Genomic DNA, 57,671 nt, shown 5'->3' on the forward strand with positions numbered 1-57,671 from the left:
TGCCATCCAGGGGCGTGCCGAACAGGATGCGGTCGGCATTGAAGGCCACGCCTTCGCTGACGCGGGCAAACACGGCCAGGTTGGCTTGCAGCTTGTAGTTCGCGCCCAGCGAGTATGAAGTATGGCCCAGGGTGTAGTCGACCTGCTGCACCGTCGACGGCAGATAGGCTTGCGCGCCGGTGGCCTGGTTGGCCGTGCCACTGGCGTGCTGGCGGTCGCGCCGCAGGCCGCCGTCGAGGTTCAGCGCGCCGCTTTCCCAGGCCAGGTTTACGTAGGGCGACGTCGTGCGGTACTCCATGTCGACGGCGCGCGAACAGCAGGCGCCGAAGGCCGGGCCGATGTAGCCGGGCGTGCTGCTCGCCGTTTGCAGCAGCGCCGGCTGGTCGCCCGTGGCCTGCATCAGGTATTCATTGAAATTCCAGGTCAGACCCAGCTTTTGCTGCGACAGGTACAGGCCGGCAGTGGTGGTCAGCTTGCCGCTGTCGAGCACAAACGTCCTGGCCAGCTTGGTGTCGCTCAGGGTATTGCTGGCGTCGTCGATCGAGGTGTTGAACACCACGGCGGAAAACGCGCGCCCCGTGTAGGGCTGGCCCCGGTTCGGGCCGCTGGCAAACACGTAGCTGCCGTCGCTGCCGTTATTCGACGGGAAGACGCCAATGAAGCGGCCCGAATTGTCGGCATAGCGGAAGTTTTCGCTCACGCTCCAGCCCTGTCCCAGCTTGAACGATGCTTCCAGTCCCACGGTGTCGCTCTTGACGTGCAGACCGTCGTTGACGCGGGTGGCCACGCGCTGATTAGCCTTGTTCAGCACCATGTCGGGCACCCAGTACGGCGAATAGAAACTGGCCTTGCGCGGGTCGATGCCGGCGACTTCCGTAATGCGGCCATTGCGCACGCTGACCGGCACCGGCAAGGCCGTGGGCGACTGGTCGTCGAGGTGCTTGAACGACAGGCGCACGAAGCCGCTGTCGAATTCATGCGTGACATTGCCGCGGATCTGGCCGCCCTTTTCGCTGTTGACGCCGCTGTGGCGGATGCCTTCTCCCGTGCGCCAGGAGCCGCCGATGAAGAAGCGCGTGCGCTCGGAAACCGGTGCGCCGTAATCGAAATCCACGCGCGTCTGGTCGTAGCCCAGGCCCCGGCTGAGCGCCACGCTGCCGCCCTTCTCCTTGCCATTCTTGCTGATGAAATTGATGATGCCGCCCGGCGAGTTGGTGGCCAGGGTGGAGGCCGAACCGCCACGCACCACTTCCAGGTGGTCGAGGGTGGAATCGATCTTGACGAAGCTGTCGGGCGTGGTGAAGTTGAAGTCGCCGAACTGCAGCACCGGCAAGCCGTCTTCCTGTATCTGCACATAGCGCGCGCCGCCGGCGGAAATGGGCAGGCCGCGCACGGTGATGTTGGCATTGCCTTCGCCGCCCGAGGACTCGGCCCGCAAGCCCGGCACCGAGCGCAGGACTTCGGCGGCGCTGGTCGGCGCGTTGTGCAGGATGGTGTCGAGTTCCATGCTGCTGACGGAATTGCTCGATTTCATTTTGGACGTGCCGCCGGTGGTGCCGGTGACCACGATGCGTTCCAGGTTCAGGCCATCGGCGGGGGCGGCGCTGGCGGGGGCGGCGGCCGATTGGGCCTGGGCGGCGCCCCATTGCAGCAGGGCCAGGGCGACGGCTGCGGCCATGCAGCCGCGTTGAGCAGTACGTGTCTTCATCTTGTCTCCAGTGTTGTATGCCGATACATCGAGGTATCCGCTTGTTATGGGTCCTGGCCGCCGCATGCCGTGGCGCGCTGGCTGAGCCGGTACGTCATTATTCAACGAATAAGAATTTATTGCAATCGATTGCAATCGAGCGCTGCAACATGGAATTTATGTTGTTTTTAAGGGAACGCTACGGGCAGTAAATAGGAAAACAGGCGGAGATTGATACGAGATCAGGATTTTTCATGCTGCCATGCAGCATGAAAAGTAGTGGGGAATTTTGAAATTATTGCAATCGGTTGCAATCACGCTTTACCGGCCCGAGGCGCGTACGATCAGCTCGGTTGGCAATTGCCGGGATGGCGCAGGTGCGCCATCGACCAGCGCCAGCAGCGAGGCCACCAGCGCGCGCCCGGCGGCGCGGATCGGCTGGCGCACGGTGGTCAGCGGCGGGTGGAAATACGCGGCCAGTTCGATATCGTCGTAGCCGACCACGGCCACCTGTTCCGGCACGGCCACGCCACGCGCGCGCAAGGCGCTGATGGCGCTCATGGCCAGCAAGTCGCTGCAGGCAAAGATGGCGTCGAACGGGAGCCGGCGATCCAGCAGTTCCTGCACGTCCGTCGCGCCGCCCTGCGGCAGGAAGGAGCCGGCCACGTACAGTTGCGGATCGGGCGCCAGTCCGTGCGCGGCCAGCGCCTGCGCATAGCCCTGGTGGCGCTGCGCCACTTCGGGCAGCTTGGCGTCGCCAAAGAAGGCGATGCGCCGGCGCCCCGCCGCCAGCAAATGCTCCGTGGCCAGCCTGCCGCCGGCGACGTTGTCGCCGCCAACGGTGCAATACAGCTGCTGCGGCAATTGCGCGCCCCACACGACGATGGGCACCTGGCGCGCGGCCAGCTGGTTCAGTTGTTCATGGTGGCGCCACTGGCCGATCAGGATGATACCGATCACGCGGCCGCTATCGAAGGACTGGGCGGCCGCATCGAGCGTTTCCGCATCCACGCGCGAAATGAGCATGTCGAAGCCCTGCTCCGTCAGCGCATCGGCCAGGCTGCCCAGCATGCTCAGAAAGAAAGGATCGGACAGGTGCTGGCGCGTGGCCGCGTCATACGGCACCACCACGCCCACCGTGCGGTTCTGTTTCAGGCGCAGGTTTTGCGCGCCGATATTGATGGAGTACTTGAGCGAACGGGCCAGCGCGATGACGCGCGCGCGCGTCTCTTCATTGACCAGCGAACTGCCGCTCAGGGCGCGCGACACGGTGGACGTGGACACGCCGGCAAGGCGCGCGATATCGGCCATCTGCAGGCGCTGCTGCGCCTTCGAATCTGTACCGGTCATCGGACGCTCACTGCGGCACGGTGTCCTTGAACGACTGCCGCTCGGACAGTTTGTCGAACAGGCGGGCCAGCGCAGGATGGTCCGCGCGCCAGTCGATTTCCGGGAAGCGGAAGCTGAGCCAGCCCAGGGTGCAGCCCACGGCCACGTCGGCCAGGGTGTAGTTCTTGCCGGCGCAATACGCGCTCTCGCCCAGGCGTGCTTCCAGCGCCGCCAGGCCCAGGGTGACTTTTTCCAGCTGGCGCGCGATCCAGGCCGCGCTTTGCTGCTCGGGCGGGCGCTGCGTGCGCTCCAGGCGCACCAGCACGCCAGCGTCGAGGATCCCGTCGGCCAGCGCTTCCCAATTCTTGATATCGGCCCGCTCGCGGCCATTGCCGCCGGCCGGCAGCAGCTTGCACACGGGCGTGAGCGTGTCGAGGTATTCGACGATGACTTTCGAATCGATCAGCGTGCTGCCATCCTCCATCACCAGGCAAGGCACTTTGCCCAGGGGATTGGCCTGGGCGATGCGGGTTTCCGGCACCCACACGTTTTCCAGCTCGAAGACATAGTCGAGCTTTTTTTCCGCCAGCACGATACGGGCTTTGCGGACATACGGGCTGGCGAGGGAACCGATCAGTTTCATAGGTACTTTAAGGTAAAGGAGCAGCAAGCAGTATAGCATCGGCGGCAGCGGTGTTTGGCAGCACGCGCCCGGCGCCCCCCAGTGTGTGGCAGGCACGCCGCATCGGGGCCGGATTCGGCCAAATTGCGGTGCGCCGACGGCCGACGGACGGCTGGCCAGCGGCCAGCGGTGGTAAAATCGCCCTTTACTGTGGCGCCGCCAGTGTTGCTGTATTGCAATAGCCTTGCCCTCCCCGCGCGCCACACGCCAACCGTTTCTTTAACTTGCGTCCGCTCTCATGACTTCTACTACTCCGTATTCCACGCTGTCGGCCCTGTCTCCGCTCGATGGCCGCTACGCCAGCAAGACCGATCTGCTGCGCCCGATCCTGTCCGAAGCCGGTTTCATGCACCACCGCGTGAAAGTGGAAATCTCCTGGCTGCAAGCGCTGTCGCAAGCCGGTTTCGCCGAAATCAAGCCGTTCTCGGCAGAAGCGAGCGCCCTGCTCGACAAGATGGCGAGCGATTTCTCGGAAGCCGACGCGGCCCGCATCAAGGCCATCGAAGCGGTCACCAACCATGACGTCAAGGCTGTCGAATACTGGCTGAAGGAACAAGTGGCGGACGTGCCGGAACTGGTGGCGGCGTCGGAATTCATCCATTTCGCCTGCACCTCGGAAGACATCAACAACACCTCGCACGGCATGATGCTGAAAGCCGCCCGCGATGGCGTGATGCTGCCGGCATTGAACGGCCTGGTGGCAAAGCTGACGCAGATCGCGCACGACAACGCCGACGTGCCGATGCTGTCGCGCACGCACGGCCAGACGGCCAGCCCGACCACCCTGGGCAAGGAATTTGCCAACGTCGTGGCCCGCTTGCAGCGCGCCGTGAAACGCATCGAGCAAGTGGAAATCCTCGGCAAGATGAATGGCGCCGTCGGCAATTACAATGCCCACCTGTCGGCCTACCCTGGCTTCGACTGGCCGGCATTCTCGAAGGCCGTCATCGAGCAGCGCCTGGGCCTGGTCTTCAATCCGTACACCATCCAGATCGAGCCGCACGACTACATGGCCGAACTGTTCGACGCCTTCGCGCGCGCCAACACGATCCTGCTGGACCTGAACCGCGACATCTGGACCTACGTGTCGCTGGGCTACTTCAAGCAAAAACTGAAAGCGGGCGAAATCGGTTCGTCGACCATGCCGCACAAGGTCAACCCGATCGACTTCGAAAACTCGGAAGGCAACCTGGGCCTGGCCAACGCCGTCCTGAAACACCTGTCGGAAAAACTGCCCGTCTCGCGCATGCAGCGCGACCTGACCGATTCGACCGTGCTGCGCAATATCGGCGTGGGCCTGGGCTACACCCTGCTGGCCTATGACAGCTGCCTGCGCGGCCTGAACAAGCTGGAAGTAAACCACGCGCGCCTGGCGCAAGACCTGGACGCGACGTGGGAAGTGCTGGCCGAGCCCGTACAAACCGTGATGCGCCGCTATGGCATCGAAAACCCGTACGAGCAGCTGAAAGAGCTGACGCGCGGCAAGGGCATCTCGAAAGAAGCGCTGCAAACCTTCGTCAATGGCCTGGCCATTCCGCAGGATGCCAAGGACGTGCTCTTGACCATGACGCCGGGTAACTACATCGGCATCGCGGCGCAATTGGCCAAAGCCATCTAAGCAGTTTCCACATGGGGATCATGCTATCCCACTCCCGCGGGGCGGCCAGCACACAAATGCTGCCCGCCCCGCGGTTTTTCCGGCAATCTTTCTTGTAGAATCTCCAGCACGCAGCGTAAATTGCTTTTCTTTGGTATATTAGGCCGAATTAGTCCTAATACGTACTACTTTCAAGAAAGCCGTCGATGCAACGCTACACCACCACCGCCATCATCCTGCACTGGCTGACCGCCCTGCTGATCATCAGCGCCTTCATCATGGGCCTGGTCATGGTCGATATTCCCGGCCTGACGCCCACCAAGCTCAAATATTTCTCGTGGCATAAATGGCTGGGCGTGACCGTGCTGGCCATCGCCGCCATCCGCCTGCTGTGGCGCAAGGCCAATGTACCGCCGCCGCACCCTGCCAGCATGGTTGCCTGGCAAAAGAAGGCGGCCGACGCCATGCATGTGCTGTTGTACATCCTGATCTTCGCCGTGCCCGTTTCCGGCTACCTGTACACCCTGGCCGCCGGCGTACCCGTGGTCTATCTGGGCCTGTTCCAGCTGCCCGTCATCATGGCGCCGAACCCGGAACTTAAGCCACTTTTAAAAGAGATTCATTATGTTCTGAACATGACGATGGCCGCCGCCGTGGCCGCCCATGTGCTGGCGGCGCTGAAGCATCAATTTATCGACAAAGACGGCGTACTTAAACGCATGCTGCCATAACACCGACTTCACCCTTGCTCACTGAAACTCCAGGAAAAATAAGATGAAAACCACCCAACGCATCGTCCTCGCTTCCCTGCTGGGCCTGTCCGTGGCCGCCACCGCCGCCACCCTGCTGAAAGTCGATCCCGCCAAGACCAGCGTGTCGGCCGTGTTCAAGCAAATGAACGTGCCCGTGGAAGCGAAGTTCAAGAAATTCAATATCGCCATCGATTACAACCCGGCTACGCCGGACGCCTCGAAAGCCTCGGTGGAAATCGAAACGGCCAGCATCGATATCGGCGACCCGGAATACAACAAGGAAGTGGCCAAGAAAGAATGGTTTAACGCGGCCCAGTTCCCGAAAGCCACCTTCGTTTCAAGCAGCATCAAGGCCGCCGGCGCGGGCAAGCTGACGGTCAGCGGCAAGCTGAGCATCAAAGGCAAGACCACCGACGTGACCTTCCCTCTGACGGTCAAAGCCGACGGCGGCAAATATGCGTTCGACGGCGCCCTGCCGATCAAGCGCCTGACCTACAACATCGGCGAAGGCGAGTGGAAAGACACGAGCATGGTTGCCGATGAAGTCACCATCAAATTCCACGTCGCCGCGCAGTAACGCCTGAGAAAACGTCCATGGCTGCGTTGCTCTTGCCTCGTCGTACTATTCGTACTGCCTTCGGCAAGGCGCCTGGCCCTGAACGTTTTTCAGGCGTTACATATCAGATCACCGCCCAAAAATCTGTTGTTTAACTTAGTTAGGAATTCAATGAAATTGAAGCACTTGATGATCGCCGTGCTGGCAGCTGCCGGCGCCGGTTCGGCCATGGCCGCTACCGACACCTACAACCTCGACCCGACGCACACTTTCCCCAGCTTTGAAGCCGATCACATGGGCATGTCCGTGTGGCGCGGCAAGTTCAACAAGACCAAGGGTACGGTCACCCTGGACCGCGCCGCCAAGACGGGTAGCCTGGACCTCGTCATCGACGCCGATTCGATCGATTTCGGCCTCGACGCCATGAACACGCACGCGAAAAAAGCGGACATGTTCAACGTCGAAAAATTCCCGCAAATCACCTACAAGAGCAAATCGCTCAAGTTCGACGGCGACCAGTTGGTGGAAGTCGATGGCGAACTGACGCTGCTGGGCGTAACCAAGCCCGTCAAGCTGAACGTGAGCAAGTTCAAGTGCATCATGCATCCGCGCTACAAGCGCGAAGTGTGCGGCGCCGATGCCACGGCGGAATTCAAGCGCAGCGACTTTGGCCTGAACTACGGCATGCCGGCGTTCTCGCCGGAAGTCAAGCTGGCCATCCAGGTGGAAGCCATCAAGGCCGACTAAACACGGCCTTGCCGCATGACAAGCCCGCCTCGCTGCCCGCAGCCAGGCGGGCTTTTGCATGCACTGCGCGAATCCGCTGGACTTTTCTATCGTGCGGCATCACTATCCATTGGCATGATGTTGTTCTGACATGGCACACCCACTTATCCACCGCGCGGAGGACTACATGAATTTCATTATCTGGATCGTTATTGGCGGCGTCATCGGCTGGCTGGCCAGCATGGTCATGAAAACGAATGCGCAACAGGGCATCTTCCTCAATATCGTCGTCGGCATCGTCGGCGCCTTCCTCGGCGGCTGGCTGCTGGCCCCCCTGTTCGGCACGGGCACCATCAATAGCGACAATTTCAGCCTGGCTTCTCTGCTGGTCTCGTTCCTGGGCGCCGTGATCCTGCTGGGCATCGTGAATCTCTTGCGCCGCGGCAAAATACGCTAAGCAGACACATGGCAACGCATCAGCAAGTGGCCGGGCCGCGCAAGCGCCCGGCCATTTTTTATTGCCGGCAAGACAATTGTATGGACAATACCACAGCCGCGGCACGAGAAAATGCCCGTTCGCAGCCCACTCCTGCCCCTGCAATGCCGAAAATAGTGCAATTTTTACAAGTAACTACAAACATGCCCTCGGGAAAATGTGATTGACTAGTGCGAGTTCGATACGGATACTCTAGGTCGCCCGCTGAGAAAAAACACTGGGTACACGTTGGTTCCGACTTCCCTTCATGTAAAAGACTAGAACTCGAATGAAAAAATCTTTAATCGCGCTCGCCATCCTGAGCAACTTCGCACACGCCGACGAAGGCATGTGGATGCCCCAACAGCTGCCACAAGTGGCCAAGGAACTGAAAGCGGCCGGACTGAAACTCGATCCGACCAACCTGACCAAACTGACCGAATTCCCCATGGGCGCCATCGTCAGCCTGGGCGGTTGCTCGGCTTCGTTCGTCTCGCCGCAAGGCCTGGTTGCCACCAACCACCATTGCGTCTACAACAGCGTGGCGGTCAATTCGACCAAAGAGCGCGATTTGCTGGCCAACGGTTTCCTGGCCAAGACGTTCGCTGAAGAATTGCCAGCCGCCCCGGGCAGCCGCATCTTCGTGACCTCGGCCGTGACCAATGTCAGCGACAAGATCATCACCGCCGACGTGGCCAAGCTGCAAGGCAAGGCACGCATCGACGCGATCGAGAAAAACCAGAAGAAACTGGTGGCCGAATGCGAAAAAGAAGCGGGCTTCCGCTGCACCGTGTCCGCCTACTACGGCGGCCTGGAGTTCTACCTGATCAAGCAACTGGAAATCCGCGACGTGCGCCTGGTGCACGCGCCTCCAGCAGGCGTCGGCAAGTTCGGCGGCGACACCGACAACTGGATGTGGCCACGCCACACGGGCGACTACGGTTTCTACCGCGCCTATGTCAGCAAAGACGGCAAAGCTGCCGACTTCAGCAAGGACAACGTGCCTTACCAGCCGAAGCACGTGCTGAAACTGGCCAAGGATGGCTTGAAAGAAGGCGATTTCGTGATGGTCCTCGGCTACCCTGGCCGCACCAACCGCCACCGCCTGCCATCGGAAGTGGCGTACACGTTTGACTGGAACTACCCGGCCTTCGTGAAAGCGTCGGGCGAAACCCTGGCCATCATCGCGCGCGAAACCAAGGACAACAAGGATGTTGCCCTGAAATACGCGGGCCAGGTTGCTGGCGTGAACAATTACTACAAGAACCGCCAAGGCATGCTGGATTCCTACGCCGGCAGCGACTTCCTGGCGCGCAAGACGACGGAACACGAAGCCCTGAAAACCTGGGTCAACGCGAATGCTGCCCGCAAGGCGGAATTTGCCGGCGACATCGAGCAAGTGGAAAAGCTGATCGCCGAGCGCGATGCCGACACCAAGCGCGATTTCTTCCTGAGCTACGCACAGCCACGCCTGCTGAACACGGCACGCAGCCTGTACCGCCTGTCGAACGAAGGCACCAAGGCTGACACGGAACGCAAGTCCGGCTACCAGACGCGCGATTTGCCACGTCTGTCGTCGAGCATCACGTCGGTCGAGCGCACCTACGATGAAAAAGTCGACAAGGCGCTGGTACTGAACAGCCTGACCAAGTACGCCGCGCAACCGGCAGCACAACGCCGCGCCAGCTTTGACGCCGCCATCGGCATCAAGGACGGCATGTCGCAAGCCGACCTGTCCGCCGCCCTGGACAAACTGTATGCCGGCAGCAAGCTGGCCGACAAGGAAGAACGCGCAGCGTGGCTGAAACGCACGCCAGCCGAATTCCAGGCCAGCAAGGACAGCTTCATCCAGGCAGCCGTCGCCATGTATCCGGATTCGCTGAAAAACGAAGCGGAAGACGAAGAACTGGCAGGCAAGATCCAGCAAGCCTACGCCAACTACATGAAAGCAAAGATTGCCTTCATGAAGAGCAAAGGCCAAGCCGTCTATCCTGACGCCAACAGCACCCTGCGCGTCACGTTCGGCAAAGTAGCCGGCCGTGACCACGGCGCCGACGGCACCACCTGGTCTGCCTTCACCACCGTCAATGGCGTCGTTGCCAAAGCCACGGGCCAGGGCGAGTTCAATGCACCGGCGAATCAACTGGCCGCGATCAAAGCCAAGGACTTCGGTAAATTCGTCGATCCCAAGCTGAAAACCGTGCCGGTCGACTACCTGGCCACCCTGGACATCACCGGCGGTAACTCCGGTTCGGCTGCCCTGAACGCCAAAGGCGAATTTATCGGCCTGGCCTTCGATGGCACCTTGGACTCGATCATTTCCGATTGGGACTACAACAAGGCCAACACCCGTTCGATCCAGGTCGACCTGCGCTACATGCTGTGGAACATGAAACACATCGACCACGCAGACAACCTGCTGAAAGAAATGGGCGCTGAATAACAAGAAGCAATAACCCGGCAACGGGCGCTTTAGCCTGAGCCACTCCCGCGGGAGTGGCTTTTTTTCGCCTAACGTTTTACTTTGGTAAAACGGTAAGGTACGGCTTGCTCTTCGCCAAACACTTGCGCCCTGCCACTTCCCAGCGGCAGCATGACCCGCCGACCATCCTGCAGCAGCAAGGCCAGGTCGGCGCCGGGAAAGCGCTGCGCCAGCGCAGGATAAGCATGGCGCGCGATGCCGGCGGCGGGAACCACGATGCGGTAGTCGCCATCGCCAAAGTCCAGCAGCAGCGCGGAAAGCTCATCCGGCCCCGGCAGCGCCGTGATGCGCAGGCGCGCGCTTCCCTTGACGAGCTCGAAGGCGGACCACAGGGGCAGGCTGCGCTGCATGGCGCCGATCCGCAGCAGCGGCGCGTGGCGCGCCTGCGCCGACGTCAGCACGATGTCAGGCCGTTCTTCCGGCACGGCCCCATCGACGGCCAGCAGCCAGCCCCGGTAGCGTATCAGCGCGCCCTGCGCGGCAGCCGTGACAGACCCGCCCTGCGCCACAGGCTCCTTGCCCGCAGGCAAGCGCAACGGCGCCGCCTGCGCCGCCAGGCAAACCCACCACACCAGCGCCGCCATCGCCGACTTGCCCATGCCGCCTCCCCTCGTGCGTGAAACGTATTCATAACACAAGTACAGCAACAAGCCCCTGCGGCGCCTCAAGGCAAGAGCGCCGGTGCTACAATTGGCCCCTAGCGGGCGTACTTACCCAGCGCGCCTTCCCCCTCCCAGACTCAGACCGCTATGCCACCAGACTTGCGCACGACCTACGAACTCGGTAACCACAACCAGACCACGACCTGGCTGGAATGCATCACCTTCTATCAAGATCTTGCCGCACGCTATCCGCAAGTGCTGCACTTCGAACAGATCGGCCTGTCCGACTCGGGCGTGCCCGTCCACGCTGGCGTCGTCAGCGCGGACGGCGTGTTTGACCGCGAACAGATCAAACGCGTGGGCCGCACGGTGTTCTTCAACAACAACGGCATCCACCCGGGCGAACCGGAAGGCATCGACGCCTGCATGGCCATCGTGCGCGACCTCTGCACGCAGCCGGAACGCCTGGCGGCGCTGGGCAGCACCGTCTTGCTGTTCATTCCGATCTACAACGTCGATGGCAGCCTGAACCGCGCCAATACATCGCGCGTGAATCAGGATGGCCCGGAGCAATTCGGTTTCCGCGGCAATAGCCGCCACCTGGACTTGAACCGCGACTTCATCAAGTGCGACAGCCTGAACGCGCAAGTGTTCAACCGCCTGCTGGCCAGCTGGGACCCGGACGTGATGGTCGACACGCATACGTCGAACGGCGCCGACTATCCGTACACGATGACCCTGATCCACACGCAGACGGATAAGCTGGGCAACGGCCTGGGCCCCTTCCTGCAAGACACCATGCTGCCGCACATCTTTGCGCAGATGGAAAACGCTGGCTGGCCCACCTGCCCGTACGTGAACCCCGTCAAGGATAGCCCCGACCACGGCATTGCCGAATTCCTCGAAGTGCCCCGTTTCTCGACCGGCTTTGCGGCCTTGCATCACGTCATCGGTTTCATGCCGGAAACGCACATGCTGAAACCGTTTGCCGACCGCTACGCTTCCATGCGCGCCCTGCTCGACATCACCATGGCGTTCACGGTCAAACATGGCGAACAGATCAAGCAATTGCGCGCGCAAGCGAAGGCGGCCGGCCGCACGCAAGCCGCATGGCCGATTCACTGGGCCATGAATGAAGAGCAGCCGTCGACCTTCCCCTTCAAGGGCTATGCGGCGCAATACACGCCGAGTCTGCTGGGTGACTACCAGCGCCTGTCCTACGACCGCTCGCAGCCGTGGGAACGCGATATCGCCTACTACAACCGCTTCGATGCGGACGTCACCGTGGCCGCGCCGAAAGCCTATATCGTGCCGCAAGCGTGGCGCGAAGTGATCGAACGGCTGCGCTGGAACGGCGTCGAAATGAGCCGCATCACCACCGAACAGACGCTAACGGCCCGCTACTACCACATCGCCTCTGTCGGCACGCGCGCCACGGCCTACGAAGGCCACATGTTCCACGACCATGTAGAACTCGAAGCGCGCACGGGCCAGTTCACCGTGCAAGCGGGCGATTATGTCGTCAGCCTGGATCAGGACAACGCCCGCTACGCCGTGGAAACGCTGGAGCCGCAGGCGCATGACAGCTTCTTCCGCTGGGGTTTCTTCAATAGCGTGCTGGAGAAGAAAGAAGCGTTTTCCGATTACGTTTTCGAAGACATGGCATCCGAACTGCTGCGCGATGAACCGGCGCTGGCGGCCAAGTTTGCCGACTGGAAAGCTGCCAATCCCGCCTTGCGGAGCAATCAGGAAGCCGTGCTGAACTTCATCTTTGCACACTGCCAGCGCTTTGCCGAGCCAGAATGGCGGCGCTACCCAGTGATCGCCCTGATGTAAATCCGGGCTGTAGCAACTGCAACATCCTGGCGCCGCATCGGAGACCCCGGTGCGGCGCCTCTTTCTGTGCCCTACCCACAAGGTAATCCCATGCACTACGCACTGAACCTGCGCACCTTTATTTACAGCCATTATTTTTATCTGGGCTTGCGCGTGGCCATCGGTCTCATCGGCCTGGCCTTGCTGACCCAGGAAATCAGCGACAGCGCCACCGCCATGACGGTATGCATCGGCGCCCTGTGCACGACCCTGATGGACATGCCCAGCCCGCTGCGCCACAAGTTCAATGAAATGCTCGCTTCCGTGCTGCTGTGCAGCGCCGTCACTTTGTTAATCAGCCTGTGCGGCCCCGTGCAGTGGCTGTTGATGACGGTGCTCGTGCTCGTGAGTTTCCTTGCCAGCATGATGGTGGTGTATGGCAAGAAATCCATGCCCTTGCAACTGGCCGCCCTGTTCATCATGACCATGTCGATGGAGCACCAGATGACGTGGCAGCAATCGTTCCACCACGCGGGCCTGTTCATGCTCGGCGGCCTCATCTATCTGGCTTACGCCATGGCCATCGCCTGGGTCTTGCGCCACCGCATCAAGCAGCAAGTGCTGGCCGAAGCCCTGTTCGAACTGGCCGCCTACATCGATATCAAGGCCGATTTCTACGACACGCGTTTCAATCTGACGGAGCAGTTCAACAAGCTGGTGCGCCATCAAAGCATTTTGGCCGACCGCCAGCAAGCATCGCGCGACCTGATTTTGCGCAGCCACAAGAACAGCAAGGATGCCATCGTCGTGCAGGTGCACGTATGCATGCTCGATTTATATGAACTGATCCTTTCCACGCACACGGATTACGCGTTGCTGCGCCAGCACCTGGCCGACTCCGACGTGCTGAAATCCTTGCACGACCTGGCCTACAAGGCGGCGCGCGACATCGAAGCCGTGGCCTACGCCGTCACGCGCAAGCGCGCCTCGTATGCGCAGATCAGTTACGACAAGGAATGGGCCGACATCGAAGGAGAAATTGCCCGCCTGCAGGCAAAGGGAGAAAATGCGCAGGAAGCGCTGGCCACCCTGCGCGCGCAGCGCAACAAGATCCGCGCCATTCTGAAAATGATCGCGGAATTGCACCTGGCCAGCCAGAAAGTCTACGACAACGTACCGTTCTGGAGCGGCGCGGACATGGCGCCATTCTTGTCGCAGCAGAAATATGAACTGAAAACCCTGCTGTCGAATCTGCGCCTGGAGTCGCCCGTGTTCCGCTTCGCCCTGCGCGTATCGATGGCGATCTCGGTAGGCTTGCTGATCGGACACTGGCTGCCGTATGCGGCCCACAGCTACTGGATTGTGCTCACCATCGTCATCATCCTGCGCCCCACGTTCAGCATGACGCGGCAGCGCCGCGCCGACCGCATCATCGGCACCATCATCGGCTGCGTGATCACGGCCATCGTGATCCGCTTCGTGCACAGCAATATCGTGCTGATGGCCATTTTGTTCCTCTCCATCGTGGCCACGCCCACCTTCATCTATTTGCGCTACCGCTACACGGCCATCGCCGTGAGCCTGATGATCTTGCTGCAAATGCACCTGGTGGCGCCCAGCAACCCGAACCTCGTCAGCGAACGCCTGATCGATACCCTGATCGGCGCAGCCGTGGCCACAGTGTTCAGCTTTGTGCTGGCCAATTGGGAATACCAGAGCCTGCCACGCCTGGTGCGCCAGGTGCTCAATGTAAACCTCAGCTATATGCAGGCCAGCTTCGCGCTGTTGCAGGGAAAGTGTTTCGATGATTTCGCCTACCGCATCGAGCGCAAGCGCTTGATGGACAGCCTGGCCGCGCTCAGCTCGGCGCTGGTGCGCATGCTCGACGAACCGGCCAGCAAGCAGCGGGCCGTGGAAGACATCAACCTGTTCATCGTGCAAAATTACTTGCTGGTGGCCCACGTCGCGGCCCTGCGCTCCATCCTGGGACGCCACGCCAGCCAGCTGCCTGTCGCGCCCGTCAACGCCTTGCTCAGCCACAGCCATACGCAAGTGTGTTTGACCCTGTCGCGCGCGCTGGAGCAGCTCGACAACCAGGCGACGATCAGCGCGCCGCTGGCTCCCCCTGCCGCGCCGCCCGTCAGCGACGTGGCCTGGTCAGGCTGGCCGCTGGTGCAGCGGCGTATCCGCCTGTTGCAGGCAGATGCCGACAAGATCGTGATACATAGCGCGGCGATCGTACATATTGTCACACCGCGCCAAATCCCCGGGATCTATTTCAGATAGCGCTCAAACCAGCCGATAGTACGTTTCTGCAAGTCACGCTGGTGCTCGGGCTTGCGGAAGGAGTGCCCTTCGCCATCGTAGATGAACAGGCTGGACGGTACGCCCATGGCGCGCAAGCCGTGCCAGAATTCCAGCGACTGGGCCGCCGGCGTTTCCACGTCGCGCTCGCCCACGTAGATGAGGGTCGGCGTCTTCGCCGCCTTGATCGATTCGATGGGCGAAGCCTTGCGGTAGACGGCCGGATCGTCATAGGCGGAGGCGCCAAAGAACGGGATCATCCACTGGTTGATGCCGTTCTGGCCGTAATAGCTGATCCAGTTCGACACGCCGGCACCGGCCACGGCCGCCTTGAAGCGGTCGCTGTGGGTGACGCCCCACATGGTCATGAAGCCGCCATACGAATGGCCGATCAGGCCCAGGCGCTGGCCATCGACGGGCGCCACTTTTTGCACCGCATCGATGCCAGCCAGGATGTCGCGCCAGTCGCCGCCGCCAAAGTCGGCCATATTGGCGCGCGTAAATGCCTGGCCCTGGCCAAAGCTGCCGCGCGGATTGGGCAGGAAAACGAAATAGCCTTTTTGCGTCAATTCATGGATCAGGGTGCTCGCCCCCACATAACGGGGCGAGGCGGCTGCACCGGGCCCGCCATGCACGTTGACGATCATCGGGTAGCGCTTGCCTGTGTCCGTCTTCAACGGCCCCAGCAGCCAGCCTTGCACCTTGTATTGCTCGTTGTTCCAGCCCACGTTCTGCACCGTCAACTGCGGCGCAAAGCCGTCATTGTCGCGCGTAATCTTTTTCAGCTGGCCCACCGGTCCCGCCACCAGGTAGGAAGCATGCGTAAAGTCTTCCTGGGCAGCGGCAGCGTACTGGCCGTCGGCGCTGAACGACAAGCGGCCGTCGCTGCCGCTGCTGCTCAGTTCACCAAGCATCACCGGTCGGGCCGGGCCGCTTTGCGCATCGACGGGCACCAACGCCAGCTGCGAATCGATCAGGGCCGTTGCCAGCAAACCGGCGCCGCGCCAGACGACGCCATTGAAGGTGCCGCGATAGTCAGGTGTGAGATTGCGCGGCGTGCCGCCGGCCAGCGGCACGGTGTAGAGATCGCCGCCGATGGAGCCGAAATCGCTCATCAGGCCGCCGATGAAGACCACCGTCTTGCCGTCCGGCGAGACGGAAGGCAGGTTCAGCTGCATGGCCGGGGACGCGATCACGCGCAGGGCGCCCGTGGCCGCATCAATATGGCTGAGCTTGGCGACCCACCAGTTGCTGTCGCCATTGCCTTGCGCGCTGGTGGCAACAAAGCCGCGGCCATCGGGCGTCCAGCTGTATTCATACACATAGGTGTCGCTTGGCGACAGCAGACGCGGCTCGCCGCCGCTGGCCGGCACGACGGCGATGCGCTGGGCATCGTCTTCGCTGCCCACTTCGCCCACCTGGCGCACGCCAGCCTCCACGGCACCGGCCAGCTTGCGCGCGCCCACCGTCGCGAGCAGGGCCAGCTGCTTGCCATCCGGCGACCAGCGCACCGTGCTGGCCACGCCCTTGATAGTGGTCAACACACGCGCCTGCGCCTGCGACAGGGTGGCCAGGTACAGCTGCGCCGTGCCCGCCTTGGCGTCGTAGCCAATGAAAGCCAGCTGCCGGCCATCGGGCGACCAGCTGGGCTTGTCATAGGAACACACGGCACACGGATCGAATTGCTGCACGATGGCGCCGTTGGCGGCGTCGCGCACGACGATGGCCGCATGCGGGCGCTGCGGCTGCTCGCCCGCCTTGCTCGATTCGATGGCGGCGATGCGCTGGCCATTCGCGGACAGGGCCACGGCGCGGTAATCGCGCAATGCCGGTTCCGTTGCAGGGGCGGCCTGTGCCGTGTTGCCCAGAAGACTGCTTGCCAGCAAGCCCCAAACGGCCAAATCAGTTATTTTCATCATGTAAATTCCGGTTAGAAATAAAAAAAACCGCCGGCAAGCGCGGCGGTTTTGGATGGAACAGACTGCATTAGCGGGCCTTCTTGCCCAGATGCGAATGCCGCATGCTGTACAGGAAGTAAATGGCCACCGTCACCGCCATCCACACGCTGAACACGACAAACGTCGTATGCGGCAAATCGCGCATGATGTACAGGCAAGCCAGGATGCTCAGGCCAGGAATCACGTACGGGCCGAACGGCACGCTGAAGCCTTCGATGCGGTTGGCGCCCTGCTTGTGGCGCAGCACGGGCACGGCGATCGAGACCACCATGAAGGCTGTCAGGGTACCGATGCTGACCATGTCCCACAAGTAAGTGGCATCGACGGAACCGGCTACCACGGCCACCACCAAGCAAACGATGATGGTATTGCTGACCGGCACCAGGGTGCGCGGGTGGATTTTCTGGAACGATTTCGGGATCAGGCCGTCGCGGCTGACGGCAAACAGGATGCGCGTCTGGCCGTAGATCGTCACCAGGGTCACGCTGAAGACGGAAATGACGGCGCCGGCCGACAGCACCAGCGCGGGCCAGGTCTTGCCCGTGACGTTTTGCAGGATCACCGCCAGGCCCGCTTCCTGGCCTTCGAACAATTTCGCCTGCTGTGCGCCGAGGGCGGCCACGGCCACCAGCAAATAAAACACGGTGACGATGAGCAAGGCGCCGAGAATGCCGCGCGGCACATTGCGCGTGGGATTTTTCACTTCATCCCCCGCCGTCGCCACCGTATCGAGGCCAATGAAGGAGAAGAAGACAGTACCGGCCGCAGCTGTGACGCCCGTCATGCCGGCAAAGCCCTTGCTGTTGTCGGCATTGAAGAAGGGGAAGAAATTGTCGGCGTTAAAGCCGGAAAACGCGATGACGATGAAAAATACGAGGATCGCCAGCTTGATGATGACCATGATGGCATTCATCAGGGCCGATTCCTTGGCGCCGCGTAGCAGCAAAAAGCCGCACATGCAGATCAAAAAGATCGGCGGCAGGTTGATGTGGCCGGCATGAAACTCCATGCCATGCGGGCCGGAAACGATCATCGGCGTGCGCAGCATCTCGGGGATGTGCCAGCCGAAAGCGTTTTCCAGGAAGTTGTTCAGGTAGGACGACCAGCCGATGGCCACGGCACTGCCCGCCAAGCCGTATTCGAGCAGCAGACAGGCGGCCATGATGAAGGCAAGAAACTCGCCCACGGTGGCATAGGCAAACGAATACGAGGAGCCGGAGGCGGGTATGCGGAATGACAATTCCGCATAGCACAAGGCCGTCAAGCCGGCCGTGATGGCGGCGATCAGGAAAGACAGGACGACCGATGGGCCCGCCTTGGGGACGGCTTCGACCATGGTAAAGAAAATGCCCGTGCCGATGGTGGCGCCGACGCCGATCATGGTGAGGGAAAACAGGCCGATGGACCGGCTCAAGCCACTGCTGCTGAGGCCTTCACCATATTCGACCGTGGTATCGATCGGCTTGGTGCGGCAAAGTTTCTGGACCAGGGTTTGGCTCACTAGCATTCCTTTATGAGGCATGCACTTGAACACCTGCCAAAACCTACTGCGCGTCGTGATTTGCGGCCTGCGATGCTCACTGTGCATTCGCACAGCTGCGCTTCTTAGCCACAACTCGCATCCGCTCGCTACGGTTTTGTCAGGTGTCGTTCGAAACATGACGGGTAAAAACACTTAAAAACGGCGCTCCGGCCCTACCTGGCAAAAAACCGGAAAGATCGCGTCCATTTTCAAAACTAAGCGATTATAGGGCTTTCATCGGCTCAGCTAAACAGAAGTTTGATGCAAGGAAACAACGCCAGGCGTGCGCCGCAAAACGCGCACTGGCGCCAGGGGAACATGGAATTGCCAATATGAAAGAAAAAGCGCGCCACTGCTGGAGCAGGGGCGCGCTTTCGGTTCAGCTCAGCCGAGCCGGATTACTTCTTGCCCTGCGGCGCATCGGCCGGCGGCCAGCCCGCCTCGTAGCCTTGCGGCACGTCATCGCGCCGCTCTTTCGGCGCCAGGCCCAGTACGTAGTACAGCACCGTCAGCAGGATCAGCCAGGCTGGTCCGACCATCAGGGCGATGCGCGTATCGGGGAAATACGCCATCAAACCGATCACGAGCGCCAGGAAAGCCAGCGAAATCCAGGAACCGTAAGGCGCGAACGGCATGCGGAAGGCCAGGTTCTTGATTTCCAGCGGCGTCAAGGTCTTGCGGAACTGGATCTGCGTGACGAGGATCACGCCCCAGGTCCAGACGGCGCCGAAGGTGGAAATCGAGGTGACCCAGATAAACACTTTTTCCGGCACCATGTAGTTCAGCAGCACACCGATCAGCAGCGCCACGACGGACACCAGGATGGCGCGGCGCGGCACGCCGCTGGCCGTGGTTTCCGCAAACGCCTTGGGCGCCTGGCCTTGCAGCGCCAGGTTGTACAGCATGCGGCCCGTGCTGAAGATGCCGCCATTGCACGACGACAAGGCCGCCGTCAGCACGACGAAGTTGATGATGCCGGCGGCCGTCTTGATGCCCAGGCGTTCGAACGTCATCACGAAGGGGCTGCCGGTGGTGCCGATTTCATTCCATGGATAGATCGACAGGATGACGAACAGCGCGCCGACATAGAAAATCAGGATGCGCCAGAACACGGAATTGATGGCGTCGGGAATTGATTTCTTCGGGTTCGCCGCTTCGCCAGCCGTCAGGCCGATCATTTCCACGCCCAGGTAGGCAAACATCACCATCTGCAGCGACATCAGCACGCCCTGCGCGCCATTCGGGAAGAAGCCGCCATGCGTCCACAGGTTCGAGATACCGATGGCCACGCCGTCGTTGCCGAGGCCGAAGATGATCATGCCCGTGCCGCCGATGATCATCAGGATGATGGTGACCACCTTGATCAGGGCGAACCAGAACTCGAACTCGCCGTAGGCTTTCACGGCCAGCAGGTTGATGGCGCCCATGGAGCCCAAGGCCGCCAGGGCCCAGATCCAGCGCGGCACGTCGGGGAACCAGATGCCCATGTAGATGGCAACGGCGGTAATTTCCGCCACGCAGGTGACCAGCCACAGGAACCAGTAGTTCCAGCCCGTCAGATAGCCTTGCAGGGGACCCAGGTAATCCTGGGCATAGCGGCTGAAGGAGCCGGCCACGGGATTGTGCACGGCCATTTCGCCCAGCGCGCGCATGATCATGAAGATGACCGCGCCACCGATGATGTACGACAGCATGATGCCGGGGCCAGCCATCTTGATGGCGTTGCCGGAACCCAAAAACAGGCCCACGCCAATCGCGGCACCCAGCGCCATCAGGCGGATCTGCCGCTCGCCCAGGCCGCGGTGCAAGCCTTGTTCACTCGTTTTCATTACGTGTCTCCGTTTTTTTCTTGAATACACCGATCCCTCCACCCCAATGGCGGTTCCGCTCTTGCTGGAAAGGAGGAAAAGGCGCGCCGGCGGCAAGCGCCGGCATGTTCAGATGATCAGGCCAGTTCGGCGATCAGCTCGATCTCGACGCAAGCGCCCAGCGGGATTTGCGCCACGCCGAAGGCGGAGCGGGCGTGCTTGCCGCTGTCGCCGAAGACTTCGACGAACAGTTCCGAGGCGCCATTGGTCACCAGGTGCTGTTCCGTGAATGTGGAAGTGGAATTGACCAGGCTCATGACCTTGACGATGCGCTTGACCTTGTTCAAGTCGCCGCCGCAGGCGTCTTGCAAGGTGGCGATCAGTTCGATGGCGATGCCGCGCGCTGCGATCTTGCCTTCTTCCGTCGTGACATCCTTGCCCAACTGCCCCACCCATACCTTGCCATCCTTCTTGGCCAGGTGGCCGGACAGGAAGACGGTGTTGCCCGTGCGGGCATGCATCACGTAGGCGGCAGCTGGTGCGGCAACGACTGGCAGTTCGATGTTGAGGGCTTTGAGTTTTTCGTAAAACGACATGCTATTTCTCCAAGAAAACAATATAAGCGAAACCAAAATTCATGCACGGCAGGGCACGGAGGATGACGCCCTGGCAGCGCGGCTGTGACCGACAACAGTGCCAGATTAAACGTCATCATATTGGTGAACCAGCAGTTTTAGTTCACAAATAGGCCCGGTTATTCAGTGGATTATACCGACAATCAAACAAAATTCAGCATCGGTTCATGAAGCATGCTCTACAGGCATCGAGCGTGACTTTTTTCATTAAATTGTCACTTGTGCAATGTCAAGCCCTCCGGGTCAAGGTTTATCGCATCCAGAAATGCCTGGTCGTGCGAAACCACAAGTAACGCGCCCTGATATTGCAGCAGCATCTGCTCCAGCGCCTGCAGGCTGGCCAGGTCCAGATGGTTGTCAGGCTCGTCAAGCAGCAACAGTTGCGGCGGCGCCTGCGCATACAGCTCGGCCGCCAGCGCCACCTTCATGCGCTCGCCGCCGCTGAGCAAACGGCTGGGCATGGTGGCGCGCGCGCCGGCAATGCCCAGCAGCGCCAGCCGCGTGCGCAGCTCGCCTTCCGGCATGCTGCTATGGCGTTCCTGCAAGCGCTGCACGGCGCTCCACTCGCCGTCCTGCAGTCCCGCATGCTGGTCCAGCCAGGCTACCCTGGCATGGCAGCGCAATTCGCCGCTGGCGGGCGCCAGCTGTCCGGCGATCACGCGCAGCAGGGTCGACTTGCCGCTGCCATTGTCGCCCGTCACGGCCAGGCGGCGCGGCCCGTTCAGTACCAGGTTGATGGCTTGCGCCTGGCCATGCGGCAAGACCAATTCGCGCAGCTCCAGCAGCAGCTTGCCGTTCGGCACGGCACTGTCGGGTGCCAGCAGCAACCGTTCGGTCTCGGGCGCGCAGCGGGCGCTGGCGTCCATCACCCTTTGCTGACGCGCCTGCTGCGCCTCTTGCGCGCGCAAGCGCAGCTTGCCCTGGCTATCCTGGCTTTTCTCCTTGCGCGCGTCGAGCAGGAGCTTGCTTTGATTGCCTTCGCGGCCCTCGCGTTCACCGCGCGCCACCCGTTTCTGTTGCCGTTCTGCCTGCTGCTGTGCTTCGCGCTGTTCACGCTTGGCGCCAGCCTTTTCCGCCTGCAGGGCGGCCGCAAAACCGGCCTGCTCCAGCGCGCGCTGCTGCGCATACATCGCGTAATTGCCGCCATAGCTGCGCAAGCCCTGCGGCGACAGCTCGACGATTTCATCGACGTGCTCGAGCAAGCCGCGGTCATGGCTGACCAGCAGCAAGCCGCCAGGCCAGCGCGCCATCTGCGCCACCAGGCGGACGCGCTGCTGCGCATCGAGATGGTTGCTCGGTTCATCGAGCACCAGCCAGTCCGCCTGCGACAGCCAGGCGCCCTGCAAGGCGATGCGCTGGCGCTCGCCGCCGCTCAGGCTGGCCGTTGGCGTATCGGCACCCACATGGCGCAAATCGAGCGCATCGAGCGCCTGGCGCAGGCGGGCATGGGCATCCCAGCGTTCGCCCACGAGGGCGTAATCGGCTTCGTCGATGCTGCCTTGCGCGATGCGATCCAGCGCCGCCAGCAAGCTGGTCACGCCAGCGAGGGCCGCCACGGTGGGATAGTGCTGCGGATCGAGTTCCTGCGCCACGTAATGCACGCTGCCGTCACAGCGCGCGGCGCCGGAAGACGGCTGCGCCTGGCCCGCCAGCAGGCGCGCCAGCACGCTCTTGCCCACGCCGTTATCGCCGACGAGGCCGATACGTTGCGGGGCAAAGGAAAATTGCAAATCGGAAAACAGGGTGCGGCCATCGGGCAGCACGAAGGAAAGACGGTCGAGTTGTAGTAATGCGGGCATGGATACTCCTTGTACGTGCAGACAGGGCTGGCGAACCCGCGCGGCGCAAGGCGCTGTGGCGGGATGGGCGAGGCCGTGCACAGCACGGCAGTATCAATGGCGCATGTCGAAGCGTCCTGGAGAAATGGGGAGAAGCGTCAGTGTAGCAGAGACAGCCGGGTCAGCGCTGGCCCAGGGTCGTGTCGCCGAACAGGTGCTTGAATTCGCGCGGCTGCGAGCGCCAGTACTGCGGTGGCGCCGACACTTGCGCGCCCAGCTGGGCCGCCGCGTGCCAGGGCCAGCGCGGATCGAACAGGATGGCGCGCGCCAGCGCCACCATGTCGGACTGGCCGTTGGCGATGATGTCTTCCGCCTGCTGCGCTTCCGTGATCAAGCCCACGCTGATGGTGGGCAAGCCGCTGTCGCGCTTGATGCGTTCGGCAAACGCCACCTGGTAGCCGGGACTCACGGGAATTTGCTGCTGGGGCGAAATGCCACCGCTGGAGACGTGGATGAAGTCGGCGCCCAGCTGCTTGAGTTCCTGCGCGAAGCGCACGCTTTGTTCGATTTCCCAGCCGCCATCGACCCAGTCGGTGGCGGAAAGGCGCACGCCCACGGCCACCGTGGCCGGCACGGCGGCGCGCACGGCTTCATACACTTCCAGCGGAAAACGCATGCGGTTTTCCAGGCTGCCGCCATACGCATCCGTGCGGTGGTTGGCCAGCGGCGAGAGGAACTGGTGCAGCAGATAACCGTGTGCCGCATGCAATTCGATGCCCTCGATGCCCAGCGCATGCACGCGCTGGGCGGCCGCGACAAAGGCGCCCTTGATTTGCAGCAAACCCATTTCGTCCAGAGCGATCGGCACGGTTTCGCCGGGTGCGTGGGCGATCGCCGACGGCGCCACCGTTTGCCAGCCGCCCTCGGCCAGATGCACGCAGGCGCCGCCCTGCCATGGCGCGCGGCTCGACGCCTTGCGTCCCGCATGGCCCAGTTGCACCACCAGCGGAATCGGAGAGTGGCGGCGGATCGCCTGCACCACCTTGGCCAGCGCCGCCTGGTTCGCGTCCGACCACAGGCCCAGGTCCTCGGCCGAAATGCGTCCCTCGGGCGAGACGGCCGTCGCTTCCGTCATCAGCAAGCCCGCACCGGACAGGGCCAGGTGGCCCAGGTGGATCATGTGCCAGTCGGTGGCGTTGCCGTTGTCGGCCGAGTACTGGCACATGGGCGCGATGGCGATACGGTTGGCCACCTGCAGCGGCCCCAGTGCATATGGCGTGAATAGCTGGCTCATGGCGGACTCCGGAAAAGGGGAAGCACCGATTCTACTGCGCTTTGGCGATCGGGGCCTTACACCTGCTTACGTTTGATACAGCGCACCGTCTAGCCTTGCGGCGAGGAGACCGTTAATCTGGACACATCAATAACACCCGCAGTGCCACTCCAGGAGAACACATGAACACGACGAATACCGCCAGCCGCATCCACCCCTTGATGGCCGGCGCCGCCATTTCCGTGACGGTCCTGTGCCTGGTGGGCGCAGCGTCCATCGCCGGCATCCTGCCCAATTCGCGGGCGAACGTGCCTGCCGACGTGGCCGCCATGACGCCAGCCAGCGCCGCAGCCCTGGCAGCGCCCGCGACTGCTCCCGTGACTGCACCGGTAGCCGCGCCTGTCGTCGCGCAAGCGGCCCCAGCACCAGCTCCGGCGCCTGTCGTGCGCAAGCGCGTCGTGCACCATACGCAAGTGGCGCAATCGCGTCCTGCCTACAATGACGATGGCTACCGCGAGACAGCCTACCGCGAACCCGTACGCCAGCCGCAGCCAGTGCCTGCGCCAGCACCGGCACAACCCAACTACGTGGGCATCGGCACGGGCGCCGTCATCGGCGGCTTGATCGGCAATCAGGTCGGAGGCGGCCGCGGCAAGGCGCTGGCGACGGTGGCCGGCGTGATCGGCGGCGGCATGCTGGGCAATGCTGTGCAGAACCAGGTCCAACAGCAGCCACAGCGATAAAAAACCTGCTGCGCGTCGCGCTTTGCGGCCTGCGATGCTCACTGTGCTTCAGCACAGTTGCGCTTCTCGGCCACAAATCATCGCCACTCGCGACGGTTTTTCAGGCCTGTCAATCGTAAGGGCCAAGATAGTCAAGCTTGCCCACGGCCACGCCATTGTTCCTCAGGATGGCGTGGACCATGGAAACGTGGAAATAGAAGTTCGGCAAGGCAAAGCTGAGCAGGTAATTGTCGCCCGAGAATGTCGTTCCCTCGTCCGTCCAGTTCAGCACGACTTCCTTCTGCGCGCTGCCCGCCATCTGGCCAGCATTCACGCTGTCGATATAGGCGATGGTGTTGGCGATGCGCTCTTGCAGCTGCTCGAACGATGCCTCGTTATCCTCGAACTTCGGCGCCGGCACGCCGCTCAGGCGTTCGACCGACATCTTCGACGTATCGCTGGCGCGCTGCACCTGCGCCGTCAGGTCCAGCATGTCGGGCGCCAGCTGCGCGCCCAGTAGAATCTCGGGCACGATGCCATCTTCCTCCACATGGGCTTGCGCTTTTTCCAGCAGGGCCGAGACGACCCGCAAGCCGCGGATGAAGACGGGAATGGTTGCCTGATACATGGACACGGACATGGCGAACTCCTGATAGTGAACGATGAGCCAGTGTACCCGAGGCGTCGTCTTCCGGCAGCGCGCGCATGTGCGCCGACGCACGGATCAGCTCAGTTCGTTCTACTTTTCCAGATTCACCTTGCCATCCGGCGCATGGCCGGGCTGTTCCGCAGGTTCGGCCTGCGGCGCCTGCTTTTCCTTGCGCTTGCCGCCCAAAAACTTGACGATGGCCGCGCCGCCGCCCACCAGCGCCAGCAGCAACACTTTCTTGAAGGCCAGCAGCAGCGCCAGCAGCTTGCCAAACAAGCCCAGCTTGCTGGCCACGCCGCCGGCCACCAGCGCCGCCAGGCCATATTCAGCCACCTTGTCCGTCTTGCTGTCGAAATCCGTGTAGCGGTTACCGTCGGTAAATTCCGTGAACGCCGTCACTTGCTGCATCTCTTTCTTGATCGCCTCGATCTGCTGCATGCTGGCAATCGCGTTCAGGTTCAGCACGCCTTCGCGGCCCAGCACGCGCACGTTGTAGTTCAGCGAATGCTCGCCGCCATCGACCATCAAATCCTTGGCCCAGTACAGCTTGTGCGTATCCTTGGCATAGCTGGGTTTTTCCGCCCAGCCCATCAGATGGATGCCGGGATACCCCTGCTTCTTGCGCTCCGCATTGTTTTCCAGCACGGACGCCTGCATATCCTTGAGCAATTCGTCGTACTTGATGCTGTCCGCATCGTCATCCTTGATATGTCCTTCCTTTTCATACGTCACCACCACGCCCCAGCTGTCGCGCTCGAGCACGCTGGTCTTGGCAGGCACGATCATGCCCAGCGATTCCATGCCCGGCGGATTACCCCAGGCATCGACCAGCACGCGCTCGGCGTCCGCCGGCGACAAATAACGGAAGCTGGCGGGCAAATCCAGGGTGGCGATGCCGCCTGGCAAGGTGATCTTGCCGCGCTGCAGGTGCAACTGGGCAAGGAATTGCTCGGCCGTCATTTCCGGTGCGGCTGCCTTCTCTTCGGCGGGGGCGGCAGCCGTCAGGCTGGAAAGGGTCAGGCACAGCAGGGCTGTCAGCAGGCGTTTCAACATGATCGGTCCAAAAAATTGCAAAGGGTAAATATTTTAAATCAACTGATTGCCTAATGGATAATTATTTCCGTGCGGCATTTTTCCCATGAAAAAAGCGCCAGGCGGGTTTCCCCGGCTGGCGCCTGTGAGGCTAGACGATTACTGGACAATCAAGAGACGCGCACCACCATCAGCCCCGCGCGCAAGCCCACGCGCACGTCCGGGTTCGGAAACACCACCAGTTCTTCCGCATGCTGCACCGTGTACACCTGCTCGCCATCGCTGGCGATCACGGCATGCAGCGGCAGGGACGTGAAATTTTGCGTGCTGCGGTCAAACGCCATGCGGAACTCATCGCTGTGCTTGATGATTTCCTGCGCCACCTTGAACACGTGCGGGGCTGTCTTGACCGGTTGCGCAGGCAAGCCGAGCAGCAAGCCGTCCAGCGCCCGCGACACGTCATCGAACAGGGACAGATCGTTCTGCCCCAGGGTGCCCACGCGGCCCAGTTCCACCGTGCTGGCGGCCGCGCCGAAATGCTCGGCCGAGTAATAACTGTAGGTGCCGGCCGATTGCGGATTCATGATGATGGCGCCGATGGCCGCCTGGCCCAGCCAGGCTATCAGCTGCGCCTTGGCGTCGTCGGCCACCAGGTCGGGCACGATGGCAAACGTGGGGTACACGGAAGGCCGGATGGCCGTGTGCAAATCCAGGTGCCAGCGCACGGGACCGGCCGCTTCAAAGAACGCTGCCGTGGCGGCGATCATTTCATCGGCGCGCGCGCTTTCCGCCGCTTGCGCCAGGCTTCCCCGCACGGGGCGGAACATGCGATTCAGGTCGGCGTCGATGAAACGCTTGCCGGCCCGGATCGCATCGACATTGCCCACGCAGACGAGCAGATCGACGGCCAGCGTCGATGCATCGCGCGACAGCGCATCGAGCAGATGCGCCAGCACTTCGATCGGCCCCGTTTCGTCGCCATGCACGCCCACCGAGACGGCCACGCTGGCGCGCCCTTCTCCCGGCTTGACGACCTGCAGCATGCCGGGCGCCGGCAAGGCCACCGTAAAACCGGCGTTGGCGAACAACTGCGCCACGCCGCTGAAATCGGCCTGCGCCAGCGCCTGCACGGCCGGCGGCAAGCCGCCAGCGCCCTGTCCAGCTTGTCGTACTTCTTGCGTCATTACACCGCCGCTTCCGCTGTGGATTTCGTCGTGATTTTATTCACGGCTTCCGACAAGGTCCACACGTCCAGCATGGCTTGCTCCAGTTCCGTCGCCGCCACATAGGCCGACAAGCCCAGCGCCCCCGTCACGGCATCGACGGCCTGGCCGGCATTACCTTGCTCGGCGCGCGCCAGCACCTGCGTCAGCAGACGCTGTTGCGTGCGGCGCAGGGCTTGCTGCGCGTAGTTGCGCAACTGCTCCTGCGACTTGCCTTGCGCGGCCAGCTTCAGGCCACGTTCCAGGGTGCCGATACCCGCCTGGCTGCGCAGGGCCAGGCCCACTTGCAGGAAGGCTGCCAGGTCCATCGCCGCAGGACGCGGCACGGACAGGGCCGGGAACAGGAAGCCGGCGACGACTTCCAGCGCATCGACCGCATCCCACGCCTGGACGAAGGCCGGCGTCAGGCCCGGCACCAGCGCTGCTTCCGACTTGATGCCGACGGCTTTCAGCAGCTCGCGCTTCGATTCCGCACCAAACAGGCGCGTGAGTTCGGCCAGGCCGGCGCCGCGCAATTGCTCGGCCGGCACGGACAGGACACCGGCGATCATCGTTTGCTGCAGCACGCGCGTTTGTGCGTCGACCTTGATCGACACGTCGCGCGGCACCGTCAGCGCATCGGCGTCGAGCGCGTCGAACACGGGCGCCAGGTTCAGCGCCACCCAGGCCTGGCCCCAGGCCAGGATCACGGCCGATTCGTCCACGCCATGCTCCGCCGCCAGGTTGCGGATCATCAGCGGGCCGCAGCGGTTGATCACTTCATTGGCCAGCACGGTCGCCAGGATGGCGTTGGCCAGCGGGTGGTCGAGCGCCGAACGGGTTTCCACCAGCAAGGATGGGAAGTAAGGCTTGAGCACCGGCTCGGCCCACGTTTCATCCGTCAACGGCAGCGCGGACAGGATGCGCTTGAAGCGGTTCTTCACGTTGGCGATCACCACCGCCAGTTCCGGCGTGGTCAAGCCACGGTTATCGAGCTTGCGGCGTGCCAGTTCGGCCACCGATGGCAGCTGCTCCAGCTCGCGCGACAGGGCGCCCTCTTCTTCCAGGCTGGCGATCAGGGCGGCATAGCCATCCTGCACGGCGCTTTCGCTTTGCGCCTGCAACTCGCGTACCAGCAAATGCGTCTGCTGCGTGTTGTCGCGCAAGACCAGGCGTTCGACGTCGTCCGTCATCGCATACAACTCGCGATTGCGTTCCGCTTCCGTCAGCTTGCCCGCATTGACTTCCACGTCCAGCCAGATTTTCACGTTCACTTCATGGTCCGAGCAATCCACGCCGGCCGAGTTGTCGATCGCATCGGTAAAGATGCGTCCGCCCGCCAGCGCGAATTCGATGCGGCCGGCCTGCGTCGCACCCAAATTCCCCCCTTCGGCCACGACCTTCACGCGCAGCTCATTGCCGCTGACGCGGATATGGTCATTCGCGCGGTCCTTCACCTGTGCGTGCGTCTCCGTCGAAGCCTTGATGTAGGTGCCGATGCCGCCGTTGTAGAACAGGTCCACGGGCGACTTCAGGATGCGGTGCATCAGTTCTTCCGGCGCCAGCGAGGTCTCTTGAATATCGAGCGCGGCGCGGATCTGCGGCGACAGCTCGATGGTGCGGCTTGAACGCGGATACACGCCGCCGCCTGCCGAGATCAAGTCCTTGTTGTAGTCGTCCCACGAGGAGCGCGGCAAGGCGAACAGGCGCGCGCGTTCTTCGAACGAAACGGCGACGTCCGGTGTCGGGTCGAGGAAGATGTGGCGATGGTCGAATGCGGCCACCAATTTCAGCTGGCGCGACAGCAGTACGCCGTTGCCGAACACGTCGCCCGACATGTCGCCCACGCCGACCATGGTGATCGGGGTGGTATTGAGGTCGTGGTCCATTTCATAGAAGTGGCGCTTCACGGCTTCGAATGCGCCCTTGGCGGTGATGCCCAGCTTCTTGTGGTCGTAGCCGTTCGAGCCGCCCGAGGCGAACGCGTCGCCAAGCCAGAAGCCGCGCTGCACGGCGATGCCGTTGGCGATGTCCGAGAACGTGGCCGTGCCCTTGTCGGCAGCGACCACCAGGTATGGATCGGCTTCATCGAAGCACACGGTATCGACTGGCGGGACGATATTGCCCAGCGAGCGGTTGTCCGTCACTTCCAGCAGGCTGGAAATGAACAGGCGGTAGACGGCTTCGCCTTCAGCCGCGATGGTTTCGCGCACGGCGTCCTTCGGCATCATCTTGCAGACAAAACCACCCTTCGCGCCGGCCGGCACGATGACGGCGTTTTTGACCATCTGGGCCTTGACGAGGCCCAGTACTTCGGTGCGGTAGTCTTCCATGCGGTCGGACCAGCGCAAGCCGCCACGGGCGACAGGGCCGCCGCGCAGGTGTACGCCTTCAAAGCGGCGCGAGAAGACGAAAATCTCGCGGTAAGGACGCGGTTCCGGCACCAGCGCCAGGCTGCTGGTGTCGAACTTGAAGATGATCTTGTCGCCGGCTTGATTGTTCTGGAAGTAGCTGGTGCGCAGGGTGGCGGCCATCAGGTCGGCCAGCGCGCCGAGGATTTCCTCGGTATCGGCATGGTTCACGGAGGGCAGGCCGGCCTTGATGGCGGCGATGCTTTCCAGGGCGGCCGCGTGCTGCGCGTCGGACAGCGCTGGATCGAAGCGCTGCAGGAAGGCTTCGACCAGGGCCTTGACCTGGGCCGGCTGCTTGCGCAGGCTTTCGGCAATGTAGCGCACCGAGAAGCGGCTGCCCGTCTGGCGCCAGTAGCTGGTGTAGGCACGCACCAGTTGCACTTCGCGCGTCGACAAGCCGCCTTCGATGACGAGGCCATTCAGGCGGCCATCTTCGGCCGTGTCGTTGAACAGGGCGGCAAACAGCTCCTGCGCCACGGCGACGACGGATGGCTGCGCCAGTTTCGCCGCGCTGGCGGAATCGACCGTCAGGCTGGTGACGAAATAGCGCGTGCCGTCGGACAGCGAAACCGAATACGCCTGTTCGCGGTCGATCGCCACGCCCGCATTGTGCAGGGCCGGCAGGATGGTCGACAGCGGCGGTACCTTGTTGGCCGAGTACAAACGGATCGTCGTAACGGCGCCCGTTTCGATGCGCACGGCCACGTGCGCCGGATCGGTGTTGCGCAGGATGGTGTCGAGGTCGCGGAAGGCGACGGCCGGCGCGGTGGCGGCCACGTAATCGAGCGGCAAGGTAGCGCAGAGTTTACGCAGGCTGGTGCGCAGGGCCACGTCGGGCACGGCGTCGGCCACGGCGGCAAAGCCGTTATGCCAGCCATCGAGCACGCTCAGGAGCGGCTGTTCGATGTCCGTTTCCAGGTCCAGCGGGTAGCGCGCGGCGTGCGCGATCAGGTAGACGCGCGCCAGCGGGCCGTCGGCCACCAGGGTCTGCGTACTCACATGCGTGGCGCCGGAACTGGCTTGCAGGGCCTTTGCCAGGCTCGATGCGACGCTGGCGCTGTAGCGCTCGCGCGGCAGGTAGACCAGCACGTTCAGGTGGCGCGCGTACACGTCGCGGCGCGCGAAGACCTTGGTGCGCGGCTGCTTGTACAGCGAAACGACGGCGCCGCACACTTGCGCCAGCCAGTCGAGGTCCGCTTCCAGCGCTTCCGTGCGCGGCAGCGATTCGAGGATTTCGCGGAATTTCTCGGCACGGAAGCCTTGCTGGCGCACGCCTGCCAGGCTCAGTACCTTGGCCACGCGGCCGCGCGCAAACGGCAGTGCCGCCAGCGGAGTGGAGTTGCCGGCGCGGGTGAACAGGCCGACGAAACAATGCTCGCCCAGGATCGCGCCTTGCGCATCCATGTCGCGCACGCCGATGAAGTCCAGCTGCTGATCGCGGTGCAAAGTGCCTGCCACGTCAGCCTTGACGATGGACAGCGCCGAGTCGCGCTTGGCCAGGGTGTCGAAGTCGCCCGGGATATTCGCCAGGCAGGTGCCGTAGACGGGGTGCGCCGTATCCTGCAGCACGCCGACGCGGCTCGGGATGTCGCGTTCGAGTTCGCGCACGCCCGGCTTGACGCGGTAGTAGGCGTAGCCGAACACTTCAAAGCGCCGCCGCTGCGTGCCCATTCCAGGAAGGCGGCCACTTCCGCGCCTTCTTCGCCATGCTGGGCGGCAGTCGTGGCGACAGCGGCCAGGCGCTCGCTCATGGCGGCGCTATCGCGGCGCACCACCGCGGCGTCACGCGCGACCGTCTCCAGGGCGGCGACCAGCGCAGCCAGGGCTTCCGGCGCCAGCTCTTCGTCGAGCAGCACCAGCACATACGATTCGAGCGGGTCGCCCGGCTGGCGCACCGCTTCGACGCTGCCGTCAGCGGCGCGGCGCACGGGCAGCACGGTGTTCATCACGCCGCGCACTGCCAGGTGCTGGCGGCGCATGGCCATGACGATGGAGTCGACCAGGTAAGGCATGTCTTCGTTCAGGATCAGCAAGGCGCTCGCCATGCCGCCACGGCCATCCGCATAACGCAGGGTGGCGATCTGGCAGCCGCTGCCGGTGCGCTTGGCCGCTTGCGTGAAGCCGTCAACCAGCACAGGTGCCAGGCTGTCGGGCGCGATATCGGCCAGGTCTTCGGCGTCGAGCGAGTCGAGCCATGCCTGCACCAGCTGCACGACAGGCGCTGCCGCCTTGCCTGCATTGCCAGCCGCGTTAATCAACTCCAGCGTTTGTGTACGCAAATCTTGTGGCGTGTGATTCATCTTGCATCTCCATTACGGTAATGTGAATGTCCAACGCTGTCGTTCGGGCTTGTGGCTGGGCGGCAGCGGTGTCAAGAGACGGGGGTCGCCCGTCCAATTCTGTGTTGCGGATAGTCTGTCTCGGATTTTCTGTGTGTTTTCTATCGCCTACAAGTCGTACAATCCCGGTTAAGTTGAGGATGATCGTTCAATTTCTTTCAATGCGCCGCATTGCACTTTTCCAGTCGCCAGTTTTTGCGGATTCGGCTAGGTCGCCCGGCTCCAGATGGTCGCGGTAGTGTTTTTCCACCCACTGCACCAGCCGATGGTACAGCGTTTCCGTCATGATCACGCCCTGGTGCATGGCGCGCGCCTCGGTTTCCGTCAGGGCCACGCGCAAACGCAGGCAGGCGGGCCCGCCGCCGTTGCGCATGCTCTGGCGCAGGTCGAAATGTATCAGTTCATCGATGGGTCCACCGCTGGCCACCAGGCCTTCCAGGTAGCGCGACACGGCGCGGTTTTCCTGGCATTCCTGGGGTATCACCAGCGCCATCTTGCCGCCCTCTTTCGTCAGCAGCTGGCTGTTGAACAGATAGCTGGTCACCGCATCCTGGATCGGCACCTGGCCCGTGTCCACGCGCAGCGCATCCAGTTGCGCGCCCGTGGCGGCGACGGCGCGGCGCAGCTGCGACAGGCTTGCCTCCTCATCGGCAAACGCCTGCTCGTGATAGAACAGCACATTGCCATTGCCGACGGCGATGACGTCGTTATGGAACACGCCCTGGTCGATCACGTCCGGGTTCTGCTGCACGTACACGGCGCGTTTCGCATCGAGGCCATGCAGGCGCGCCACGGCTTGCGACGCTTCCAGGGTCTGGCGCGCGGGATAGCGCTTCGGCGATGGCGCGGAAGGATCGAACTCCACCCGACCATACACGAACAATTCAACGGATGGCGCGCCGTGGCTTGCGCCCAACCGTGTGTGGTTGGCCGCGCCCTCGTCGCCAAAGGCCGGCGTCGACGGCAGCGCATCGTGCACGGCGAAGTGCTTGTCGTCGCTGAAAATGGCGCGCAGGCTGCGCGCCGACTGCGCGTGCTCGAAGGCGCGGTGCAGCTTGTTATTCAGGTTGGCGGCCGTGAAATGCACGCGGCCATCCTGCGTGTCCGCCGACGGGCTGACCGTGGCGGCGTTCGCCGTCCACATGGGCGAGGCGGAATACGCGCAGGCCAGGATGACGGGCGACTCCTTGTAGGCGCGCGCCAGCACTTCGGCGTCCGTGCCCGTGAAACCGATAGCGCGCAGCAGGCGGAAATTCGGCCGGCCCTGCGGCGGCAGCAAGGCTTGCGCAAAGCCGCGCGCGGCCAGGGCGCGCATCTTGGCCAGGCCCTGCAAGGCGGCCTGCTTCGGATTCGAAGCGCTTTTCACATTGCTGAACGAGGCCACGTTGCCGAACGAGAGTCCGGCATAGTTATGCGATGGCCCGACCAGGCCGTCAAAATTGTATTCGCGCGTGCTGTGCATGGAGGGCATGTCCTTAAAATTTAAAAACTCAGGCCGGGCGACAGCTTGGCCGGCATTTCCAGCGCGCTGTTCTCGATCGAAGCGACCGGGTAGGCGCAGTAATCTGCCGCGTAATAGGCGCTCGGACGGTGGTTGCCCGACTTGCCGATGCCGCCGAACGGCGCCGTGCTGGCCGCGCCCGTGGTCGGACGGTTCCAGTTGATGATGCCGGCGCGCGCACGCGTCTGGAACGTTTGCCACAGGGCCGGATCGTCCGACAGGAGCGCCGCGGCCAGGCCGAATTCGGTGGCATTGGCAACCTTCAGGGCCGCATCGAAATCGGCCACGCGGATCACCTGCAGCAGAGGGCCGAACCATTCTTCGTCGGGGATGCCGGTAGCAGCGGTAACGTCGACGATACCTGCCGTCACAAAACCCGCCTGCGGGTTGAGCTGGCGCATCTGCAGCAAGGTGGCGCCGCCCTTGGCGACCATGTCCGCCTGCGCCTGCACCAGGCGCGCGGCCACGGCACTCGATACCACGGGACCCATGAACGGCTGCGGCTGGGCGTCGGAGGCGCCGATACCCAGTTTCGCGGCTACTTCCACCAGGCGCGCGACGAAGGCAGACCCCGCAGCATTGTCCTGCACCACCAGGCGGCGCGCGCACGTGCAGCGCTGGCCGGCCGAGACAAAGGCGGAGAAGATCGCGTGGTGCACGGCCGCGTCGACATCCTTCACGTCCCATACGACCAGGGCATTGTTGCCGCCCATTTCCAGCGCCAGCATCTTGCCCGGCTGGCCGCCGAATTGGCGGTGCAGGCTGATGCCCGTCTGGCAGGAACCCGTAAACAGCACGCCGTCGAGGTGTGGATTGGCGCCCAGCGCCACGCCCGTGTCGCGCCCGCCGTTGACGAGGTTGACCACGCCATTTGGCAAGCCGGCCTGCTGCCACAGCTGCACGGTTTTGACGGCCGTGCGCGGCGCATACTCGCTGGGCTTGAAGACGATGGTGTTACCGGCGATCAGGGCCGGCACGATATGGCCATTCGGCAGGTGGCCAGGGAAATTGTACGGGCCGAAGACGCCGAACACGCCATGCGGACGGTGGCGCAGCACGGCGTCGCCATCGGCGATCTTGCTTTGCGTGATGCCCGTGCGCGCGTTGTACGACTGCACCGAGATATCGATCTTGTTGGCCATGGTGGCCACTTCCGTGCGCGACTCCCACAACGGCTTGCCCACTTCTTCCGAGATCAAGAGCGCCAGCGCTTCCGCATGTTCCTTCAGCAGTTCGCGAAAACGCACGCAGATGGCGATGCGTTCGTCGACGGGGGTGTCGGCCCACGCGTCAAAGGCGGCGCGGGCGGCCTGGCAAGCCTGTTCGACTTCCCGCTCCGTCGCTTCCAGGCTGGCCCAGGTTTGCTGGCCGTTCGACGGATCGATGGTGACCAGTTCGCGGCCCGTGCCTGGCAGCCAGGCGCCGTTGATGAAGTTCGATGCTGCGGTAGATGAATTAAGGTTCGACGATTTAGACATGGGGATGCTTCCTCGGGTTGAGTGACAAGGTGCGCACGGTGTCGCCGTGATGGCAGCGCAGCAGATGCAGTTCATCGTCATCGAGCGCGATCTTGCCGCTGTGCGGATTGGCGCTGGTGACGATCATGCGGAAATCTTTCAGGTCGGTGTTCGACACCAGGTAAGGCTCGGCCTGGGCAACGTCGCCGCACACTTCAGGCGCAGCCTCGGCGTCGAGCACGGCCGGCATGCTGTCGCGCATGGCGCGCAGTTCGGACACGCGCGCCTGCAGCACGGGACCGGCGTCGAAAATGTCGACATAGCCTTCGAAGTGCAAGCCTTCCTGTTCCAGCAGGCGGCGCGCGGGCGCCGTGCTCAGATGCACCTTGCCGATGACTTCCTGCGCCTCGTCTGGCAGGTAGGCCACGTACATGGGCTGGCGCGGCATCAGTTCGGCGATGAACGATTTTTTACCGAGGCTCGTCAAGTCGTCGACGTGGTGGAAATCCATCTTGAAGAAGTGGCGGCCCAGGCCTTCGTAGAACGGCGAACTGCCGTCCGGCGCCTGGTAGCCGCGCATTTCCGCGATCAGCTTTTCCGTGAACAGCTGCGGGAACTGGGCGATGAACAGGAAACGGCTTTTCGACAGCAGCTTGCCGTTGTTGCCGCTGCGGTAGTCGGGGTGCAAAAACAGCGAGCACAGTTCCGTGCTGCCCGTCAGGTCGTTCGACAGGTACAGCGTCTCCATGCGCGTAAATACATCGAGCTCGCGGCTGGAATGGACCAGCGTGCCGATGCGGTAGTTATAGAACGGTTCTTCCAGGCCCACGGCGCCCTTGATGGCGCAGACGCCGGCCAGGCGGCCCGTATCCGTATCCTCCATGACGAACATGTAGTCGCGTTTTTCGGGCGGAATGGTTTCGGCGAACGAGGCGCAGGCGATGGCCAGGCGGTCGCCCAGCATTTTCATGTCCGGCTTGAGGGTGGTCATGCCGGTGCCGACCTGGCTGGCCAGGCCATACAGGGCATCGAGGTCATTGGCGTTGATGGCGCGTACTACTAGCATAAAATTAACTCCCTTAGATACGCACGCAAATGACGCTGTCGCCTTCGGCCACGGCCAGCGCTTCGAGCAGATCGGCCGGCAAGCCGATGCTGTCCTGCGCTTCGAGCGCATCGCAGGCAAAGGTGACGGCGCGGAAATTGCGCTCGGCGCCGGAAGCGACCGCATAATTGACTTTCAGGCCCGTGCGGCTGGGCGTGACGCCAGCGACGACGCGGCGCGTCAGCGAGCCCGTAAACGAACGCAGCGCATGCTTGTGCGCCTGCAGGATCGGGCCGCCATCGAAGATGTCGATGTAGTCGTCGGCTTCAAAACCTTCTTCCGTCAGCAAATTGAAAGCCAGTTCGCCGCTCGGGTGGATCTGGCCCATGGCCGCCTGCGCATCGCCAGGCAGCAACGGCACGTAGACAGGGTAGTGCGGCATCAGTTCGACGATCAGGGTGCGGTTGCGCGCACCGCCGATGACTTTTTCGGCATCGAGGAAATCCATCTGGAAGAACTTGCGGCCCAGCGCATCCCAGAACGGCGACTGGCCGTTGGCGTCCGTGATGCCGGCCAGCGGCACGAAGAAGCGGTCGCCGAAGCGGTGCGGCGCCAGCACGGCGAACAGCAGCCGCGCGCGCGACAGCAGGGCCGCTTCCAGGCCCGCCTGCTCCATGTTGCGCACGTAGAAACCGGACAGCTGCGAGTACGCCGTCAACTCGGAACACAGGGTCAGCGCATGCACGCTGTGGCTGATGTTCAGGTCGCGCGAGACTTGCTGGATGACGTCGTTGCGGAAGGAAAAATAGGTGCCGTTCGAGCCGGCCGAGGCAAAGATGGCGGCCGTGCCGGCGATGCTCTTGTCGAGCAGGGATTCAAGCACGAAGAGATACGACTCTTCGCTGGGGATGTCGACATGGGCGGCAAACGAGGCGATGGAGCGCTCGACGGAGGCGGCGATTTTTTCGCGCGTCTTCGGCAGGGTATGGACACCCGGCATGGTTACCGCGGCCAGCGCTTCGAGGGCTGCAATATCCGCAATTTCTACCGGACGGACAACATACATGGGTACTCCTTCAATGCTGACGATGCTGGGGTAGAACCAAGCCGGCCCGCAGCAAAGCGGCGGGCCGGTGATCAAACAGGGAGCGAGGCTAGCCTCAGGCTTTCAGCATGCCGTCGATGGCCACGCGCAGCAGACGGCCCGCTTCGGCAATCTGCTCGTCCGAGACGATCAGGGCCGGCGCCAGGCGCACCACGTCCATGCCGGCGATCAGCACCATCAAGCCTTGCGCTTCGGCCGCTTTCTGGATGTCTTTCGCGCGGCCTTTGTAGGCATCGGTGACTACCAGGCCCAGCAGCAAACCGCTGCCGCGCACGGCGGAGAACACTTGCGGATAATCCGTGATCAAGCCTTGCAGCATGGCGATGGTGTTGATGCTCGCCTCCTTCACACGGGCCAGGAACGCCGGCGTGTTGATCGTTTCCAGCACGGTCAAGGCCACGGTGGCGGCCAGCGGGTTACCGCCGTAGGTGGTGCCGTGGGTGCCGACGGCCAGGGTCTGCGCCAGTTCATTCGTGGTCAGCATCGCGCCGATCGGGTAGCCGTTGCCCAGCGCCTTGGCGGCCGTCAGGATGTCCGGCGTGACGCCGTAGCCCATGTAGGCGAACAACGCGCCAGTGCGACCCATGCCGCACTGGACTTCGTCGAAAATCAACAGGGCGCCCGTCTTGTCGCACAGGGCGCGCAATTCCTTGAGGAATTCAGGATTGCCCGGCACCACGCCGCCTTCGCCTTGTACCGGCTCGACGATCACGGCGCACACGTCATCGCCGATGGCGGCGCGCGCCGCTTCGATGTCGTTGTAGGCGATATGGTCGATCGATGGCGGCAGCGGCTCGAAGCCTTCCGTGTACTTGGCCTGGCCGCCGACGGAGACCGTAAACAGGGTACGGCCGTGGAAGGAGCTGAAGCACGAGATGATGCGCGACTTGTGCGCGCCAAACTTGGTGTGGGCGTACTTGCGCGCCAGTTTCAGGGCCGCTTCGTTGGCTTCCGCGCCCGAGTTGCAGAAGAAGGCGCGGTCGGCGAAGGTCGCTTCCGTCAGGGCCAGCGCCAGGCGCAGGACAGGCTCGTTGGTATAGCCGTTGCCCAAATGCCACAAATTATTGATTTGCTTGGTCAGCACGTCGACCAGGGCCGGATGGCAGTGGCCCAGGCTGTTGACGGCGATGCCGGAGGTGAAATCGAGGTAATGCTTGCCTGACTGGTCCCACAGGTCCAGTCCGGAACCGCGCACGGGTACCATGGCAGCGGGAGCGTAGGTAGGAACGAGGACCTGGTCAAAGGTTTCCCGGGTGACTGGACGAGCCGTTACGGTCGAATCAAGCTTGGCATTCATAGCATTTCCCCATCAATATGTTAGGTACTCCGCAGCTACGACAGCTACGTGTGTACTGCATTATAAAAAGCGGGATGCTAAAACTCTTTTGAATCTGCGACAAGGATTTTCACAATTCATCACCGACGGGCTTGCCTGAATCAAGCCGGAGGCATGAGCTTTCTTTGGCGCTCTTCGCGCGGGGTATTGCCAAACAGGGTGCCAAAGGCCGTGGAAAAGTGCGAGCCGGAAGAAAAGCCGCACATCAGGCCTACTTGCACGATGGAATAATGTGTATCAAGCAATAGTTGCCGTGAGCGCTGCAGGCGCAATTCCAGGTAGTAACGCGACGGCAGGCTGCCCAGGTATTGCTTGAACAGCCGCTCGAGCTGGCGCCGTGACAGGCCCACCAGGCTGGCAATGTCGTCGGTCGACAGCGGTTCCTCGATATTGGCCTCCATCAAGGTCACCGCTTCGGACAATTTCGGCTGCAGCACGCCGAAACGCGCCTGCAGGGCCACGCGCTGGCGCTCTTCCTTGCCGCGCACCTTGTCCACGCACAACGCTTCCTTGACGAGCGCCTGCACGTCGGCACCAAAGATGGTTTCGATCAGGGTCAGCGAAAAGTCGATGCTGGCAGCGCCGCCGCAACACGTGATGTGCGGGCCGTCGATATCGAACAGGTGCGGCGTCAGGATGGCCCGTTCCGCCTTGGCTTCCGCGTCCGCGTACAGGGCCCACGGCAAGGCGATGCGCACGCCATCCATGACGCCCGCGTCGGCCAGCCACAGCACGGCCGCGCCCACGCCGCCCCAGAATGGCGCCGAGCGGCAGCGCTCGATCACGGCCCGGCACAGCTCGGCGCGCAGCGGCGCTTCCGTTTCATCTGCCACCAGCAGCGCGATATGCCAGTTGCCGCCCTGCGCAGCCACCTGCTCCGGCGTGCGCACCTCCAGTTGCAGGGCGTCCGGCCCCAGCGCCCGCGCGCACAGGCGCAGCGGCTGCACCAGGCCGGCCCAGGTGATCGACTCGGCATCGCCGGCATGGACCAGCAGCAAACGCAGCGGTTTGTCGAGGCCGATACGGGAAAGATTAGCGAAGGACATCGGCGAGGCGGGCCAGGGGCAAGGGCTGAGTTGCCCACATGATACCGGACTTCCGCCCCCTCCAGCCCCTCATGCAAGGACGCATCCTGACGCGGCGGAAAAAAGCGGGGCGGAAGGATATAATCACTGCCATGGGTGAACGATATTTAAAAAGTATCCGGCTGCTGGCCGAATGCATGCAAGGCTTCGAGCGGTTTTCTAGCGACTTCGTGCGCCAGTACGGCTTGACGCATGCGCAATTCGACATCATTGCCACGCTCGGCAACACCTGCGGCATGTCCTACAAGGAACTGGGCCAGAAAACCCTGATTACCAAGGGTACCTTGACGGGCGTGGTGGACCGGCTGGAACAGAAGGGGCTGGTGATACGCGAACGTTGTCCACGCGACAAGCGCTCCTATTATGTGCGCCTGAGCTGCGAGGGTGAACAGGTGTTCCATGACGTGTTCCCCAAACTGACAAGGCAGGGCCAGCGCCTGTTCGACGGCTATACCGAAGACGATTTCATGCGGCTGGAAACTACCCTGGCGGGCTTGAAACACGCCATCGCCAACGGCCACGGCTGACCATTCACCAAGCACAGACATTCAAACAAGACAAAGGAAACCAAGTTGAAAACCTCACTGCTCGAAGGCAAAAAACCCGCTCATTTCGATAAACACATCATCGGCAACCTGCTGCTCAACGCCAGCACGCCGGAACTGGTGCGCCAGGAAAAACTGATCATCGGCGTGCGCAACGAAGACGGCGAAATCTACCGCCTGATCGGCGCCACCAAGCACAACAGCTTCATGAACGCCGTCGAGGAATTGTTCGACCTGGGTTTGACGGATGAGCTGGAAGACAGCGATGAACTCGTTGAGGGCTGCGACGCCATCTTCAGCGAATCTCTGTAGTAGCACTTGACAGTACCTGCTGCGCGGTGCGCTTTGCGGCCTGCGATGCTCACCGGCTCGGCGCCCCCGTACTAAAGTACGGTTGCGCTTCTCGGCCACAAATCCCATCCGCTCGCGATGGTTTTGTTAAGCGTTCGGAATTTCGTCGTTCAAAATGGGCACGCCTCGACTGTACGCGTGCCCATTTTGCGTTTACGGGGCTTTGCTTGCCTTTTGCTCGGCTGTTTGCGAAAAGATCACGGTTAAAAAGTTCCGCACGGAAATATTGCGAGTATAATTTTTTCAATGAACAGACTCGACGCCTTTAAAAGCATCGCCGCACAAGCCGCTCGTGGCGAGCTGACCTTTCCTGCCAATGTGGACGCTTCGCTCAAGCTGCAAGAGGCGCTGGCCGATCCCGACTGCCATATCGAGGCCGCCGCCAAGCTGGTGCAGGCCGACCCGCTGCTGGCCGCGCGCACGGTGGCCATCGCCAATTCCGTGGCGTTCAACCGTTCCGGCAATGAAATCACCAGCGTGCGCAACGCCGTGCAGCGGCTCGGCGTACGCACCCTGCAATCAGTGGTGGCATCGCTGATCGTGCGCCAGCTGGGCAGCACCATTACCGATCCCGTGCTGCAAGCGAAGGCCAACCAGCTGTGGGAACATACGGCCCACGTGGCGGCCCTGTCGCAAGTGCTGGCCCGCCGCGTCACCAGGGTGGACCCTGATACGGCCTTGTTTGCCGGCATCATGCATGAAGTGGGCGGGTTTTATCTGCTGTCGCGCGCGGCCGAATTCCCCGGCATCCTCGACGGTGAACCGGAAGACTGGGTCGAACATGGCGAACAGGCCATCGGCCATGGCGTCCTGACCAAACTGAAGGTGCCGGAAGCGGTGATGGGGGCCATCGATGCGCTGTGGGAAGGTCTGCGCGCCATCCCGCCCGAATCGCTGGGCGACACCCTGCTGCTGGCGAATGACTTGGCGCCCGTTTCTTCGCCCCTCAACGAAAGCCCGGCCGCCATCGCCGTGCGCGCCGCCCGGGCTGCCGGCAGCATCGATTGCGTGATCGGCGACGATGCGACCTTGTCGAGCATCATGGAAGAATCGGACGATGAAGTGCAGTCGCTGCTGAAGGTGCTCGTACACTAAGCTGCAGGCTTCTTGCTCGCTGGCGGAGGTGCCGCCGGCTTGGGCGTATCGACGATCAGCACATGCTTGTCCATGGCCGGCGTTCCCTGCTTTTGCTGGGCGACTTGCGTGGCAACCGCCTTGGTACTCAACAGGGGTTGCGGATGGCGTGGCATGAACATGGCGTACCTGCTGGCAGTGGGATAGGCCCCATATGTGCAGCAAGTATCAAATTATCAAGCCACCTTCCAACGCCGGACAAAAAAAACCCGCTCGAAAGCGGGTAAAGTCCAAAGCTAGGGATGTCCTGAAAGAGACAGCCCTATCTTATGCGCTGTGCCGCACCAGCTCCGTGCGCTGGCACACTTAGCGCGCACATTAGCCCGGCAAGAGCTCCACCTCCGTTTCCTGCCAGGCGCGCAGCTGCCGCACGCGGGCAAACCACGCCTGGATGTGCTGATACTGCGCCAGCGGCAGCCGCACGGCCTCGCTGTACATCAGCGGCGCGGCCACGGCAAAATCGGCCAGGGTCACATCGTCTCCGCTGACCCAGCTGCGCTCCGCCAGATGCGCATCCAGCACCACGGCGCATTCATGCAGGTCGCGCTCACCGCGCGCCTCTTCCAGCGGGTCCGCCGGACCATTGCCCGTCATGCCTTTCCAGGCCCGTTCCCAGGCCAGCACGCTGATGGCGGGCGCGAAGTGCTGCGCGGCCCAGAACAGCCAGCGGTTGACGTCGGCACGGGCTTGCGGCGCCTGCGGATAAATCGTCTGGCCCGGCACCTGCTCGGCCAGGTATTGCATGATGGCGCACGATTCCCACAGCAGGAAAGCGCCATCGGCCAGCACGGGCACCTTGCCGTTCGGGTTCAGCTCGGCCAGGCGGCGGCGGTCGTCCGCATTCATCAGGTCGACTTCCGCCAGTTCCAGAGGCAAGCCGAGGTGGATCGCCGTCATCAGGGCACGGCGGGCATTCGAGGACATGGGGTGGTGGTACAGGCGCATGATAGATGGCTCCGGTGAGTGAAGAAGCCACCATCGTAGGCCCAGGCACTGACAGTTTTTGTCAGGAGCGCAAATCAGGATTCAGGATCGATATCATGCGCCTTGCGCCAGGCCTCCAGCAGCACATGGCGCCGCGTGGGATAGCGCTCCTCATGCTGCTGTACGCTGGCGATGCGGTCGATGCGGAAATGCCGGTAGTCGCCGCGCAGTTCGCACCAGGCAGCCAGCAGGCGCTTGCCTTCGAAAAAGGCCAGGGCAAACGGCCACACCGTGCGCGAGGTGGCGCTGCCATGCTCATCCTGATAGGCAAGCGTGATTTTCTGTTCGTAGCGGATCGCTTCGCGCACGGGCTGCACGTAGCGGTCAGCCGGCTGCGTGCCGTCGGCGGGACGCCCCAGCGGCACCCACAAGCTGGTCTCGGCCATGTTGTCGCGCAAATCGCGTGGCGAGGCGGCCGCGATCTTGGCCAGGGCATTGCTGGCCGCCTGCGCCAGGCCCGCATCGCCCTGCCGGCGCACCCAGCGCGCGCCCAGCACCAGCGCTTCCAGTTCATCGGCGCCGAACATCAGCGGCGGCAGGAAGGCGCCGCGGCGCAGCACGTAGCCGATGCCGGCTTCGCCCTGCAAGGGCGCGCCCAGTTCGGCCAGTGTCTGGATATCGCGGTAGATCGTGCGCTCGGAAACACCCAGCTGCTGCGCCAACTGGGCCGCCGTGACGGGCACGCGCCTGGCGCGCATCGCGTCCATCAACAGGAACAGACGGCCGCTGCGGCTCATGGACAGGCCTGCAAGCCCTGGTCGCCCATGACCAGGGCCGACAGGGCCGGCACGTACAGATAGCCGTCGGGCGCCAGGCGCGCCGCGCGCGTCCCCTCGTCCACGCCGGCGATGCCGTAGCAGCGCTGCAGCCGGGCGGCGGCCGGCCACCAGTAGACGGCCGCCTCCTGGTCGGGAAAACGCAGGCGCACGCTATCGGCCTGCATTGCCACTTGCCGGAAGTCGCGGTAAAAGGCGGGGACAATGCCCAGCTCCGCGGAAAATGCCGCCTCCAGCGCCGCCGTCTGCGCCAACTGGGCAGCCAGCACGGCCGTTTCGCTGTCCAGGTCCTCGGCCGCCACGCCCGCTTCAACCAGGCTGCGCCGCATGCTCGCCCGGTTCGCCTGCGCGCGCAGGAAGGCCGATTCCTGCAGCGCCAGCACGGCATCGGCCGGAATGTGCTTGCGGCGCGCGGCCGGGAAGACATATAGCGCGCAGCTGCCGGCGCACACGGTGTCGATGGCGATATCGAGCCGCAGCTGGCTCACCAGGCGACCCAGCTGCATCGCCGCCAGCGGATCGCCGGCGTCGCTATTCACGCGCAACAGCGTCATACCCGGCGCGGCCAGCAGCCGCAGCTTGTCCACGTCGCCCTCGGCAATCGGGCCGCGCATGGCGATGCTGTCACTGCCACCGCGGCTGAAATCGGCGGCGCCGGCCAACGCCGTCACGCCCGCCATCACACCTGCCCATAAAAAACGCTTCATCATCATCCGCCATAAAAAAAACGACCACCGCAAACGGTGATCGTTCTTCATTCGACCTGCAAAAAAACCTGCGCTTACACCACGGCGCCGTCGGTTTCGTCTTTTTCCTTGACCGGCTTGATCAAGTCTTCGCGCTTGACGCCCAGCCACATGGCGATCGAGGCCGCGACGAACACGGACGAGTAAATACCGAAGCAGATACCGATGGTCAGCGCCAGTGCGAAATGGTGCAGGGTCTGGCCGCCGAAGACCAGCATCGACAGCACCATCATCTGGGTCGAGCCGTGGGTGATGATGGTACGCGAAATGGTGCTGGTGATCGCGCTGTCGATCACTTCATGCACGGTTGCCTTGCGCTGCTTGCGGAAGTTTTCGCGGATACGGTCAAAGATCACCACCGATTCGTTGACCGAGTAGCCGAGCACCGCCAGGATCGCCGCCAGTACCGTCAGCGAGAATTCCCACTGGAAGAAGGCGAAGAAGCCCAGGATGATCACCACGTCATGCAAGTTGGCGATAATGGCCGAGACAGCGTATTTCCACTCGAAGCGGATGGCCAGGTAGATCATCACGCCCAGAATCACCATCACCAGCGCGTTCAAGCCATTCTGCGCCAGTTCCTCGCCCACTTGCGGGCCGACGAATTCGACTTTCTGCAAGACGACCGCTTCGCTGCCGGCCGCGTCCATACAGGCGCTCTTGATGACGTGTTCACCCTTTTCGGTGACGGTATCGATACCCTTGGTCGTGCCTTGCTCGGCCTTGCACAAGGCTTCAAACACGCGCTGCGAGGTGTTCGCGGCGCTGACGCCATTTTCCACCGGCAGGCGGATCATCACGTCGCGCGCCGTATCGAAGCTGGTCACGCCCGGCTCTTCGTAGCCCATGCCGATCAGGGTGCCGCGTATGCCTTCAAGGTTGGCCGCCTTCGGGTACTTCACCTCCATCAGGGTGCCGCCCTTGAATTCCACGGACAGGTGCAAGCCCTTGTGCACCAGGAAGAAGACGGCGGCAAGGAAGGTCACCGCCGAAATCACGTTGAAAATCAACGCATGGCGCATGAAGGGAATATCTTTTTTGATCCGGAAAAATTCCATGAAATCCTCTGAGTTCTATTCTGTGCGTCCGGCGGCTGTGCCACCGGACGCTATCGCTGTTGACGCTATTGGGTAAGGCTGGGCCGTCGCTTATTTGCTGGTGCCCGGCACCCACACCGTGCCGATCGACAAGGTCGTCAGCTTTTTCTTGCGGCCATACCAGAGGTTGACCACGCCGCGCGACACGAACACGGAGGAGAACATCGAGGTCAGAATACCCAGGCAATGCACAACAGCGAAGCCGCGCACGGGACCGCTGCCGAAGGCCAGCAGTGCCAGGCCGACGATCAGGGTGGTCACGTTCGAATCGAGAATCGTGGCCCACGCGCGGTCGAAACCGGCAGCGATCGCCGCTTGCGGCGTATTGCCAGCGCGCAGCTCTTCGCGGATACGTTCATTGATCAGCACGTTGGCGTCAATCGCCATACCCAGCGCCAGCGCGATCGCGGCGATACCTGGCAGTGTCAGGGTCACCTGGATCATCGACAGCAAGCCGATCAGCAACAGCAGGTTGGCGGCCAGGGCCAGCACGCTGAAGGCGCCGAACAGCATGTAGTAGGCGATCATGAAGATGGCGATAGCGATGAAGCCGTACAAGGTCGAGTGGAAGCCCTTGGCGATGTTTTCCGCGCCCAACTGCGGTCCGATCGTGCGTTCTTCGATGACGGTCATCGGTGCGGACAGGGCGCCCGAGCGCAGCAGCAGCGCCAGTTCATTCGCGTTTTCCGCGCCGCCCATGCCGGTGATCTGGAAACGCGAACCGAGTTCCTGCTGGATGGTCGCGACCGACAGCACTTCCGGCTTGCCCTTTTCAAACAGCACGATGGCCATGCGCTTGCCCACGCGTTCGCGCGTCGCTTCGCGCATCTTGCGGCCGCCGTCGCCGTTCAGGTCGATCGACACGGCCGCTTGCTGGTTCTGGTCGAAGCTGGCCGTGGCGCTGGAGATATAGTCGCCAGTCAGGATCACGTCTTTCGCCAGCACGACAGGGACACCCTTGCCAACCGTAAACAGTTCCGAGTTGAATGGAATAGCGCTCGACAGTTCGGTGCCAGGCACGATGGTTTCATCGACCAGGCGCACTTCCAGGGTCGCCGTGCGGCCGATGATGGCTTTAGCGCGGGCCACATCCTGCACGCCAGGCAATTGCACCACGATGCGGTCAGGACCTTGCTGCTGGATCAGCGGCTCGGCCACGCCCAGCTCGTTGACGCGCTTGGACAGGGTCGAGATATTCTGTTTCACGCCTTCGTCGATGGTCGCTTTCAGGGCGGCCGGCTTCAGGGTGATGTTCAGTTTCAGGTCGCTGCCTTCGCCCGCATCGGCGAACGCCAGCTCCGTCATCTGGTCGGACAACACATTCTTTGCCTTCAGGCGCGTTTCCGCGTCACGGAAGTTGATCTGCACGCTGTCGCCCACGCGCTCGATGCCGGCGTGGCGGATATTCTTGTCGCGCAACACGCTACGCGCGGCGGACTGGACGCCCTGGACTTTCTTGTTCAATACGGCTTTCGCATCGACCTGCATGAGGAAGTGCACGCCACCGCGCAAGTCCAGGCCCAGGAACATGGGCAAGGCATGCAGTTTCTGCATCCACATCGGCGTATTGGCTTGCAGGTTGACCGTCACGATGAACGCGGGATCGGTGGAATCAGGATTGAGATCCTTTTCCAGCACCAGCTTTGCCTTGAACTGGGTATCGGGATCGGCAAAACGCACGCGCACGGAGGCCAGGTTGCCGGTGCCATCCATGGTGACACCTTCCGACTTGACGTTCTCTTTCGTCAATATTTGCTCGACTTGCGTCATCAGATCGCCCGTCACTTTGACGGTCGACTTGCCGCTGGTTACTTGCAGCGCCGGTGATTCACCGAAATAATTGGGCGCCGTATAGAGTGCGCCCAGCAATAAGGCGACGACGATGATGATGTATTTCCAGGCAGGATAGCGATTCATAGTGATTCAGCGTTCAGTGTTGAGCGTCGGAGGCGTCCCGAGGGGCGGCCGATAGCCGCCCCGGGTCTATCATTGCCGAAGCAATGACAGCGAGGAATTACAGTGCCTTCAGGGTGCCTTTAGGCAGCAAGGTGGTAATGGAGCTCTTTTGCACCGTGACTTCGGTGCCGGTCGCCACTTCGATGGTGACGTAAGCGTCCACTACCTTGACAACACGGCCCAGCATGCCGCCGGCGGTGACGACTTCGTCACCCTTGGCCAGCGCGTCCATCATCGCCCGTTGTTCTTTGGCGCGTTTTTGCTGTGGGCGGATCATCAGGAAATACATGACCACGAACATCAATACCAGCGGCAGGAAGCTGGTCAGGTTGCCGCCGAGGCCCAGGGCTTCGGTTGGGGCTTGCGCATAAGCGTTGGAAATGAAAAACACGGTGACTCCAGTTCTAATCAGTTTGAAAAAATAGCGCTGTATTCTAGCATTGGCTATACGTCATAACCCGAATTGCAGCCATGGCAACTTTAAATGGGGCTAAAAAAGCATTATGCAATGCTTTATCGCCCCAGTCCAAGCACCAATACACAAAACTTCCGGCCATGCTGCCGCCAGCCATCAAGCTAAGCTTTTCTTAAGTTCCGCGTGCGCGTTCCGCATGGAATTGCAGGGTAAACGCGTGGAAACGGTCTTCGTCCAGCGCCTCGCGCATCTGGCGCATCAAGTCCAGATAATAATGCAGGTTGTGGATGGTATTGAGGCGCGCGCCGAGGATTTCCTTGGAGCGGTGCAAATGGTGCAGATACGCGCGCGAGAAATTGCGGCAGGCATAGCAGCTGCAGGTCTCGTCGAGCGGCGCCTGGTCTTCCTTGTACTTGGCGTTCTTGATCTTGATGTCGCCAAAACGGGTGAACAGCCAGCCATTGCGGGCGTTACGCGTCGGCATGACGCAATCGAACATGTCGATACCGTTCGACACGCCCGCCACCAGGTCTTCCGGCGTGCCCACGCCCATCAGGTAATGCGGCTTGTTGGCCGGCAGGCGCGGACCCACGTGGGCCAGCATGCGCATCATGTCTTCCTTCGGTTCGCCGACGGACAGGCCGCCGATGGCGATGCCGGGGAAATCGATCTCTTCCAACTTGGCCAGGGACTCGTCGCGCAGCATCTCGAACATGCCGCCCTGCACGATGCCGAACAGCGCATTCGGGTTTTCACCGCGGTGGAACTCGTCCTTCGAGCGCTGCGCCCAGCGCAGCGACATGCGCATGGACTTGGCCGCTTCCTCGATGGTGGCCGGGCGGCCCTGGATTTCGTACGGCGTGCATTCGTCGAACTGCATGACGATGTCGGAATTCAGGACGCGCTGCACCTGCATCGACACTTCCGGCGAGAGGAACAGTTTATCGCCGTTGATGGGCGAATTGAAATGCACGCCCTCTTCCGTGATCTTGCGCATGGCGCCCAGCGAAAACACCTGGAAGCCGCCCGAATCCGTCAGGATCGGCTTGTTCCAGCCCATGAAACCGTGCAAGCCGCCGAATTTCTCCATGACGGTGTTGCCAGGACGCAACCACAGGTGAAACGTGTTGCCCAGGATGATCTGCGCGTCGATCTCGTTGAGTTCCAGCGGCGACATGGCTTTTACGGAGCCGTAAGTGCCCACTGGCATGAAGATCGGCGTCTGCACGACGCCATGGTTGAGTTTCAAGGTGCCGCGGCGTGCCTTGGTCAGGCCGCTCGTGTCGGTCTTGAGTAATGTAAATTCCAGCATGTCAGTCTTTCACGGGAGTATCAAGGTTCAGCGCAGCGCGCGATTGCGTGGTGAGCAGCATCGCGTCGCCATAGCTGAAGAAACGGTAGTTCTGCGCGATCGCATGCGCGTAGGCGCTGCGGATCGGCTCATAGCCGGCAAAGGCCGACACCAGCATCAGCAGGGTCGATTTCGGCAAATGGAAGTTGGTGATCAAACGTGTCACCGTCTTGAACGCATAACCGGGCGTGATGAACAGGGCCGTATCGGCGCTGCCAGCCACCAGCTGGCCGCTTTGCGAGGCCGACTCCAGCGCGCGCAGGCTGGTCGTGCCGACGGCGACCACATCGCGCCCGGCAAGTTGGGCGGCGCGCACGGCGTCGACGGTTTCCTGCGGCATGGTGTACCACTCGGTATGCATCTTGTGCTCGGCCAGCACTTCCGTGCGCACGGGCTGGAAGGTACCCGCGCCCACGTGCAAGGTCACATAGGAAAAATTGACGCCCTTGGCCTTCAATTGATCAAGCAGGGCCTGGTCGAAATGCAGGCCGGCCGTCGGCGCGGCGACAGCGCCGGGCACCTTGTTGAACACGGTCTGGTAGCGCGTCTCGTCGAATTCGTCCGCATCGTGCTCGATATACGGCGGCAGCGGCAGCCGGCCATGCGCCTCGATCAGCTCGAACACATCGGCCTCGAAATGCAGGGTAAAGAATTCGCCGGCACGCTGGCCCACCGTCACATCGAAGGCATCGGCCAGGCGGATGCGGCAGCCGGGCGGCGGCGATTTCGACGCGCGCACCTGGGCCAGCACGGTGCGGTCATCGAGCACGCGCTCGACGAGCGCCTCGATCTTGCCGCCGCTTTCCTTGACGCCAAAGAAGCGCGCTTTGAGCACGCGCGTATCGTTCATCACCAGCAGGTCGCCCGCTTGCAACAGCCCGACGATGTCGGCGAATTGACGGTCGACCAGGGCGTCGCCGTCCAGATGCAACAGGCGCGAGGCGCTGCGCTCGGCCAACGGAGTTTGCGCAATGTTTTCTTGCGGCAAATTAAAATCGAAATCGGAAAGCGAATACATGCGTTTTGCTTCAAAAGTACATCAAAAATGATTAGGAGTGCGCAATGGAACATCTGGCACTATACTGTGCGCCTATACAGGCATTACAATAATCCGCCGCAACAATTTACAACTGCGGTACGCACAGGGTGTGCCGGACAACCCTCTATTTTACGCTAGCGGCACAAAAATCTCCGATATGTCCGAACCCAAGCCCGATCTTCCTCCCGCAGCCAAGCCGGCCGCGAAGCCGAAAGCCGTCAAAAAAGTGGTCAGCACGGAAAGCCGGCTGGCCAAACTGGGCTTGCGCACGGATATGGACCTGGTGCTGCACCTGCCGATGCGCTACGAGGATGAAACCAAGGTCTACACGATACGCGACGCCTGCCTGCGCGGCGGCGAGTCGTGGCAAGTGGAAGGCGTCGTCACCAAGTGCGAAGTCAATTTCAAGCCGCGCAAGCAATTGCTGGTGACGATCGCCGACGAAACGGGCAATTTGCTGCTGCGCTTCATGAATTTCTACGGCAGCCAGGTCAAGCAGCTGGCCGAAGGCACGCGGGTACGCGCGCGCGCCGAACTCAAACACGGCTTCTTCGGCGCCGAGATGGTGCACCCGACGTATAAGGTGGTCAACGAGGGCGCGCCGCTGCCCACGGCCCTGACGCCCGTCTATCCGTCCGGCGAAGGCCTGTCGCAACACGTCTTGCGGCGCGAAATCGCCGACGCCATGCGCCGCATCGACTGGCAGGATACCTTGCCCGATCATCTGCTGCGCGACATGCAGCTATCGCCTTTCCGGGCCGCCGTGCACCTGCTGCACTATCCGCCGCAGGACATCGATGAAAGCGCGCTGATGGACCGCTCGCACCCGGCCTGGGTGCGCATGAAGTTCGATGAGCTGCTGGCGCAGCAGCTGTCGCTGAAACGCGCCCAGCGCGCGCGCCGCTCGAAAGGCGCCGCTTCCCTGCCCATCGTCGGCACGCTGTCGGATGCCTTTGGCGCCGCCCTGCCCTTCAAGCTGACGGGCGCGCAGGCGCGCGTGCTCGCTGAAATCCGCGCCGACCTGCGCCAGCCGTATCCGATGCAGCGCCTGCTGCAAGGGGACGTCGGCAGCGGCAAGACGGTGGTGGCGGCGTTGTCCGCCACGCAAGCCATCGACAGCGGTTACCAGGCGGCGCTGATGGCGCCCACGGAGATTCTGGCCGAACAGCACTTCCGCAAGATCGCCGCCTGGATGGAGCCGCTAGGCGTCAAGGTTGCCTGGCTGACGGGCAGCCTGAAGAAAAAGGAAAAGACGGCGGCACTGACCCTGATCGAATCGGGCGAAGCGCAGCTGGTGATCGGCACGCATGCGCTGATCCAGGATAACGTGCTGTTCGCCAAACTTGGCCTGGTCATCGTCGACGAGCAGCACCGCTTCGGCGTGGGCCAGCGCCTGACCCTGCGCAACAAGGGCGACAGCGCGGCCGTGCCGCACCAGTTGATGATGTCGGCCACGCCCATCCCGCGCACCCTGGCCATGACCTATTACGCCGACCTGGAAGTGTCGGTGATCGACGAACTGCCGCCGGGACGCAGTCCCATCGTCACGCGCGCCATCGACCAGAACCGGCGCGACGAAGTCATCGCCCGCGTGTATGCGGCCGCGCTGGAGGGCCGGCAGGTGTACTGGGTCTGCCCCCTGATCGAAGAATCGGAAGCACTGCAGCTGCAGACAGCCACCGACACCTGCATGATGCTGGCCGAAGCCTTGCCCGCGCTGCAGGTGGGCCTCGTGCACGGACGTTTGAAACCGGCGGAAAAGCAGGAGGTGATGGACGCCTTCATTGCCGGCCATATCCACGTGCTGGTGGCCACCACCGTCATCGAAGTGGGCGTCGACGTGCCGAATGCCTCGCTGATGGTGATCGAGCACGCCGAGCGTTTTGGCCTGTCGCAGCTGCACCAGCTGCGCGGCCGCGTGGGCCGCGGCACGGCCGCCAGCGTCTGCCTGCTGCTGTACCAAGGTCCATTGGGCGGCGTGGCGCGCCAGCGCTTGATGACCATGCGCGAAACGACGGACGGTTTTGAAATCGCCCGCCGCGACCTGGAAATCCGCGGCCCCGGCGAATTCCTTGGCGCGCGCCAGTCCGGCCAGGCCATGCTGCGTTTCGCCGACCTGGAAACGGATCAATGGCTGGTAGACCAGGCGCGCGACGTGGCGCACGACCTGCTGCATGCCACCACGGCGGCTGCCGCGACCACCGTGGAAGCACATTTGGCGCGCTGGCTGGGTGGGAAAGAGGAGTTCCTGAAGGTGTAAATCGGGTGTTGTCGGATTACGCGCTGCGCGCTAATCCGACCTACGCCTACGCACATACGCAAACGGTAGGTCGGATTAGGCCGCAGGCCGTAATCCGACAACATTGTTGGCTTCGTTCACTCCCGCCCAACACCGGCCACGTCCACACCATCCCCGCCCCAATCCGCGGCACACCATCCCAACGCCACGTACCGGTGAAAACTGGAATGCGGCCAATCCATGACCTTGCTCACAAGCCCATGCTTGACAGGGTTGTAATGGATGTAATCGACATGCTTGGCAAAGTCTCGCGCATCGCGCAAGACGTGTTCCCAATACCGCTGCTGCCAGACATTTTCAAGATCGCTGTGCTTGCTGAACCATGTCTTGATCAGCCTCCAGCGCGTCATGAAATCAGCATCACTATCTGGCAAGGTCCAGATGCAGTGCAGATGATCGGGCAGGATGACGATGGCGTCGATATCGAATGGCCGCTTATGGCGTACGGCGCGGAAAGCGTCCCGCAGAAAATCCACGGCAGTTGCCGAAGCAAAGACGGGCCGGCGGTGTGCCGTCACCACCGTGAAGAAAAAGCTGCCGCCTGGCTGGAATGCGCGTCGGTATCGCATAGTTTCATGGGTGTTGTCGGATTACGGCCTTGCGGCCTAATCCGACCTACGCACATATGCGGCGGCAGGTCGGGTAGGTCGGATTAGCGTAGCGTAATCCGACTTCCAGCATAATCCGGCTTTTCGCAAGCTACCTTGCGCCCGCGCAGCCTACATGCACATCCAGAAGCGGTTCGCCAGGTCGAGCATGAAGTCGGGCCGGAGATAGGCCAGGAAGACGATGGCCAGCAGCGCGGCGCCCAACAGGCGCCACAGCCATGTGCGCCAGCTGCCCATTATGCGGCCACCGCCGCGCGCTTGACGGCGCGCTCGTCGATGGGCAGGTTGATCAGCGCGGCCAGCAAGCCCAGGCCGATGGTGATCATCCACACGACGTGGTAACTGCCCTGGTGCTCGTACAGATAGCCTCCCAGCCACGCACCGAGGAAACTGCCCACCTGGTGCGAGAAGAACACCATCCCGGCCAGCATCGACAAGTGCTTCACGCCGAAGATCCCGGCGATGATGCCGTTCGTCAGCGGCACGGTCGACAGCCACAGCACGCCCATGCCGGCGGCGAACAGGTACACGGACCACGCAGACAATGGGGCCAGCAGGAAGACGGTGATGACCACGGCGCGCGTCACGTAGATGGCCGACAGCAGGTAGCGCTTGGCGATTTTCCCGCCGAATTTACCCGCGTAGTAGGAGCCGACGATGTTGAACAGGCCGATCAGCGCCAGCGCCGTGACGGCGATGTTCGGATTCATCAGGCCCTGATCCTTCAGGTAAGCCGGCAAGTGCACGCCGATGAAGACCAGCTGGAAACCACAGACAAAATACCCTGCCAGCAGCAGCCAGAACGAGCGGCTGGCGATGGCTTCGCTGAAGGCGGCGCCAACGCTTTGCTGCGGGCCGCTGGCGTGCGAGACGGGCGGCTCGCGCAGATAGAAGGCCATCGGGATCATCGCCAGCAGCACCAGCGCGGCCAGCACATAAAAGGCGTTTTGCCAGCCCACGGCGGAAATCAGTTGCTGCTCGACCGGCATCATGAGGAACTGGCCGAACGAGCCGGCCGCCGACGAAATGCCGAAGGCCCATGAGCGCTGCTCGGGCGGCGCGCTGCGGCCGATGATGCCGCTGATGGCGCCAAAGGCCGTGCAGGCCAGCGCCAGGCCGATGAAGATGCCCGAGCCGACGATGAACAGGGTCGGTTGCGTCACCAGCGCCATCCACACGAGGCCCGCCATGTAGCTGATGGCGCCGACGATGACGACGCGCATGGTGCCGAAACGGTCGGCCGCCATGCCGGCGAACGGGCCGAAGACGCCCCACATCAGGTTTTGCATGGCCAGCGCCAGCGAATACGTTTCGCGCGTCCAGCCATTGGCTTGCGAGATCGGCTGCATCCAGAAGCCCAGGCCGTGGCGCACGCCCATCGCCAGGGTCAGGACGACGCCGCTGGCGATGAGGACAGTTTTCAGGCTGGGACGGGATGAGTGCAATGTCATGGAGTTCCTGATGACGCCTGGTCGGCGCTGTAGACGAGGCCGATCTGGCCGCGCATGGTGTCAAGGTTGTGCATCAGCGCCACGCTGTCGGCGTGCGGCATGACAGGGCTTTCCAGCAGGCCGGCGCGGATGCAGCGCATCGCTTCGATGGCCTCGTGCGCGTAGCCATTGCCCAGGTGCGGCGCGGCGATGACGCGGCGTTCGCCATCCATCGTTTCGACGATCAGATGATCGGGCTTGTAAAAACGGTTGGGCAGGCGGATGCGGCCCAAGCTTCCGGAAATGGTCATTTCCGTTGGCGTTTGCGCGCGGAGGCTGCAGGCGCAGGACGAGGTGCCGCCGCCCGCGTGGCGCAGCGAAAACACCACCTGCTCATCGACGCCGGTGGCGCCCAGCTCGGCCAGTGCCTGCACCTGCGATACGGGGCCGAGGAAGAAGGCTGCCATCGACAGCGGGTAGATACCCACGTCGAGCAGTGCACCGCCGCCGAGTGCAGGATTGAACATACGGTGCTCGGGCGGGAAATTGGCGACAAAGCCGATGTCGGCCTGCACCTGCTGCAGCACGCCGATTTCGCCGCTGGCGATGATGCGCTGCGCTTCCTGCACGGCGGGCAGGAAACGGCTCCACATGGCTTCCATCAAGAACAGTTTTTTGTCGCGCGCCATGTTGACCACGGCCTGCGCTTCGCGCGCGTTCATGGTGAATGGCTTTTCGCACACGACGTGCTTGCCGGCGGCCAGGCACATCAGGGCATTTTCCGCATGCAGGGTGTGCGGCGTGGCGATGTAGATCACGTCCACACTCGCGTCGTCGGCCAGCGCCTGGTAGGAGCCGTGGCAGTGTGCGATGCCGAATTCGGCGCCAAACGCCTGTGCGCCAGCCTCGCTGCGCGAGGCGACCGCCACCAGTTGCGCACCGGGCGCATCGCGCAAGCCATTGGCCATCGCGCGGGCGATCTTTCCGGTGCCGAGGATGCCCCAGCGGACGGTATTTTCCATGCTATTGATCTCTTTCTGCGCCAGCCACCTTGCGCTTCGGGCGGAACACCGCCGCGTCATTGTAAAAGTCGTCGTCCTGGCCTTCGCACCAGCCGGGCAAACCGAGCACGGGCAGCGGCGTGAAGTCCGCCGTGGTGAGGCCTTGTTGCGCCAGGTCTTGCGCCACCCGCTCGTCGAGCCAGGCGCGCCGTGCCGCATCGTCGAGCGCAAAGTAGGCGTCGCCGGCGAAGATCACGCGCGTGTGCGCCGTGATGGCCTTGCGCGGCGCCACCAGTTTTTCCATCAGCGCGTGGCCGAACAGCCAGATATCGGCGTCGCCGCCCGCGCCAAACCTGTCGCGCTGCGCGATAAACGCGCTGCGCCAGTCGTGCCCGCGCAACGCCGCTTCCAGCATGCGCCCCGCATCGCTGTCGCGCAGCACCAGCAAGGCGGAATTCTCGTCAAAAATCGTCGCGCCATCGCGCGCGGGACCGCGCGATTTGCCGACGCCGGACAGGGCGATCTGCGCCGCCTGCAGCGCATTCAATTGCCGCTTGATGCGGGGGAAGGTGAGCCACACGAGCGCGTTGAAAAAATCGTGCAGATTGTCGCGCGTGGGCACGCCGCCCGTCGCGCCGATGAACTCCTCGTAGGCCACGCCTTCGGGCAGGTCCGCTTGCGGCACGAAGGCCAGCGGCAAGCCGGAGGGATTGCGCAAGTCCAGCGCCCGCGCCCGTCCGTTCAGCGCGGCGATCACCGTGTCGCGCTGCAGGTCCAGCTGCCGTCGCGCCGGCAGCACCGTGGCAAACCAGGGGCGGGTCCAGTCTATCGATGGCAGCATGGAGTGATTACACCATTTTCCAGTTGATCTGCTCGCCCGCATTGAGCGGAATCACGTGGCTGTCGCCCAGCGGCAGCGACGCCGGCAAGGTCCAGCTTTCGCGCTTCAGGGTAATGGTGTCCGTGTTGCGCGGCACGCCGTAGAAAGCCGGGCCGTGGAAGCTGGCAAACGCTTCCAGCTTGTCGAGCGCGCCGGCCCGCTCGAACGCTTCCGCATACATTTCCATTGCGTGCAGGGCCGTGTAGCAGCCGGCGCAGCCGCAGGCCATTTCCTTGGCGCCTTGCGCGTGCGGCGCCGAATCGGTGCCGAGGAAGAAGCGCTCGTCGCCGCTGGCGGCGGCCGTCATCAGGGCCAGGCGGTGCTCTTCGCGCTTGAGGATAGGCAGACAGTAGTAATGGGGACGGATGCCGCCCTTGAAAATCTCGTTGCGGTTGTACAGCAGATGGTGCGCCGTGATGGTGGCGGCGATCGGGCCTTCCGCTTCGGCCACGTACTGCGCCGCATCCTTGGTGGTGATGTGCTCGAACACGACGGACAGGGCCGGGAAGGCGCTGCGCAGCGGACGCATCACGCGCTCGATGAAGACGGCTTCGCGGTCGAAAATGTCGATTTCCGGGTCCGTCACTTCGCCATGCACGAGGAAGGGCATGCCCACTTCCTGCATCACTTCGAGCACCTTGTAGCAATTCTTCAAATCCGTCACGCCCAGGTCTGAATTCGTCGTGGCGCCAGCCGGATACAATTTGACGGCCTGCACGATGCCGCTATCTTGCGCGCGGCGGATTTCGTCGGGCGAGGTGTTGTTCGTCAGGTACAGCACCATCAGCGGATCGAAGTTCACGCCCTCCGGCACGGCGGCCAGGATGCGCTCGCGGTAGGCGCTAGCATCGGCCGTGGTGGTGACGGGCGGTTTCAGGTTCGGCATGACGATGGCGCGGCCGAACTGGCGCGCGCTGTGCGGCAGCACGCTGGCCATGACGGCGCCGTCGCGCAGGTGCAAATGCCAGTCGTCAGGACGGGTGATGGTGATGGAGGATGGAACGGCGGCTGGGGTGTGATCGAGTGTGGACATGGCGGCTGCTCTCAGGCGGTCATTGCGGATAGCGCCATTTTACCAGCCGCGGGGCGGCTTCGCAGTCAATGGACGCCTGCGCCTGCTGCCTGCCTGACAACAAAACGGCCGGTATCACCCGGCCGCTTGCGACATCAGAACGAAGAACTTCAGGACTTGGC

The 57,671-nt window shown here is 62.7% G+C and carries 48 protein-coding genes and 1 pseudogene (2 of these 49 running past the window's edge); 13 read left to right on the forward strand and 36 right to left on the reverse strand.

Annotated elements, in window-relative coordinates; genetic code table 11:
* The 3 genes from JAB1_RS22490 to JAB1_RS22500 all read right to left on the reverse strand — a co-directional run.
* Window positions 1–1,708 carry the 5' portion of a TonB-dependent receptor gene (locus JAB1_RS22490; RefSeq protein ID WP_070281803.1) on the reverse strand. The gene continues 587 nt to the left of window position 1, outside the view, so the window shows 1,708 of its 2,295 coding nt (coding positions 1–1,708); it begins with the start codon at window positions 1,706–1,708; its stop codon lies off the left edge, out of view.
* Between the two features lie 300 nt (window positions 1,709–2,008).
* On the reverse strand, window positions 2,009–3,037 hold the full coding sequence (locus tag JAB1_RS22495; protein ID WP_070281804.1) for a LacI family DNA-binding transcriptional regulator: 1,029 nt from the start codon (window positions 3,035–3,037) through the stop codon (window positions 2,009–2,011).
* A 7-nt stretch (window positions 3,038–3,044) separates the two neighbouring features.
* Complete coding sequence (locus JAB1_RS22500) at window positions 3,045–3,659, reverse strand: glutathione S-transferase N-terminal domain-containing protein (RefSeq protein WP_070281805.1); 615 nt, start codon at window positions 3,657–3,659, stop codon at window positions 3,045–3,047.
* Between the two features lie 277 nt (window positions 3,660–3,936).
* Here JAB1_RS22500 and purB point away from each other — a divergent pair, with 277 nt between their 5' ends.
* The 6 genes from purB (at window position 3,937) to JAB1_RS22530 (ending at window position 10,247) form a co-directional block, all read left to right on the forward strand.
* Window positions 3,937–5,316, forward strand: a complete 1,380-nt coding sequence (gene purB / locus JAB1_RS22505) for an adenylosuccinate lyase (RefSeq protein ID WP_070281806.1) — start codon at window positions 3,937–3,939, stop codon at window positions 5,314–5,316.
* 185 nt (window positions 5,317–5,501) lie between these two features.
* The gene (locus JAB1_RS22510; protein WP_070254748.1) at window positions 5,502–6,026 is read left to right on the forward strand and encodes a cytochrome b; all 525 of its coding nucleotides are present in this window, start codon (window positions 5,502–5,504) and stop codon (window positions 6,024–6,026) included.
* A gap of 43 nt (window positions 6,027–6,069) precedes the next feature.
* The gene (locus JAB1_RS22515) at window positions 6,070–6,624 is read left to right on the forward strand and encodes a YceI family protein (RefSeq protein ID WP_034778891.1); all 555 of its coding nucleotides are present in this window, start codon (window positions 6,070–6,072) and stop codon (window positions 6,622–6,624) included.
* A gap of 150 nt (window positions 6,625–6,774) precedes the next feature.
* Window positions 6,775–7,350 carry a YceI family protein gene (locus tag JAB1_RS22520; protein WP_070281807.1) on the forward strand — a complete coding sequence of 192 codons (576 nt, stop codon included), beginning with the start codon at window positions 6,775–6,777 and terminating at the stop codon, window positions 7,348–7,350.
* A 166-nt stretch (window positions 7,351–7,516) separates the two neighbouring features.
* Window positions 7,517–7,786 carry a GlsB/YeaQ/YmgE family stress response membrane protein gene (locus JAB1_RS22525; protein WP_034778894.1) on the forward strand — a complete coding sequence of 90 codons (270 nt, stop codon included), beginning with the start codon at window positions 7,517–7,519 and terminating at the stop codon, window positions 7,784–7,786.
* Between the two features lie 307 nt (window positions 7,787–8,093).
* Window positions 8,094–10,247, forward strand: coding sequence for a S46 family peptidase (locus JAB1_RS22530; protein WP_070254752.1), 2,154 nt, complete (start codon window positions 8,094–8,096; stop codon window positions 10,245–10,247).
* 68 nt (window positions 10,248–10,315) lie between these two features.
* Here the strand turns inward: JAB1_RS22530 and JAB1_RS22535 are convergent, their stop codons facing one another.
* Window positions 10,316–10,885, reverse strand: a complete 570-nt coding sequence (locus tag JAB1_RS22535) for a hypothetical protein (protein ID WP_070281808.1) — start codon at window positions 10,883–10,885, stop codon at window positions 10,316–10,318.
* 150 nt (window positions 10,886–11,035) lie between these two features.
* On the opposite strand from JAB1_RS22535, the gene JAB1_RS22540 reads away from it, so the two are divergent.
* Together JAB1_RS22540 and JAB1_RS22545 are read left to right on the forward strand one after the other, a co-directional pair.
* Window positions 11,036–12,724 (forward strand): M14 family zinc carboxypeptidase, encoded by a 1,689-nt coding sequence (locus JAB1_RS22540; protein ID WP_070281809.1) that lies wholly within the window; start codon window positions 11,036–11,038, stop codon window positions 12,722–12,724.
* Window positions 12,725–12,814: 90 nt separating this feature from the next.
* Window positions 12,815–14,989, forward strand: a complete 2,175-nt coding sequence (locus tag JAB1_RS22545) for an FUSC family membrane protein (RefSeq protein WP_070281810.1) — start codon at window positions 12,815–12,817, stop codon at window positions 14,987–14,989.
* Here JAB1_RS22545 and JAB1_RS22550 read toward each other — a convergent pair.
* The 6 genes from JAB1_RS22550 to JAB1_RS22575 all read right to left on the reverse strand — a co-directional run bounded on the left by JAB1_RS22550 (window position 14,977) and on the right by JAB1_RS22575 (window position 24,002).
* A complete protein-coding gene (locus JAB1_RS22550; protein ID WP_254672200.1) occupies window positions 14,977–16,926 on the reverse strand; it encodes a S9 family peptidase in 1,950 nt (649 codons plus the stop codon). The two genes, JAB1_RS22545 and JAB1_RS22550, sit on opposite strands and share 13 nt — an antisense overlap.
* 67 nt (window positions 16,927–16,993) lie before the next feature.
* On the reverse strand, window positions 16,994–18,466 hold the full coding sequence (locus JAB1_RS22555) for an amino acid permease (protein ID WP_080753216.1): 1,473 nt from the start codon (window positions 18,464–18,466) through the stop codon (window positions 16,994–16,996).
* A 419-nt stretch (window positions 18,467–18,885) separates the two neighbouring features.
* On the reverse strand, window positions 18,886–20,316 hold the full coding sequence (locus tag JAB1_RS22560) for an amino acid permease (protein ID WP_034778907.1): 1,431 nt from the start codon (window positions 20,314–20,316) through the stop codon (window positions 18,886–18,888).
* Window positions 20,317–20,432: 116 nt separating this feature from the next.
* Window positions 20,433–20,891 carry a RidA family protein gene (locus JAB1_RS22565; protein WP_070254760.1) on the reverse strand — a complete coding sequence of 153 codons (459 nt, stop codon included), beginning with the start codon at window positions 20,889–20,891 and terminating at the stop codon, window positions 20,433–20,435.
* Window positions 20,892–21,145: 254 nt separating this feature from the next.
* Window positions 21,146–22,729, reverse strand: a complete 1,584-nt coding sequence (locus JAB1_RS22570; RefSeq protein WP_070281811.1) for an ATP-binding cassette domain-containing protein — start codon at window positions 22,727–22,729, stop codon at window positions 21,146–21,148.
* A 160-nt stretch (window positions 22,730–22,889) separates the two neighbouring features.
* The gene (locus tag JAB1_RS22575; protein ID WP_070281812.1) at window positions 22,890–24,002 is read right to left on the reverse strand and encodes an NADH:flavin oxidoreductase/NADH oxidase; all 1,113 of its coding nucleotides are present in this window, start codon (window positions 24,000–24,002) and stop codon (window positions 22,890–22,892) included.
* Window positions 24,003–24,163: 161 nt separating this feature from the next.
* Between JAB1_RS22575 and JAB1_RS22580 the strand changes: the two genes are divergently transcribed.
* Window positions 24,164–24,724, forward strand: coding sequence for a glycine zipper 2TM domain-containing protein (locus JAB1_RS22580; protein ID WP_070281813.1), 561 nt, complete (start codon window positions 24,164–24,166; stop codon window positions 24,722–24,724).
* Window positions 24,725–24,833: 109 nt separating this feature from the next.
* Here the strand turns inward: JAB1_RS22580 and JAB1_RS22585 are convergent, their stop codons facing one another.
* From JAB1_RS22585 to JAB1_RS22630, 10 genes and pseudogenes are all read right to left on the reverse strand, one after another.
* Window positions 24,834–25,343 carry a DUF1993 domain-containing protein gene (locus JAB1_RS22585; RefSeq protein ID WP_070254768.1) on the reverse strand — a complete coding sequence of 170 codons (510 nt, stop codon included), beginning with the start codon at window positions 25,341–25,343 and terminating at the stop codon, window positions 24,834–24,836.
* A gap of 99 nt (window positions 25,344–25,442) precedes the next feature.
* Window positions 25,443–26,405, reverse strand: coding sequence for a DUF2167 domain-containing protein (locus JAB1_RS22590; RefSeq protein WP_099389328.1), 963 nt, complete (start codon window positions 26,403–26,405; stop codon window positions 25,443–25,445).
* A gap of 149 nt (window positions 26,406–26,554) precedes the next feature.
* Window positions 26,555–27,568 carry a succinylglutamate desuccinylase gene (locus JAB1_RS22595; RefSeq protein ID WP_070281814.1) on the reverse strand — a complete coding sequence of 338 codons (1,014 nt, stop codon included), beginning with the start codon at window positions 27,566–27,568 and terminating at the stop codon, window positions 26,555–26,557.
* Window positions 27,568–32,297, reverse strand: a pseudogene (locus JAB1_RS22600) (NAD-glutamate dehydrogenase domain-containing protein). Before JAB1_RS22600 ends, JAB1_RS22595 begins: the two are co-directional and overlap by 1 nt.
* Before the next feature lie 187 nt (window positions 32,298–32,484).
* Window positions 32,485–33,798 carry an N-succinylarginine dihydrolase gene (gene astB / locus JAB1_RS22605; RefSeq protein ID WP_070281815.1) on the reverse strand — a complete coding sequence of 438 codons (1,314 nt, stop codon included), beginning with the start codon at window positions 33,796–33,798 and terminating at the stop codon, window positions 32,485–32,487.
* 20 nt (window positions 33,799–33,818) lie between these two features.
* On the reverse strand, window positions 33,819–35,315 hold the full coding sequence (gene astD, locus JAB1_RS22610) for a succinylglutamate-semialdehyde dehydrogenase (RefSeq protein ID WP_070281816.1): 1,497 nt from the start codon (window positions 35,313–35,315) through the stop codon (window positions 33,819–33,821).
* A complete protein-coding gene (astA, locus tag JAB1_RS22615; protein ID WP_070254776.1) occupies window positions 35,308–36,360 on the reverse strand; it encodes an arginine N-succinyltransferase in 1,053 nt (350 codons plus the stop codon). The genes astD and astA overlap by 8 nt, the downstream gene beginning before the upstream one ends.
* A 13-nt stretch (window positions 36,361–36,373) precedes the next feature.
* On the reverse strand, window positions 36,374–37,405 hold the full coding sequence (locus tag JAB1_RS22620; protein WP_070281817.1) for an arginine N-succinyltransferase: 1,032 nt from the start codon (window positions 37,403–37,405) through the stop codon (window positions 36,374–36,376).
* Between the two features lie 94 nt (window positions 37,406–37,499).
* Window positions 37,500–38,741 carry an acetylornithine/succinylornithine family transaminase gene (astC, locus tag JAB1_RS22625; protein WP_070281818.1) on the reverse strand — a complete coding sequence of 414 codons (1,242 nt, stop codon included), beginning with the start codon at window positions 38,739–38,741 and terminating at the stop codon, window positions 37,500–37,502.
* Window positions 38,742–38,881: 140 nt separating this feature from the next.
* Window positions 38,882–39,826, reverse strand: a complete 945-nt coding sequence (locus tag JAB1_RS22630) for a helix-turn-helix domain-containing protein (RefSeq protein ID WP_070281819.1) — start codon at window positions 39,824–39,826, stop codon at window positions 38,882–38,884.
* A gap of 131 nt (window positions 39,827–39,957) precedes the next feature.
* On the opposite strand from JAB1_RS22630, the gene JAB1_RS22635 reads away from it, so the two are divergent.
* From JAB1_RS22635 to JAB1_RS22645, 3 genes are all read left to right on the forward strand, one after another.
* The gene (locus JAB1_RS22635; RefSeq protein ID WP_034778932.1) at window positions 39,958–40,392 is read left to right on the forward strand and encodes a MarR family transcriptional regulator; all 435 of its coding nucleotides are present in this window, start codon (window positions 39,958–39,960) and stop codon (window positions 40,390–40,392) included.
* 45 nt (window positions 40,393–40,437) lie between these two features.
* The gene (locus JAB1_RS22640) at window positions 40,438–40,722 is read left to right on the forward strand and encodes a hypothetical protein (RefSeq protein WP_034778933.1); all 285 of its coding nucleotides are present in this window, start codon (window positions 40,438–40,440) and stop codon (window positions 40,720–40,722) included.
* A 285-nt stretch (window positions 40,723–41,007) separates the two neighbouring features.
* The gene (locus JAB1_RS22645; RefSeq protein WP_070254782.1) at window positions 41,008–41,856 is read left to right on the forward strand and encodes an HDOD domain-containing protein; all 849 of its coding nucleotides are present in this window, start codon (window positions 41,008–41,010) and stop codon (window positions 41,854–41,856) included.
* Here JAB1_RS22645 and JAB1_RS30010 read toward each other — a convergent pair.
* The 9 genes from JAB1_RS30010 to queA form a co-directional block, all read right to left on the reverse strand.
* On the reverse strand, window positions 41,853–42,017 hold the full coding sequence (locus JAB1_RS30010) for a hypothetical protein (RefSeq protein WP_175445094.1): 165 nt from the start codon (window positions 42,015–42,017) through the stop codon (window positions 41,853–41,855). The two genes, JAB1_RS22645 and JAB1_RS30010, sit on opposite strands and share 4 nt — an antisense overlap.
* A 196-nt stretch (window positions 42,018–42,213) precedes the next feature.
* Entirely contained in the window at window positions 42,214–42,840 is a 627-nt protein-coding gene (locus JAB1_RS22650) for a glutathione S-transferase family protein (protein ID WP_070281820.1), read from the reverse strand.
* 74 nt (window positions 42,841–42,914) lie between these two features.
* Complete coding sequence (locus JAB1_RS22655) at window positions 42,915–43,616, reverse strand: YafY family protein (RefSeq protein WP_070281821.1); 702 nt, start codon at window positions 43,614–43,616, stop codon at window positions 42,915–42,917.
* The gene (locus JAB1_RS22660) at window positions 43,613–44,362 is read right to left on the reverse strand and encodes a hypothetical protein (protein ID WP_139144634.1); all 750 of its coding nucleotides are present in this window, start codon (window positions 44,360–44,362) and stop codon (window positions 43,613–43,615) included. Before JAB1_RS22660 ends, JAB1_RS22655 begins: the two co-directional genes overlap by 4 nt.
* 74 nt (window positions 44,363–44,436) lie before the next feature.
* Complete coding sequence (secF, locus tag JAB1_RS22665; protein WP_034778943.1) at window positions 44,437–45,459, reverse strand: protein translocase subunit SecF; 1,023 nt, start codon at window positions 45,457–45,459, stop codon at window positions 44,437–44,439.
* A 90-nt stretch (window positions 45,460–45,549) separates the two neighbouring features.
* Entirely contained in the window at window positions 45,550–47,415 is a 1,866-nt protein-coding gene (gene secD / locus JAB1_RS22670) for a protein translocase subunit SecD (protein WP_070281823.1), read from the reverse strand.
* Between the two features lie 97 nt (window positions 47,416–47,512).
* Window positions 47,513–47,845, reverse strand: a complete 333-nt coding sequence (gene yajC, locus JAB1_RS22675) for a preprotein translocase subunit YajC (protein WP_034778948.1) — start codon at window positions 47,843–47,845, stop codon at window positions 47,513–47,515.
* 196 nt (window positions 47,846–48,041) lie between these two features.
* A complete protein-coding gene (tgt, locus tag JAB1_RS22680) occupies window positions 48,042–49,181 on the reverse strand; it encodes a tRNA guanosine(34) transglycosylase Tgt (RefSeq protein ID WP_034745502.1) in 1,140 nt (379 codons plus the stop codon).
* Between the two features lies 1 nt (window position 49,182).
* The gene (queA, locus tag JAB1_RS22685) at window positions 49,183–50,238 is read right to left on the reverse strand and encodes a tRNA preQ1(34) S-adenosylmethionine ribosyltransferase-isomerase QueA (RefSeq protein ID WP_070281824.1); all 1,056 of its coding nucleotides are present in this window, start codon (window positions 50,236–50,238) and stop codon (window positions 49,183–49,185) included.
* 178 nt (window positions 50,239–50,416) lie between these two features.
* On the opposite strand from queA, the gene recG reads away from it, so the two are divergent.
* The gene (gene recG, locus JAB1_RS22690) at window positions 50,417–52,519 is read left to right on the forward strand and encodes an ATP-dependent DNA helicase RecG (RefSeq protein ID WP_070281825.1); all 2,103 of its coding nucleotides are present in this window, start codon (window positions 50,417–50,419) and stop codon (window positions 52,517–52,519) included.
* Between the two features lie 116 nt (window positions 52,520–52,635).
* On the opposite strand, the gene JAB1_RS22695 is transcribed toward recG, so the two are convergent.
* The 7 genes from JAB1_RS22695 to JAB1_RS22720 form a co-directional block, all read right to left on the reverse strand.
* Complete coding sequence (locus tag JAB1_RS22695; protein ID WP_070281826.1) at window positions 52,636–53,127, reverse strand: transposase; 492 nt, start codon at window positions 53,125–53,127, stop codon at window positions 52,636–52,638.
* Between the two features lie 150 nt (window positions 53,128–53,277).
* Window positions 53,278–53,403 carry a hypothetical protein gene (locus JAB1_RS30570; RefSeq protein WP_257217404.1) on the reverse strand — a complete coding sequence of 42 codons (126 nt, stop codon included), beginning with the start codon at window positions 53,401–53,403 and terminating at the stop codon, window positions 53,278–53,280.
* Entirely contained in the window at window positions 53,403–54,617 is a 1,215-nt protein-coding gene (locus JAB1_RS22700) for an MFS transporter (RefSeq protein WP_083299856.1), read from the reverse strand. Before JAB1_RS22700 ends, JAB1_RS30570 begins: the two co-directional genes overlap by 1 nt.
* On the reverse strand, window positions 54,614–55,618 hold the full coding sequence (locus JAB1_RS22705) for a Gfo/Idh/MocA family oxidoreductase (RefSeq protein ID WP_070281827.1): 1,005 nt from the start codon (window positions 55,616–55,618) through the stop codon (window positions 54,614–54,616). The genes JAB1_RS22700 and JAB1_RS22705 overlap by 4 nt, the downstream gene beginning before the upstream one ends.
* Before the next feature lies 1 nt (window position 55,619).
* Entirely contained in the window at window positions 55,620–56,438 is an 819-nt protein-coding gene (locus tag JAB1_RS22710; protein WP_070281828.1) for a DUF3025 domain-containing protein, read from the reverse strand.
* Window positions 56,439–56,445: 7 nt separating this feature from the next.
* A complete protein-coding gene (gene pyrC / locus JAB1_RS22715; RefSeq protein ID WP_034778959.1) occupies window positions 56,446–57,510 on the reverse strand; it encodes a dihydroorotase in 1,065 nt (354 codons plus the stop codon).
* 149 nt (window positions 57,511–57,659) lie between these two features.
* Window positions 57,660–57,671, reverse strand: the 3' end of a protein-coding gene (locus tag JAB1_RS22720; protein WP_231958623.1) for an amidohydrolase family protein. It continues 1,437 nt past the right edge of the window; the window shows 12 of its 1,449 coding nt (coding positions 1,438–1,449); its start codon lies beyond the right edge, outside the window — the gene reads right to left on this strand; the stop codon is at window positions 57,660–57,662.

This window comes from Janthinobacterium sp. MP5059B (assembly GCF_001758645.1).
Taxonomy (GTDB): domain Bacteria; phylum Pseudomonadota; class Gammaproteobacteria; order Burkholderiales; family Burkholderiaceae_D; genus Janthinobacterium; species Janthinobacterium lividum.

Coding starts and splice junctions, on each gene's coding strand:
- JAB1_RS22495 (WP_070281804.1), bottom strand. CDS start 3,037: ATGACCGGTACAGATTCGAAGGCGCAGCAGCGCCTGCAGATGGCCGAT.
- JAB1_RS22500 (WP_070281805.1), bottom strand. CDS start 3,659: ATGAAACTGATCGGTTCCCTCGCCAGCCCGTATGTCCGCAAAGCCCGT.
- purB (WP_070281806.1), top strand. CDS start 3,937: ATGACTTCTACTACTCCGTATTCCACGCTGTCGGCCCTGTCTCCGCTC.
- JAB1_RS22510 (WP_070254748.1), top strand. CDS start 5,502: ATGCAACGCTACACCACCACCGCCATCATCCTGCACTGGCTGACCGCC.
- JAB1_RS22515 (WP_034778891.1), top strand. CDS start 6,070: ATGAAAACCACCCAACGCATCGTCCTCGCTTCCCTGCTGGGCCTGTCC.
- JAB1_RS22520 (WP_070281807.1), top strand. CDS start 6,775: ATGAAATTGAAGCACTTGATGATCGCCGTGCTGGCAGCTGCCGGCGCC.
- JAB1_RS22525 (WP_034778894.1), top strand. CDS start 7,517: ATGAATTTCATTATCTGGATCGTTATTGGCGGCGTCATCGGCTGGCTG.
- JAB1_RS22530 (WP_070254752.1), top strand. CDS start 8,094: ATGAAAAAATCTTTAATCGCGCTCGCCATCCTGAGCAACTTCGCACAC.
- JAB1_RS22535 (WP_070281808.1), bottom strand. CDS start 10,885: ATGGGCAAGTCGGCGATGGCGGCGCTGGTGTGGTGGGTTTGCCTGGCG.
- JAB1_RS22540 (WP_070281809.1), top strand. CDS start 11,036: ATGCCACCAGACTTGCGCACGACCTACGAACTCGGTAACCACAACCAG.
- JAB1_RS22545 (WP_070281810.1), top strand. CDS start 12,815: ATGCACTACGCACTGAACCTGCGCACCTTTATTTACAGCCATTATTTT.
- JAB1_RS22550 (WP_254672200.1), bottom strand. CDS start 16,926: ATGATGAAAATAACTGATTTGGCCGTTTGGGGCTTGCTGGCAAGCAGT.
- JAB1_RS22560 (WP_034778907.1), bottom strand. CDS start 20,316: ATGAAAACGAGTGAACAAGGCTTGCACCGCGGCCTGGGCGAGCGGCAG.
- JAB1_RS22565 (WP_070254760.1), bottom strand. CDS start 20,891: ATGTCGTTTTACGAAAAACTCAAAGCCCTCAACATCGAACTGCCAGTC.
- JAB1_RS22570 (WP_070281811.1), bottom strand. CDS start 22,729: ATGCCCGCATTACTACAACTCGACCGTCTTTCCTTCGTGCTGCCCGAT.
- JAB1_RS22575 (WP_070281812.1), bottom strand. CDS start 24,002: ATGAGCCAGCTATTCACGCCATATGCACTGGGGCCGCTGCAGGTGGCC.
- JAB1_RS22580 (WP_070281813.1), top strand. CDS start 24,164: ATGAACACGACGAATACCGCCAGCCGCATCCACCCCTTGATGGCCGGC.
- JAB1_RS22585 (WP_070254768.1), bottom strand. CDS start 25,343: ATGTCCGTGTCCATGTATCAGGCAACCATTCCCGTCTTCATCCGCGGC.
- JAB1_RS22590 (WP_099389328.1), bottom strand. CDS start 26,405: ATGTTGAAACGCCTGCTGACAGCCCTGCTGTGCCTGACCCTTTCCAGC.
- JAB1_RS22595 (WP_070281814.1), bottom strand. CDS start 27,568: ATGACGCAAGAAGTACGACAAGCTGGACAGGGCGCTGGCGGCTTGCCG.
- astB (WP_070281815.1), bottom strand. CDS start 33,798: ATGCACAGCACGCGCGAATACAATTTTGACGGCCTGGTCGGGCCATCG.
- astD (WP_070281816.1), bottom strand. CDS start 35,315: ATGTCTAAATCGTCGAACCTTAATTCATCTACCGCAGCATCGAACTTC.
- astA (WP_070254776.1), bottom strand. CDS start 36,360: ATGCTAGTAGTACGCGCCATCAACGCCAATGACCTCGATGCCCTGTAT.
- JAB1_RS22620 (WP_070281817.1), bottom strand. CDS start 37,405: ATGTATGTTGTCCGTCCGGTAGAAATTGCGGATATTGCAGCCCTCGAA.
- astC (WP_070281818.1), bottom strand. CDS start 38,741: ATGAATGCCAAGCTTGATTCGACCGTAACGGCTCGTCCAGTCACCCGG.
- JAB1_RS22630 (WP_070281819.1), bottom strand. CDS start 39,826: ATGTCCTTCGCTAATCTTTCCCGTATCGGCCTCGACAAACCGCTGCGT.
- JAB1_RS22635 (WP_034778932.1), top strand. CDS start 39,958: ATGGGTGAACGATATTTAAAAAGTATCCGGCTGCTGGCCGAATGCATG.
- JAB1_RS22645 (WP_070254782.1), top strand. CDS start 41,008: ATGAACAGACTCGACGCCTTTAAAAGCATCGCCGCACAAGCCGCTCGT.
- JAB1_RS30010 (WP_175445094.1), bottom strand. CDS start 42,017: ATGTTCATGCCACGCCATCCGCAACCCCTGTTGAGTACCAAGGCGGTT.
- JAB1_RS22650 (WP_070281820.1), bottom strand. CDS start 42,840: ATGCGCCTGTACCACCACCCCATGTCCTCGAATGCCCGCCGTGCCCTG.
- JAB1_RS22655 (WP_070281821.1), bottom strand. CDS start 43,616: ATGAGCCGCAGCGGCCGTCTGTTCCTGTTGATGGACGCGATGCGCGCC.
- JAB1_RS22660 (WP_139144634.1), bottom strand. CDS start 44,362: ATGAAGCGTTTTTTATGGGCAGGTGTGATGGCGGGCGTGACGGCGTTG.
- secF (WP_034778943.1), bottom strand. CDS start 45,459: ATGGAATTTTTCCGGATCAAAAAAGATATTCCCTTCATGCGCCATGCG.
- secD (WP_070281823.1), bottom strand. CDS start 47,415: ATGAATCGCTATCCTGCCTGGAAATACATCATCATCGTCGTCGCCTTA.
- tgt (WP_034745502.1), bottom strand. CDS start 49,181: ATGCTGGAATTTACATTACTCAAGACCGACACGAGCGGCCTGACCAAG.
- queA (WP_070281824.1), bottom strand. CDS start 50,238: ATGTATTCGCTTTCCGATTTCGATTTTAATTTGCCGCAAGAAAACATT.
- recG (WP_070281825.1), top strand. CDS start 50,417: ATGTCCGAACCCAAGCCCGATCTTCCTCCCGCAGCCAAGCCGGCCGCG.
- JAB1_RS22695 (WP_070281826.1), bottom strand. CDS start 53,127: ATGCGATACCGACGCGCATTCCAGCCAGGCGGCAGCTTTTTCTTCACG.
- JAB1_RS30570 (WP_257217404.1), bottom strand. CDS start 53,403: ATGGGCAGCTGGCGCACATGGCTGTGGCGCCTGTTGGGCGCCGCGCTG.
- JAB1_RS22700 (WP_083299856.1), bottom strand. CDS start 54,617: ATGACATTGCACTCATCCCGTCCCAGCCTGAAAACTGTCCTCATCGCC.
- JAB1_RS22705 (WP_070281827.1), bottom strand. CDS start 55,618: ATGGAAAATACCGTCCGCTGGGGCATCCTCGGCACCGGAAAGATCGCC.
- JAB1_RS22710 (WP_070281828.1), bottom strand. CDS start 56,438: ATGCTGCCATCGATAGACTGGACCCGCCCCTGGTTTGCCACGGTGCTG.
- pyrC (WP_034778959.1), bottom strand. CDS start 57,510: ATGTCCACACTCGATCACACCCCAGCCGCCGTTCCATCCTCCATCACC.